This window comes from Microbacterium sp. NPDC055988, assembly GCF_042269505.1.
Classification (GTDB): Bacteria; Actinomycetota; Actinomycetes; order Actinomycetales; family Microbacteriaceae; genus Microbacterium.
The window spans coordinates 226,927-278,600 of sequence record NZ_JBHJXY010000002.1 but is presented as its reverse complement, the minus strand read 5'-3'; the positions used below and the strand labels follow the sequence as shown (position 1 = coordinate 278,600).

General features: G+C 68.9%; 55 protein-coding genes and 1 riboswitch (1 of these 56 running past the window's edge). Of the genes, 14 read left to right on the top strand and 41 right to left on the bottom strand.

Annotation, left to right across the window (positions count from 1 at the left end):
* The first annotated feature begins 453 nt into the window (after nucleotides 1-453).
* Nucleotides 454-1,794 carry a CoA transferase gene (locus tag ACFC14_RS18515; RefSeq protein ID WP_376107926.1) on the top strand — a complete coding sequence of 447 codons (1,341 nt, stop codon included), beginning with the start codon at nucleotides 454-456 and terminating at the stop codon, nucleotides 1,792-1,794.
* Here the strand turns inward: ACFC14_RS18515 and ACFC14_RS18510 are convergent.
* Genes ACFC14_RS18510 through ACFC14_RS18500 form a run of 3 tightly spaced genes read right to left on the bottom strand, consistent with a single transcriptional unit; the run spans nucleotide 1,779 to nucleotide 4,896 of the window.
* Nucleotides 1,779-2,573, bottom strand: coding sequence for a DUF4184 family protein (locus ACFC14_RS18510; RefSeq protein WP_376107923.1), 795 nt, complete (start codon nucleotides 2,571-2,573; stop codon nucleotides 1,779-1,781). The genes ACFC14_RS18515 and ACFC14_RS18510 overlap by 16 nt on opposite strands.
* Before the next feature lie 28 nt (nucleotides 2,574-2,601).
* The gene (tyrS, locus tag ACFC14_RS18505; RefSeq protein WP_376107920.1) at nucleotides 2,602-3,903 is read right to left on the bottom strand and encodes a tyrosine--tRNA ligase; all 1,302 of its coding nucleotides are present in this window, start codon (nucleotides 3,901-3,903) and stop codon (nucleotides 2,602-2,604) included.
* Between the two features lie 39 nt (nucleotides 3,904-3,942).
* On the bottom strand, nucleotides 3,943-4,896 hold the full coding sequence (locus ACFC14_RS18500; RefSeq protein WP_376107917.1) for an aldo/keto reductase: 954 nt from the start codon (nucleotides 4,894-4,896) through the stop codon (nucleotides 3,943-3,945).
* A gap of 53 nt (nucleotides 4,897-4,949) precedes the next feature.
* Here ACFC14_RS18500 and ACFC14_RS18495 point away from each other — a divergent pair, with 53 nt between their 5' ends.
* Entirely contained in the window at nucleotides 4,950-5,306 is a 357-nt protein-coding gene (locus ACFC14_RS18495; protein WP_376107914.1) for a MerR family transcriptional regulator, read from the top strand.
* A gap of 7 nt (nucleotides 5,307-5,313) precedes the next feature.
* On the opposite strand, the gene ACFC14_RS18490 is transcribed toward ACFC14_RS18495, so the two are convergent.
* Nucleotides 5,314-6,141 (bottom strand): hypothetical protein, encoded by an 828-nt coding sequence (locus ACFC14_RS18490; protein WP_376107912.1) that lies wholly within the window; start codon nucleotides 6,139-6,141, stop codon nucleotides 5,314-5,316.
* Nucleotides 6,138-6,782: a SatD family protein gene (locus ACFC14_RS18485; RefSeq protein ID WP_376107909.1), complete on the bottom strand. Its 645-nt coding sequence runs from the start codon at nucleotides 6,780-6,782 to the stop codon at nucleotides 6,138-6,140. The genes ACFC14_RS18490 and ACFC14_RS18485 overlap by 4 nt, the downstream gene beginning before the upstream one ends.
* A gap of 75 nt (nucleotides 6,783-6,857) precedes the next feature.
* On the opposite strand from ACFC14_RS18485, the gene ACFC14_RS18480 reads away from it, so the two are divergent.
* Both ACFC14_RS18480 and ACFC14_RS18475 read left to right on the top strand, forming a co-directional pair.
* Nucleotides 6,858-7,427 carry a DUF1349 domain-containing protein gene (locus tag ACFC14_RS18480; RefSeq protein WP_376107906.1) on the top strand — a complete coding sequence of 190 codons (570 nt, stop codon included), beginning with the start codon at nucleotides 6,858-6,860 and terminating at the stop codon, nucleotides 7,425-7,427.
* 223 nt (nucleotides 7,428-7,650) lie between these two features.
* A complete protein-coding gene (locus ACFC14_RS18475) occupies nucleotides 7,651-8,487 on the top strand; it encodes an endonuclease domain-containing protein (protein ID WP_376107904.1) in 837 nt (278 codons plus the stop codon).
* A 141-nt stretch (nucleotides 8,488-8,628) separates the two neighbouring features.
* Here the strand turns inward: ACFC14_RS18475 and argH are convergent, their stop codons facing one another.
* The 22 genes from argH to infC all read right to left on the bottom strand — a co-directional run bounded on the left by argH (nucleotide 8,629) and on the right by infC (nucleotide 32,136).
* Nucleotides 8,629-10,059, bottom strand: a complete 1,431-nt coding sequence (argH, locus tag ACFC14_RS18470) for an argininosuccinate lyase (protein ID WP_376107901.1) — start codon at nucleotides 10,057-10,059, stop codon at nucleotides 8,629-8,631.
* Nucleotides 10,059-10,988, bottom strand: a complete 930-nt coding sequence (argF, locus tag ACFC14_RS18465) for an ornithine carbamoyltransferase (RefSeq protein ID WP_376107898.1) — start codon at nucleotides 10,986-10,988, stop codon at nucleotides 10,059-10,061. Before argF ends, argH begins: the two co-directional genes overlap by 1 nt.
* Nucleotides 10,985-12,190 carry an acetylornithine transaminase gene (locus ACFC14_RS18460; protein WP_376107896.1) on the bottom strand — a complete coding sequence of 402 codons (1,206 nt, stop codon included), beginning with the start codon at nucleotides 12,188-12,190 and terminating at the stop codon, nucleotides 10,985-10,987. The genes argF and ACFC14_RS18460 overlap by 4 nt, the downstream gene beginning before the upstream one ends.
* Entirely contained in the window at nucleotides 12,187-13,104 is a 918-nt protein-coding gene (argB, locus tag ACFC14_RS18455; RefSeq protein WP_376107893.1) for an acetylglutamate kinase, read from the bottom strand. Before argB ends, ACFC14_RS18460 begins: the two co-directional genes overlap by 4 nt.
* Nucleotides 13,101-14,258 carry a bifunctional glutamate N-acetyltransferase/amino-acid acetyltransferase ArgJ gene (argJ, locus tag ACFC14_RS18450; protein WP_376107890.1) on the bottom strand — a complete coding sequence of 386 codons (1,158 nt, stop codon included), beginning with the start codon at nucleotides 14,256-14,258 and terminating at the stop codon, nucleotides 13,101-13,103. The genes argB and argJ overlap by 4 nt, the downstream gene beginning before the upstream one ends.
* A complete protein-coding gene (gene argC, locus ACFC14_RS18445; RefSeq protein ID WP_376107887.1) occupies nucleotides 14,255-15,307 on the bottom strand; it encodes an N-acetyl-gamma-glutamyl-phosphate reductase in 1,053 nt (350 codons plus the stop codon). The genes argJ and argC overlap by 4 nt, the downstream gene beginning before the upstream one ends.
* A gap of 240 nt (nucleotides 15,308-15,547) precedes the next feature.
* Complete coding sequence (locus ACFC14_RS18440) at nucleotides 15,548-17,698, bottom strand: bifunctional hydroxymethylpyrimidine kinase/phosphomethylpyrimidine kinase (RefSeq protein WP_376107884.1); 2,151 nt, start codon at nucleotides 17,696-17,698, stop codon at nucleotides 15,548-15,550.
* Nucleotides 17,695-18,543, bottom strand: a complete 849-nt coding sequence (gene thiM / locus ACFC14_RS18435; protein WP_376107882.1) for a hydroxyethylthiazole kinase — start codon at nucleotides 18,541-18,543, stop codon at nucleotides 17,695-17,697. The genes ACFC14_RS18440 and thiM overlap by 4 nt, the downstream gene beginning before the upstream one ends.
* Nucleotides 18,534-18,627: riboswitch (TPP riboswitch) on the bottom strand. Its footprint overlaps the gene before it by 10 nt.
* A 27-nt stretch (nucleotides 18,628-18,654) precedes the next feature.
* Entirely contained in the window at nucleotides 18,655-19,617 is a 963-nt protein-coding gene (locus ACFC14_RS18430; protein WP_376107879.1) for an NAD-dependent epimerase/dehydratase family protein, read from the bottom strand.
* A gap of 77 nt (nucleotides 19,618-19,694) precedes the next feature.
* Complete coding sequence (pheT, locus tag ACFC14_RS18425) at nucleotides 19,695-22,205, bottom strand: phenylalanine--tRNA ligase subunit beta (protein ID WP_376107876.1); 2,511 nt, start codon at nucleotides 22,203-22,205, stop codon at nucleotides 19,695-19,697.
* Nucleotides 22,205-23,245, bottom strand: coding sequence for a phenylalanine--tRNA ligase subunit alpha (gene pheS, locus ACFC14_RS18420; protein ID WP_376107873.1), 1,041 nt, complete (start codon nucleotides 23,243-23,245; stop codon nucleotides 22,205-22,207). The genes pheT and pheS overlap by 1 nt, the downstream gene beginning before the upstream one ends.
* Before the next feature lie 42 nt (nucleotides 23,246-23,287).
* The gene (locus tag ACFC14_RS18415) at nucleotides 23,288-24,190 is read right to left on the bottom strand and encodes an amino acid ABC transporter permease (protein ID WP_136041687.1); all 903 of its coding nucleotides are present in this window, start codon (nucleotides 24,188-24,190) and stop codon (nucleotides 23,288-23,290) included.
* Nucleotides 24,187-24,834, bottom strand: coding sequence for an amino acid ABC transporter permease (locus tag ACFC14_RS18410; RefSeq protein WP_136041688.1), 648 nt, complete (start codon nucleotides 24,832-24,834; stop codon nucleotides 24,187-24,189). The genes ACFC14_RS18415 and ACFC14_RS18410 overlap by 4 nt, the downstream gene beginning before the upstream one ends.
* Nucleotides 24,835-24,914: 80 nt before the next feature.
* A complete protein-coding gene (locus ACFC14_RS18405) occupies nucleotides 24,915-25,829 on the bottom strand; it encodes a glutamate ABC transporter substrate-binding protein (protein ID WP_136041689.1) in 915 nt (304 codons plus the stop codon).
* Nucleotides 25,830-25,879: 50 nt separating this feature from the next.
* Nucleotides 25,880-26,626, bottom strand: coding sequence for an amino acid ABC transporter ATP-binding protein (locus ACFC14_RS18400; RefSeq protein WP_376107961.1), 747 nt, complete (start codon nucleotides 26,624-26,626; stop codon nucleotides 25,880-25,882).
* Nucleotides 26,627-26,882: 256 nt separating this feature from the next.
* On the bottom strand, nucleotides 26,883-27,845 hold the full coding sequence (locus ACFC14_RS18395) for a TAXI family TRAP transporter solute-binding subunit (protein ID WP_376107868.1): 963 nt from the start codon (nucleotides 27,843-27,845) through the stop codon (nucleotides 26,883-26,885).
* Nucleotides 27,842-29,218 carry an ATP-binding protein gene (locus ACFC14_RS18390; RefSeq protein WP_376107866.1) on the bottom strand — a complete coding sequence of 459 codons (1,377 nt, stop codon included), beginning with the start codon at nucleotides 29,216-29,218 and terminating at the stop codon, nucleotides 27,842-27,844. Before ACFC14_RS18390 ends, ACFC14_RS18395 begins: the two co-directional genes overlap by 4 nt.
* Nucleotides 29,219-29,221: 3 nt before the next feature.
* On the bottom strand, nucleotides 29,222-29,893 hold the full coding sequence (locus tag ACFC14_RS18385; protein ID WP_376107863.1) for a response regulator transcription factor: 672 nt from the start codon (nucleotides 29,891-29,893) through the stop codon (nucleotides 29,222-29,224).
* A 34-nt stretch (nucleotides 29,894-29,927) separates the two neighbouring features.
* A complete protein-coding gene (locus ACFC14_RS18380) occupies nucleotides 29,928-30,740 on the bottom strand; it encodes a TrmH family RNA methyltransferase (protein WP_376107860.1) in 813 nt (270 codons plus the stop codon).
* 84 nt (nucleotides 30,741-30,824) lie between these two features.
* Nucleotides 30,825-31,211 (bottom strand): 50S ribosomal protein L20, encoded by a 387-nt coding sequence (rplT, locus tag ACFC14_RS18375; protein ID WP_029262486.1) that lies wholly within the window; start codon nucleotides 31,209-31,211, stop codon nucleotides 30,825-30,827.
* Between the two features lie 31 nt (nucleotides 31,212-31,242).
* Nucleotides 31,243-31,437, bottom strand: coding sequence for a 50S ribosomal protein L35 (gene rpmI, locus ACFC14_RS18370; RefSeq protein ID WP_017828564.1), 195 nt, complete (start codon nucleotides 31,435-31,437; stop codon nucleotides 31,243-31,245).
* A gap of 72 nt (nucleotides 31,438-31,509) precedes the next feature.
* Nucleotides 31,510-32,136, bottom strand: coding sequence for a translation initiation factor IF-3 (infC, locus tag ACFC14_RS18365; protein WP_136041694.1), 627 nt, complete (start codon nucleotides 32,134-32,136; stop codon nucleotides 31,510-31,512).
* A 255-nt stretch (nucleotides 32,137-32,391) separates the two neighbouring features.
* Between infC and ACFC14_RS18360 the strand changes: the two genes are divergently transcribed.
* Entirely contained in the window at nucleotides 32,392-32,790 is a 399-nt protein-coding gene (locus ACFC14_RS18360) for a DUF1844 domain-containing protein (protein ID WP_116636340.1), read from the top strand.
* A 1-nt stretch (nucleotide 32,791) separates the two neighbouring features.
* Here ACFC14_RS18360 and ACFC14_RS18355 read toward each other — a convergent pair whose 3' ends face one another.
* From ACFC14_RS18355 to ACFC14_RS18325, 7 genes are all read right to left on the bottom strand, one after another.
* Nucleotides 32,792-33,211: a hypothetical protein gene (locus tag ACFC14_RS18355; protein WP_376107853.1), complete on the bottom strand. Its 420-nt coding sequence runs from the start codon at nucleotides 33,209-33,211 to the stop codon at nucleotides 32,792-32,794.
* A gap of 22 nt (nucleotides 33,212-33,233) precedes the next feature.
* Nucleotides 33,234-34,031 carry an SseB family protein gene (locus ACFC14_RS18350; RefSeq protein WP_376107850.1) on the bottom strand — a complete coding sequence of 266 codons (798 nt, stop codon included), beginning with the start codon at nucleotides 34,029-34,031 and terminating at the stop codon, nucleotides 33,234-33,236.
* On the bottom strand, nucleotides 34,015-34,761 hold the full coding sequence (gene priA / locus ACFC14_RS18345) for a bifunctional 1-(5-phosphoribosyl)-5-((5-phosphoribosylamino)methylideneamino)imidazole-4-carboxamide isomerase/phosphoribosylanthranilate isomerase PriA (RefSeq protein WP_136041697.1): 747 nt from the start codon (nucleotides 34,759-34,761) through the stop codon (nucleotides 34,015-34,017). The genes ACFC14_RS18350 and priA overlap by 17 nt, the downstream gene beginning before the upstream one ends.
* Nucleotides 34,762-34,864: 103 nt before the next feature.
* Nucleotides 34,865-35,500, bottom strand: coding sequence for an imidazole glycerol phosphate synthase subunit HisH (hisH, locus tag ACFC14_RS18340; RefSeq protein ID WP_376107846.1), 636 nt, complete (start codon nucleotides 35,498-35,500; stop codon nucleotides 34,865-34,867).
* Nucleotides 35,497-36,114: an imidazoleglycerol-phosphate dehydratase HisB gene (gene hisB / locus ACFC14_RS18335; protein ID WP_376107843.1), complete on the bottom strand. Its 618-nt coding sequence runs from the start codon at nucleotides 36,112-36,114 to the stop codon at nucleotides 35,497-35,499. Before hisB ends, hisH begins: the two co-directional genes overlap by 4 nt.
* Nucleotides 36,111-37,196 carry a histidinol-phosphate transaminase gene (locus tag ACFC14_RS18330; protein WP_376107840.1) on the bottom strand — a complete coding sequence of 362 codons (1,086 nt, stop codon included), beginning with the start codon at nucleotides 37,194-37,196 and terminating at the stop codon, nucleotides 36,111-36,113. Before ACFC14_RS18330 ends, hisB begins: the two co-directional genes overlap by 4 nt.
* Nucleotides 37,197-37,262: 66 nt before the next feature.
* Nucleotides 37,263-37,631, bottom strand: a complete 369-nt coding sequence (locus tag ACFC14_RS18325; RefSeq protein ID WP_376107837.1) for a LysM peptidoglycan-binding domain-containing protein — start codon at nucleotides 37,629-37,631, stop codon at nucleotides 37,263-37,265.
* Nucleotides 37,632-37,921: 290 nt separating this feature from the next.
* On the opposite strand from ACFC14_RS18325, the gene lexA reads away from it, so the two are divergent.
* Nucleotides 37,922-38,608, top strand: coding sequence for a transcriptional repressor LexA (gene lexA / locus ACFC14_RS18320; RefSeq protein WP_029262496.1), 687 nt, complete (start codon nucleotides 37,922-37,924; stop codon nucleotides 38,606-38,608).
* Nucleotides 38,609-38,655: 47 nt separating this feature from the next.
* Nucleotides 38,656-40,521, top strand: a complete 1,866-nt coding sequence (locus ACFC14_RS18315; RefSeq protein WP_376107834.1) for a S9 family peptidase — start codon at nucleotides 38,656-38,658, stop codon at nucleotides 40,519-40,521.
* A 10-nt stretch (nucleotides 40,522-40,531) separates the two neighbouring features.
* On the opposite strand, the gene smpB is transcribed toward ACFC14_RS18315, so the two are convergent.
* The 3 genes from smpB to ftsE all read right to left on the bottom strand — a co-directional run bounded on the left by smpB (nucleotide 40,532) and on the right by ftsE (nucleotide 43,104).
* A complete protein-coding gene (gene smpB, locus ACFC14_RS18310; RefSeq protein ID WP_021199784.1) occupies nucleotides 40,532-41,008 on the bottom strand; it encodes an SsrA-binding protein SmpB in 477 nt (158 codons plus the stop codon).
* A gap of 63 nt (nucleotides 41,009-41,071) precedes the next feature.
* Nucleotides 41,072-41,986 carry a permease-like cell division protein FtsX gene (gene ftsX / locus ACFC14_RS18305; RefSeq protein WP_136041703.1) on the bottom strand — a complete coding sequence of 305 codons (915 nt, stop codon included), beginning with the start codon at nucleotides 41,984-41,986 and terminating at the stop codon, nucleotides 41,072-41,074.
* On the bottom strand, nucleotides 41,983-43,104 hold the full coding sequence (gene ftsE / locus ACFC14_RS18300; protein ID WP_376107830.1) for a cell division ATP-binding protein FtsE: 1,122 nt from the start codon (nucleotides 43,102-43,104) through the stop codon (nucleotides 41,983-41,985). Before ftsE ends, ftsX begins: the two co-directional genes overlap by 4 nt.
* 184 nt (nucleotides 43,105-43,288) lie before the next feature.
* Between ftsE and ACFC14_RS18295 the strand changes: the two genes are divergently transcribed.
* Both ACFC14_RS18295 and ACFC14_RS18290 read left to right on the top strand, forming a co-directional pair.
* Entirely contained in the window at nucleotides 43,289-44,314 is a 1,026-nt protein-coding gene (locus ACFC14_RS18295) for a DUF2510 domain-containing protein (protein WP_376107827.1), read from the top strand.
* A 25-nt stretch (nucleotides 44,315-44,339) separates the two neighbouring features.
* A complete protein-coding gene (locus ACFC14_RS18290) occupies nucleotides 44,340-45,296 on the top strand; it encodes a DUF2510 domain-containing protein (RefSeq protein WP_376107824.1) in 957 nt (318 codons plus the stop codon).
* Nucleotides 45,297-45,347: 51 nt separating this feature from the next.
* Here ACFC14_RS18290 and prfB read toward each other — a convergent pair whose 3' ends face one another.
* On the bottom strand, nucleotides 45,348-46,457 hold the full coding sequence (gene prfB / locus ACFC14_RS18285; RefSeq protein WP_029260598.1) for a peptide chain release factor 2: 1,110 nt from the start codon (nucleotides 46,455-46,457) through the stop codon (nucleotides 45,348-45,350).
* Nucleotides 46,458-46,575: 118 nt separating this feature from the next.
* Between prfB and ACFC14_RS18280 the strand changes: the two genes are divergently transcribed.
* The 5 genes from ACFC14_RS18280 (at nucleotide 46,576) to ACFC14_RS18260 (ending at nucleotide 50,745) form a co-directional block, all read left to right on the top strand.
* Nucleotides 46,576-47,835 (top strand): MFS transporter, encoded by a 1,260-nt coding sequence (locus ACFC14_RS18280; protein WP_376107958.1) that lies wholly within the window; start codon nucleotides 46,576-46,578, stop codon nucleotides 47,833-47,835.
* Complete coding sequence (locus ACFC14_RS18275; protein WP_376107821.1) at nucleotides 47,832-48,392, top strand: NUDIX hydrolase; 561 nt, start codon at nucleotides 47,832-47,834, stop codon at nucleotides 48,390-48,392. Before ACFC14_RS18280 ends, ACFC14_RS18275 begins: the two co-directional genes overlap by 4 nt.
* A 135-nt stretch (nucleotides 48,393-48,527) precedes the next feature.
* On the top strand, nucleotides 48,528-49,325 hold the full coding sequence (locus tag ACFC14_RS18270; protein ID WP_376107819.1) for a glycosyltransferase family 2 protein: 798 nt from the start codon (nucleotides 48,528-48,530) through the stop codon (nucleotides 49,323-49,325).
* On the top strand, nucleotides 49,322-50,170 hold the full coding sequence (locus tag ACFC14_RS18265) for an endonuclease/exonuclease/phosphatase family protein (protein WP_376107816.1): 849 nt from the start codon (nucleotides 49,322-49,324) through the stop codon (nucleotides 50,168-50,170). Before ACFC14_RS18270 ends, ACFC14_RS18265 begins: the two co-directional genes overlap by 4 nt.
* Nucleotides 50,167-50,745 carry a hypothetical protein gene (locus tag ACFC14_RS18260; RefSeq protein WP_376107813.1) on the top strand — a complete coding sequence of 193 codons (579 nt, stop codon included), beginning with the start codon at nucleotides 50,167-50,169 and terminating at the stop codon, nucleotides 50,743-50,745. Before ACFC14_RS18265 ends, ACFC14_RS18260 begins: the two co-directional genes overlap by 4 nt.
* Before the next feature lie 12 nt (nucleotides 50,746-50,757).
* On the opposite strand, the gene ACFC14_RS18255 is transcribed toward ACFC14_RS18260, so the two are convergent.
* The 3 genes in view from ACFC14_RS18255 to ACFC14_RS18245 are tightly spaced (each overlapping or abutting the next) and all read right to left on the bottom strand, a layout consistent with a single transcriptional unit that may run on beyond the window.
* Nucleotides 50,758-51,195, bottom strand: coding sequence for a pilus assembly protein TadG-related protein (locus ACFC14_RS18255; protein ID WP_376107811.1), 438 nt, complete (start codon nucleotides 51,193-51,195; stop codon nucleotides 50,758-50,760).
* Nucleotides 51,192-51,647: a TadE/TadG family type IV pilus assembly protein gene (locus ACFC14_RS18250; protein ID WP_376107808.1), complete on the bottom strand. Its 456-nt coding sequence runs from the start codon at nucleotides 51,645-51,647 to the stop codon at nucleotides 51,192-51,194. Before ACFC14_RS18250 ends, ACFC14_RS18255 begins: the two co-directional genes overlap by 4 nt.
* On the bottom strand, nucleotides 51,616-51,674 hold the end of the coding sequence (locus ACFC14_RS18245) for a TadE/TadG family type IV pilus assembly protein (RefSeq protein ID WP_376107805.1). The gene runs 343 nt beyond the window's last position; the window shows 59 of its 402 coding nt (coding positions 344-402); its start codon lies beyond the right edge, outside the window; the stop codon is at nucleotides 51,616-51,618. Before ACFC14_RS18245 ends, ACFC14_RS18250 begins: the two co-directional genes overlap by 32 nt.

The following is a 51,674-nucleotide window of genomic DNA, read 5'->3' as shown; positions in this document are numbered from 1 at the left end:
AGCTAGACGAGGATAATTTGGCATTTGACAAGTGCACGCTGTTGAGTTCTCAAGGATCGGATGCTCCCACGACCCAGCCATCACAGCCAGGCCCGCAGGGCAACTTCTCTATCTTACCCACCCTGTCTCGCTTGTCAAATCGGCGCGCCGTGCGGATCAGAGATCCGCAGCGCAGCTGATGACAGCCGCAGAAGAGGTGGATTCCCTATCCTAGACGCAAGCGCCTGATCTCTCAAGTGAGAGTGGATCGGGAGTGGTTCTCCGCTTGAGGGGGGTGAAGCTCTTGGCTCCTCCGCTTCCCTGTGGGGCGAACAAGTAATAAGTTACGTGGGTTCCGGGGTTCTGGCAAATCGGGGCATACACCCCGGGCGTGTCGACTCAGCATCTCAGGCGCTTTACGCCGGATCAGCCTCGGTTTCCGGCGCAGCATCCGATCGAGAGTACGATCTGGGCATGCGCCCGCCCACCGATGACCCGGCCATCAGTCCGGGGGCTGCGCTGCTCGATCGGGTCAGGCTCCTGCTCGATCTCCCTCCCGCCGAGGGAGCGCCCGACGCTCACGCGGCGGTCCCGCTCCCCTCTCGACTGGCGACCGGCGAACTCGCCTGGGCGAGTGTCGCTTCGGCCATGCTCTCCGCCGGCCGCTCCCCCGCGGCCATCGACCCCCACCGCGTGGCCACCGCATATCGGAGCGACCGCATGCTCGCGATCGACGGTGTCGCTCCCCCGGTGTGGTCGCCCTACTCGGGGTTCTGGCGGACTGCGGACGGATGGATCAGGACCCACGGGAACTACCCGCATCACGCAACCGCTCTCTGTGCCGCTCTCGGAATGCAGGATGACGCCGACGCCGATGCCGTTCGGGCCGCGCTCGGGGAACGGGCGACGGCGGAGGCCGTCGCAGCGATCACGCGCGCCGGTGGGCTCGCCGTCGCCGTGACCGCCGAGGATCCGACGACTGATCGAGCGCTTCGTGATGCGCCGCTTCTCGATGTCCGGCACATCACCGGCCCCACACCTCGATACCGGCGGCCCGCACGCGCAATGCCGACGCACGATGATCGTCTCCCCCTCGCCGGTATGCGCGTGCTCGACCTCACCCGCGTGATCGCCGGTCCCGTGTGCACCCGCACGCTCGCTCTCCTCGGCGCGGACGTTCTGCGCATCGATCCGCCGAACCTTCCGGAGCCGGAGTGGCAGCACCTCGATACCGGTCACGGCAAGCGCTCGGCACGGCTGGATGCGCGCACGCCGCAGATGCACGAGTTGCTCGCAGCTGCAGACGCCGTCGTGCTCGGTTACCGCCCCGCGGCCCTGGACCGGCTGGGGCTCGACCCCTCCGCACTCGCCGAACGGTATCCGGGCCTGGTCATCGCGCAACTCAGCGCCTGGGGAACCGAGCATCCCGATCGCGCCGGCTTCGACAGCCTCGTGCAGGCGGCATCCGGCATCGCGCTCATCGAGTCACCGGACGGCGATCGCCCCGGCACGCTTCCCGCCCAGGCGCTCGACCACAGTGCCGGATACCTGCTCGCCGCTGCGGTGACCACGCAGCTTCTGCGCCGCGCACGCGAAGACGGTTCCTGGTACACCGCCATCTCACTCCGCCGCATCGCCGCGGAGCTTCTCGGGATGCCACGCGGGGAGCCGGGGGACGACGTCGAGTTCGATGTCGGCCCGCACCTCGCGCGCTTCGAGGTCGAGGGCAGATCCCTCGTCACCTCGCGACCGGCGATGACCGGACTCGAGTTCGACGCCCCGCACCCCTGGGGGTCGGATCAGCCGATCTGGTGACGACGCCCGCGAACCGCCAGCACGATGCAGAGCACGAACGTGATCGCACCCCACACGGCACACGCCGGAGGCAGGACCCGATAGGCCAGATGCTGCACGGTGAACTCGGCGTCGATGGGGCCGAAAGCGATGATCCCCCAGACGAGCGCGGCGACCAGGATCACCGGAAGCGAGACCCACCACGCGATGCGCACCCCCTGCGGCAGCGACTGCGTGACATCCGCGCGCGCTTCCCGCCGACGCAGCCACAGCAGCGCCCAGACGCCGATGATCAGCAGGCCGATCACACTCGACCCGTGCTGGAGCCACTTGAATCCGGGCAGCGGACCCCACATCGCATCGAGACCGGGGAGCAACTCCACTCCGGCGCGACCCTCGTGCGTGAAGAGATCCCAGAGGATGTGCGATGCCACGCCGATCAGGAAAGACACCGCGAGGAGTACCGGGTACCCGCGCTTCTCGCCCACACCGACCGCTCGTCCTGCGGCTTCCGCACCGCCCTCGCTCCAGTCCTCCGGCAACCGGCGCGCCAGCCACAGCGGCGCGAGTTCCGGCACCGCCGGTCGCAGGATCACGCGCCAGAGGAGGAAGAGGACGAAGGCGAGCAGTGCCGTCCACACGATGTTGCCGAAGGTGTGGGTGAACGAGTAGTTCAACCCGACACCGCGCACGAACAGCGGCAGATCCGGGGTCATGGCGCCGATCGCGATCGCCGCGGGCACCAACGGCGTCCGGATGAACGGCAGCGCGACGAGCGCGTGGCTGGGAGTGAAGGGCATGCAGCTCTGCTATCCGAAGAGCGAAGGCTCAGCCGAGGAAGACGCCGGCGAGAGTCTTCTTGCCACGGCGGAGTACGGACACTCCCCCGGGAAGAGTTCCCTGGACCATGGCGGCATCGTCGTCGACACGTTGGCCGTCGAGCGTGACGCCGCCCTGCGTGATCGCACGCCTCGCCTCCGAGAGACTGGCGACCAGACCGGTCGCCACCAGAGCCTCGACCACCGGAGTGCCGGACGCGACGGTCGCATTCGGGAGCTCTTCCAGCGCGGTGCGAAGCGTCGACGCGTCGAGCGCGGTCAGATCGCCCTGCCCGAACAGCGCCTCGGATGCCGCGATCACCGCCGCGGCGGCGCCGACGCCGTGCACGGTCGCCACCACCTCGAGCGCGAGACGCTTCTGGGCGGCGCGCCGGAAAGGCTCGGTCGCCACGAGTTCCGCGTACTCCTCGATCTCCGAACGGCTCAGGAAGGTGAAGACCTTGAGACGGTCGATGACGTCCGAGTCCGCCGTGCTCAGCCAGAACTGGTACATCCGGTACGGGCTGCACATCTCGGCGTCGAGCCAGACCGCATTGCCCTCGCTCTTACCGAACTTCGTGCCGTCGCTGTTGGTGATCAGCGGAGTGCCGATCGCATGCACCGACGCTCCCTCGGCCCGGCGGATCAGGTCCGTCCCGCTGGTGAGGTTGCCCCACTGGTCGGACCCGCCCGTCTGCAGCACGCAGTCGTACTGGCGGTACAGCTCGAGGAAGTCCATCCCCTGCAGGATCTGGTAGCTGAACTCGGTGTAGCTGATGCCCTCGTCGGAGTTCAGACGCGCGGCGACCGCATCCTTCTTAAGCATCGTGCCGACACGGTAGTGCTTGCCGATCTCGCGGAGGAAGTCGATCGCACTCAGCGGCGCCGTCCAGTCGAGGTTGTTCACGATGCGGGCCGCGTTGTCGCCCTCGAAGCTCAGGTAGCGCTCGACCTGCGTGCGCAGACGTCCCACCCACTCCTCGACGGTCTCTCGCGTGTTGAGGGTGCGCTCCGCTGTCGGACGCGGATCGCCGATCAGACCGGTCGAGCCACCGACCAGACCGAGAGGCTTGTGCCCGGCGAGCTGGATGCGACGCAGCGTCAGCAGCTGCACGAGGTTGCCCAGATGCAGACTCGGCGCCGTCGGATCGAACCCGCAGTAATAGGTGATGGGGTCTCCCGCGAGCAGGGCGCGCAGCGCCTCCTGGTCGGTGGACACGTGGACCAGACCACGCCACACGAGTTCGTCCCACACGTTCTCGAACGTGGGGTCGATCGCCTGGGGTGCGGTCGTCAGAGCGGGAGTTGACACGCGCTCCAGGCTATCAGCGCAGAGCAGCACCGAATCGCGTCATACCGGCTCGTCGAGGCGCTCGATCTCTTCGACGGACAAGGAGATCGACGCGGCATCCATCGCGACATCCAGCTGAGCGAGCTTGCTGCCGCCGAGGATGGGGCGGATGCCGTGCGCGAGCTGCCATGCCAGCACGATCTGCCCGCGTCCGAGGCTTCGAGCCGCCGCGATCTCATCCAACACAGCGAGCCGACGCGCGCTCCCCGGGTGGTCATACACCTCGGGAACGGGCTTCTCCGGATTGTCGTAGGCGCCGGAGAGCAGCGGGGTGTACGCCCAGATCTCGATCCCGTTCGCCCGGGCGAAGTCCCGCTGCTCGTCGCTCAGCACACCGAAGGGGTGCGCGACGCCGGGCGGGAGCGTCCCCGGTCGCGTGCGCAGGTACGTGCTGTTCAGCTGGAACGCGTCGATGGGTACGCTTCCGATGGACCTCGCGTGCGCACGGGCGCGCTCGATGCGCCAGGCCGGGTGGTTGGAGGCGCCGACCCGGCTCACCGTGGCGTCGGCGGTGAGCTCCGCGAGGGCGTCCACCGTGTCCTCGATCGCGACCGCCCGGTCCTCCTGGTGCAGCCAGAGCATGTCGATGCTGTCGATACCCAGGCGTTCGAGACTCCCGTCGACCGCAGCGCGGACCGCGCGCGGAGAGAGTCCGGTCCGGCGCTCGGGCCAGGAGCCGGGCCAGAGGGGTTCGGCGCCGACCTTGGTGGAGATACGGACCTGCGCGCGTGCACTCGGTCGCGCTGCCAGCCAGCGGCCGAGCACCTCCTCGGAGGCCCCGCCGTGCCCCGTCTCGCTCGCCCAGAAGCTGTAGCAGTCGGCGGTGTCGATCCAGATGCCGCCGCGCTCGACGAAGCGGTCGAGCAGGGCGAAAGAGGTCTCCTCATCGACGAGCGTTCCGAAGGACATCGCTCCGAGAACGAGCGGAGATACCGTGGTGTTCTGGTTGGTCATGACTTCACTGTGCAACCTGGAGCGCGCTCCAGGTCAAGCCCTATGCTCGGCTCATGACGACGTACACACCAGCGGAGACCGCGGCCCGGTCCGGCTTCAGCATCGACACGCTCCGGTACTACGAGCGCGAGGGCATCCTGCCCGCGGTGTCGCGCACGGCCGGTGGACATCGCGCGTACACCGATGCCGAGCTCGGACTCCTGGAGTTCCTCAAGTGCCTCCGCGAGACCGGTATGCCGGTGGAACGCCTGCGCCGCTACGGTCAACTCTGCCAGCGCGAGGACACGATCCCGGAGCGGATCGCGCTTCTCGAGGAGCACGCGATGACCGTCGAGAAACAGCTCGCCGAGGTTCTCGCGCAGCAGCGGCGTCTTGCAGAGAAGCTGGACTGGTACCGATCGTTGGGCTGACCCGCCGTCAGCTGTGCGCCGCCCACCAGACGAGGAAGGCTGCGCCGAGGGCGATGACCCAGCTGACGAGGCTTCCCACGAGGAAGTACTCGGCCCTGGCGCCGGTCTCGCCGTCGCGCGAGATCTCGGGGAAGCGGACGATGCCCTTCGCCGCCAGCATCGCCGCGAGGATCGGGTACGCCGCGGCGAGCGTGAGGATCAGGACGAGGATGCGCTCGAGTGGGCCGATCAGTCGCCCACCCTGGAAACCGGCTCGGGGGTCGGGGGCGGTCGCCACCGCAGACGGCTTATCGTCGGTCGCTTCGGCGACCGTCGGCTGCGGCTCCGCGGCGCGGGACGCGGCTTCGGGTCCGGATGCGTCGTCAGAGCCGGAGTCGGGCTCCGCGATCTGCTCCGCGGGACGCCAGGTGTGCTCGCCGTCGAGGGCCACGCGCACCACGAGGTTGGCGGACTCCAGGAGGAACGCCGTCACTCCGAGCACCAGCATCGCCAGATCGAACGTGACCTCGCCGAACGGCGAACGCAGCTGCCACACTGCGCCGATGAGTCCGGCATGCGCTCGCCCGCCCGCCCAGATCACAGCTCCCACGACGACGAGAGCGAGGACGACGGCCGGCCAGAATCCTGCGCGCGACGTTCGATCGTGGGGCATGCACCAGATCCAGAGCGCTCCGGCCACGAGCGCGGCGATCATCGGCAGCAGAGCGTCGCTGACGCTGCCGAGCAGCAGCAGCACGACAGCCGCGGCCAGATATCCGATCCAGCGACGGGGAACGAACTGCCGCACGAGGTCTGCGGCTCCGACGGCGAGCAGGATGAACCCGGCGAGGATCATGCCGACTCCTCTCTGAGCGCGGCGAGTCCTTCGATGAGCGCGGCGGATCCGGCGCGTCGCAGCGACTTCGAGATGCTCGGCTGGGAGATGCCCTCCTGCTCCGCGAGCTCCTGCTGCGATCGGCCGACCAGGCGCCCGTATGTGAGTCGGCGCTCGCGCGCGCTCATCGCTCCCACCAGCTCGTCACGCGCGAGCAGATAGGCGTTGGAGACCGCGATCGTCGAAGCCATGACCTCATCCTGCCCCGGCGCTCCGACAATCCAGGTGCGCGTCCGCGGCACGGCGCGCTGCTCGCGGGAGTGAACGGTCTCGATCGCCGCCCGCGCGGCGTACCAGCCGGGCCCGTCGGCCAGTTCGCCGTGCACGGAGGCGACGGCGCGCACCTCCCCCACGCCGATGCCGAAGCGGAAGGCGATCCCATCGGGCAGCCGCAGCTGGATCAGGAAGAGCGAGGTCAGCGCATCGCGGAGCTCCCGGTAGACGCCCTGCTGCTCGTCTCCCACCGTGGGTGTCAACGGCTGAGCGGCCAGGGGAAGGTCGGTTTCGGCCTGCGCGATGGTCTCGTCCAGCACGCGCTGCGCCGCGCCACGATCCCCGAGCTCCCGGGACCCCACGATGTCTGCGATCACAGCGATGACCATGCGATAACCTTATCACGAATATTGTTATATATATGCGTTATTAGGTTATGGATTGGAAATATGCCCCTTAGAAGCATGATTGCATGGTCCGAAGGAACCTGGACCCATGCCCCCGCCGCCGTGGAGCACGCCGAGCACCTCGACGTCACCGCTGTCGAGGGCAGCGACGCCTGGCGGCACACCGCGTATGGATTCGTGCACGACACCGAGCACGCTCTGCTTGCCCCGCTCGCTGTGGGCGAGGCGATGGAGGTGTCGTTCCGTGCGCCGTGGGACGGCCAGTTCGACCAGGCAGGGGTCTTCGTGCGTATCGACGACCAGCACTGGGTGAAGACCGGCCTGGAGTACGCCGACGATCATCTCGGGCTCGGCGCCGTCGTCACCGCCGGAGGATCCGACTGGTCGGTCGGATTCGTCGACGAGTGGCACGACCGTGAGATCACGGTGCGCGTGAGCCGGTGGGCGGATGCCGTGATCGTCCGGGCGCGCGCCGACGACGAACCGTGGCGGCTGGTGCGCGTCGCACCGTTCGACGGCCAGGCTGCGGCATCCGCCGGGCCCTTCCTCGCTGCGCCGACCCGCGCCGGCCTCACCGTGCGGTTCACCCGATGGGAACGGTCGGCTGCCGACGCCGAGCTGCACTGAGCTCGACACGGCCGCCGACCGCGAGTCCGGCGCGACGATCCGCCGAGGCACCGACGTTCTGCGGACGAATCACCGGCTTGACCTCGGCGGATCGTCAGGTCCTCGGAGGATCGTCGCCACACCCCACTCCGTCATGTCTGCACAGCCGGACCACGAAACAGATTGCCCACACTTACCGGAAGGCGAGTGAGCTTCGGAATGTCGCGTCCCCCATCGTGGACGGATGCTCTCACTGACAGACACCATCAGACACCTCGGCGGCATCGCACAAGGAAAGAGGCTGCAGGCTCTCGGCTTCTCCCGGCAGACGCTTGCGTCGTCGGTCAGACGCGGTGAGATCGAGCGAGTGCGCGACGGTGTCTTCGCGATCGGTCCGCTGAGCGCACAGGTCCGCTCGGCCATCGAGCACGGCGGTGCTCTGACCTGCGTGAGTGTGCTGCGGACGTACGGGATCTGGGTGCTTCCCACCGAAGACGCCCCGCACGTCTGGCTCGGGCCAGACCGGCATGCACTACGGCATCCGCACTGCACGTGCGTCTCGCACTACTACCGAGGGACCCCACCGCTGGGCTCGGCACCCGTCGAGACGGCGTTGCTGCATCTGCGACGCTGCGCCGGTGACGAGGCCTTCTTCGCGGCCTATGAGTCGGCGTGGCGGCTGGGAGCACTCACCTCTGCCGGCCGGTCACGGATCAGAGCAGCACTCCCTCGCACCGCGCGATGGCTGATCGATCTGGCGCGATCCGACGCCGACAGCGGCCTGGAATCCCTGCTCCGCCTGCGACTTCATCTGCTCGGTCTTCGTCTGGACTGCCAGATCACGATCGACGGCGTCGGGAGAGTCGACTTCGTCGTCGCGGGGAGGCTGATCCTCGAAGCTGACGGCGAAGATAATCACGGCTCGTCCTCACACCGTCACCGTGATCGAGCGCGGGACGCCATGGCTTCCCGACTCGGATACGAGACGCTCCGCTTCGACTACGCGCAGATCGTCCATGATTGGCCGAGCGTGAAGGCCGCCATCGGCGGTGCGCTTCGGCGTCTGCCCCCGCCCAGGTAGTCGTCGACGAGGAAGGAACCGCGTCCGGTGGACGACGATCCGCGGAGGAAGAGACGATCTACCGAGCAATTCGGTGAATTACTCGGTCGATCGTCCGTCCCTCGGTGGATCGTCCGTCCCTCGGTGGATCGTCGGGCCCGACTACAGGCCGAGGGCGTGGGCGGCGGCCTGAGCGCGGGCGACGAGTTCCGCACGCTGCTCAGCGACCCGCACCGGCGCGGTCCCGCCGACACCGGTCCGCGATGCGACCGAACCCTCGATCGTGAGCACCTCGCGCACCTCGGGAACGAGATGCGGCGACACCGACAGCAGCAGCTCGTCGGACGCGTCTTCCAGCCCGATCCCCTGCTCTTCGCACGCGCGCACGAGGGCACCCGAGATCTCATGGGCATCACGGAACGGCACCCGCCGCTTCACGAGCCACTCCGCGACATCGGTCGCAAGGGAGAAGCCCTGCGGTGCCAGCGCCGCCATCCGCTCCGTGTCGAAACGCAGCGTCGCGACCATGCCGGCGAAAGCGGGGAGCACGACCTCGAGTGTCTGCACCGAATCGAAGACGGGTTCCTTGTCCTCCTGCAGATCGCGGTTGTACGCGAGCGGGAGTCCCTTGAGCGTGGCCAGGAGCCCGGAGAGGTTGCCGATGAGACGGCCGGACTTGCCACGGGCGAGTTCGGCGATGTCGGGGTTCTTCTTCTGCGGCATGATGCTCGAACCCGTCGAGTACCCGTCGTCGAGCGTGACGAACCCGAACTCGCGGGTGTTCCAGAGGATGATCTCCTCGGACAGGCGCGAGACGTCGACACCCGTCATGGCCGTGATGAAGGCGAACTCCGCCACGACGTCGCGGGCGGCTGTTCCGTCGAGCGAGTTCTCGGCCGGGCGGTCCAGGCCCAGCTCCGTCGCGACGAGAGCGGGGTCGAGACCGAGCGTCGAGCCGGCCAGCGCTCCGCCGCCGTAGGGCGAGACACCGGCACGACGACGCCAGTCCACGAGGCGCTCGAGCTCGCGCACCAGCGGCCAGCCGTGCGCCTGGAGGTGGTGGGCGAGCAGGACCGGCTGCGCGTGCTGCAGGTGCGTGCGCCCGGGGAGGATGGCGTCGGGGTGCGCCTCGGCCTGGGCGACCAGCGCGTCGATCACCCGCAGGATGTCGCGGGCGATCACCCGCGCGTGGTCGATCAGGTACATGCGCACCAGCGTCGCGATCTGGTCGTTGCGGCTGCGACCGGCACGCAGGCGACCACCCAGCTCCGGACCGAGCTCGGCGATCAGCGCCTGCTCGAGCGCGCCGTGCACGTCCTCATCGGTCGGCACAGGGCGCAGGGTGCCGTCGGCGACCTTGCGGGCCACGGCATCCAGCCCCTCGTGCATCCGTCGGGCTTCGTCGGGTTCGAGGTATCCGGCCGCCTCGAGCGCGGTGGCATGCGCGTGGGAGCCTGCGATGTCGTACGGCGCGAGGATCCAGTCGAAGTGCGTCGAACGGCTGAGCTCCACCAGCTCGGGCGAGGGCCCGGTGGCGAAGCGGGCGCCCCAGAGCGCGCCCTCGTTGGTGCCTTCGTGCGTCGATTCGCTCATCACGCGTCCTTCTTGCCGAGCAGCCAGACCAGGAGCGCCTTCTGCGCGTGCAGCCGGTTCTCGGCCTCGTCCCAGACCACACTCTGCGGACCGTCGATCACGCTCGAGTCGACCTCGTAGCCGCGGTCGGCGGGGAGGCAGTGGATGAAGATCGCCGCGGGGTCGGCGAGGGTCATCGTCTCGGGAGTGACCTTGTAGCCGCCGAGGTCGCGGATGCGTGCGAGCTTCTCCTCCTCCTTGCCCATCGAGACCCAAGTGTCGGTGACCACGACGTCGGCACCGGCCGCGGCCTCGACCGGATCCGTGTAGAGCGTGATCGAACCGCCGGTCTCGGCGGCACGGCGGTCCGCTGCCTCGATGACATCCGCACGGGGCGCGTAATCCTCGGGAGAGGCGATCCGCACGTGCATGCCCGCCGTGACGCCGGCGAGCGCGTAGGAGTGCGCCATGTTGCTCTCTCCATCACCGAGGAAAGTGAGCGTGAGCCCCTTCAGCTCGCCCTTGTGCTCACGGATCGTCAGCAGATCGGCGAGCAGCTGGCACGGGTGGAAGTCGTCCGAGAGTGCGTTGATCACGGGGACGCGCGTGCCTGCCGCCATCTCCTCGAGCCCAGACTGCGCATAGGTGCGCCACACGATGGCCGCGACCTGGCGCTCGAGCACCCGCGCGGTGTCGGAAGGGGTCTCCTTGCCGCCGAGCTGGCTGCTCGCGGTCGAGATGATGAGGGGCGAACCGCCGAGGTCGGCGATGCCCACCGCGAACGAGACGCGGGTGCGCGTGGAGGACTTGTCGAAGATCACCGCGACCGTCTGCGGACCCGCCAGGCTCTTGTCGGCCCACCGATCCTTCTTCAGCTCGATGGCGAGATCGAGGATCTCGGCCTGCTCGGCGGACGTCAGGTCGTCGTCACGCAGCAGGTGGCGGGTCATGCGGATACCTTTCCGGCAACAGAGGCCTGGACGTCGGCGAGAGCGGCGGTGAACAGCTCGCGGAACTCGGCGAGCTCGGCGTCGCCGATCGTGAGAGCCGGTGCGATCCGCACGGTCTCCGGGTTGGCAGCGTTCACGATCAGACCGCGTTCCTGCGCGGCGGCTACGACGGCACCGGCCACCGGTTCGGTCAGCGCGACGCCGACCAGGAGACCACGGCCGCGGACTCCGTCGATCAGCGGGGAGTCGATGCCGAGCAGGATCTCGCGCAGCTCCGCTCCGCGGCGCGCCGCGTTCTCCACCAGACCCGCACTCTCGATCTCGGTGAGCACCGCGTCGGCGACCGCGGTCGCGAGCGGGTTGCCCCCGAAGGTGGAGCCGTGCGACCCCGGGGTGAAGAGCGAGCTGGCAGCCCCGTAGGTGACCAGCGCACCGATCGGGAAGCCGCCGCCGATGCCCTTGGCGAGTGTGATCGCGTCGGGGGTGATGCCCTCATGACTGAACCCGAACCACGCGCCGGTGCGACCGGCGCCGGTCTGGATCTCATCCAGGATGAGCAGCGCACCGTGCGCGAGCGTCAGCGAGCGGGCGGCGGCGAGGTAGCCCTCCGGCAGCTCGACGACTCCGGCCTCGCCCTGGATCGGCTCCACGATGATCGCGGCGACACGGTCGTCCATGGCCGCTTCCAGCGCCTCGATCGTGGCGGGGATGTGCTCGACACCCGCAGGCATCGGCTCGAACGGCGCGCGCATCGACACCTTCGCGGTCAGCGCGAGCGAGCCCATGGTGCGGCCGTGGAAGCCGTTCTCGAGCGCGAGGATGCGCGGACGCTCGGTGCCTCCGTGCAGACGCGCGAGCTTGAACGCGGCCTCGTTGGCCTCGGCGCCCGAGTTCGAGAAGAACACCCGACCGTCGAGGCCGGCACCGGCCAGGCGCTTGAGGCGCGCGGCGAGGGCCAGCTGGGGCGGCGTCGCGAAGTAGTTCGACACGTGCGCGAGGGTGGCCGCCTGCCTCGACACGGCTTCGACGAAGACCGGGTGCGCGTGCCCGAGGGAGGTCACCGCGACGCCGGCGAGGAAGTCGAGGTGGCGTCGGCCGTCGGCATCCCAGACGTGCGAGCCCTCACCGCGGACCAGCATCGCCAGCCGGTCCCCTGCGTTGAGCACGAGATCGCGTGCCGCGTCGTCCTGCCAGACGGTCATGCCGTCACCTCATTCTTTCCCAGGACCACTTCGGTCCCGATTCCCTTGCTGGTGAAAAGCTCGACGAGCACCGAATGCGGCACCCGGCCGTCGATGATCGCCGCCGCATCGACGCCGCCCTCGACCGCGTCGAGGCACGCGCGCATCTTCGGGATCATCCCCGACTCGAGCTTCGGCAGCATCTCGATGAGGGCTTCCGAGGTCAGGTGCGAGACGAGTGAGTCGCGGTTGGGCCAGTCGGCGTAGAGACCCGGCACATCGGTGAGGATCACGAGCTTGCGCGCGTGCAGCGACACGGCGAGCGCGGCGGCCGCGGCATCCGCGTTGACGTTGAGCGACTGACCCGGGTGGTCGAGGTCGGGCGCGATGCTCGACACCACCGGGATGCGACCCGCTGCGAGGTGATCGAGCACGGGGGTCGGATCGACCTCGACGACATCGCCGACGCGGCCGAGGTCGACCTCTTCCCCGTCGATCATGACACCGCGGCGGCGTCCACCGAAGAGTCCGGCGTCTTCTCCGCTGAGTCCGGTCGCGATCGGACCGTGCGAGTTGATCTTCGAGACGAGCTGCGGGTTCACCTGCCCCGTGAGCACCATGCGCACGACGCTGATGGCCTCGGTGTTGGTGACGCGGTAGCCGCCCTTGAACTCGCTGGGGATCTCGAGCCTCTGCAGCATGTTCGAGATCTGCGGACCACCGCCGTGCACGACGACCGGCAGCACTCCGACGTAGCGCAGATAGGCGATGTCCTGAGCGAAGGCGTCCTGAAGCTCCTCCGACACCATCGCGTTGCCGCCGTACTTGATTACGACGATCTGGTCACGGAACTTCTTCAGCCACGGCAGCGACTCGATGAGCGTGGTGGCCTTCTGCGCGGCGACCTCGGCAGGAGTGTCCTGGATGTCGGTCATGAGGCGTACGCGCTGTTCTCGTGCACGTAGTCGTGGGTGAGATCGTTCGTGAGCACGGTGGCGGTCTGATCCCCGACCTTGAGGTCGATCACGAGATGCGTCGCGCGCGGCGTCAGGTCGACCTCCTCACGAGGACGGTCGGGGCCGCCCTCGGTGCAGACGCGCACGCCGTTCATCCAGACGTCCACGTCGTAGGGGTCGAACTGCGCGTTCGTGGTTCCGATCGCGGCCAGGACACGACCCCAGTTCGGGTCGTTTCCGAAGATCGCTGCTTTGAAGAGGTTGTTGCGCGCGACCGACCGGCCGACTTCGACCGCGTCCTGCTCGGACACGGCGTGCTGCACCTCGATCGTGATGTCGTGGCTCGCGCCCTCGGCATCGCCCTGCAGCTTCACCGCGAGCTCCTGTGACAGCTCGGTCAATGCGGCGGCGAAGGCATCGAGGTCGGGGACGATCTCGGATGCGCCGTTGGCGAGCAGCGTCACCTGGTCGTTCGTCGACATGCAGCCGTCGGAGTCGAGTCGGTCGAAGGTCTGACCCGTCGCGCGGCGCAGCGCCTCGTCGGCCTGCAGCGGCTCGAGGACGGCGTCGGTCGTGATCACCACGAGCATGGTGGCGAGGCCGGGAGCGAGCATCCCCGCTCCCTTCGCCATGCCGCCGATCGTCCAGCCGTCGCGGCTGATCACGGCGGTCTTCGCGACCGTGTCGGTGGTCATGATGGCCTGCGCGGCCGCGTCGCCTCCGTCCGTGCTGAGTTCGGCGATCGCCTGCTCCGTGCCAGCGAGCACCCGCTGCCGGAAGGTCTCGTCGCCCGTGCCGATGAGTCCGGTCGAGCAGATGAGCACGTCACCGGCGCTCACGCCGAGGAGCTCGGCGGCCTTCTCGGCGGTCTGGTGCGTGGTCTGGAACCCGAAGGCCCCGGTGAAGCAGTTCGCCCCGCCGGAGTTGAGCACCACGGCCTCGACGATGCGGTCGGCGACGGCCTGCTGCGACCAGATGATCGGGTTCGCCTTGGCGCGGTTGCTCGTGAAGACGGCGGCACCGACCTTGCGCGGCCCCCGGTTGACGACGACGGCGACATCGGGCTTGCCTGTGGACTTCAGGCCGGCGGCGACTCCCGCCGCCTCGAATCCTGCGGGGGCGGTGACGCTCACGGCGCGACTCCGTTCACTGAGAGGGCGCGGTTCTCGGGAAGACCCAGCGCGATGTTCATGGATTGGATGGCAGCGCCGGCGGTGCCCTTGACGAGGTTGTCGACGGCGGTGACCACCGTGACGCGGTTGGCGGCCCGATCGATCGCGAGGCCGATCAGCGCGGTGTTGGCGCCGAGCACATCTGCCGTGCGTGGGAAGCGACCCTCCGGCAGCAGCTGCACGAACGTCTCGTCGCCGTACGCGCTCTGCCAGGCGTCGCGGATCTGCGCATCGGTCGTGTCCTCGACGATCGGCGCGGTCGAGGTGGCGAGGATGCCCCGCGACATCGGGACGAGCACCGGGGTGAACGAGAGGCGGATGCCCGCGGCATCCGTCCCGGACGCCGCGGCGAGCGCCTGACGGATCTCGGGGATGTGCCGGTGGGTACCGCCGACCGCATAGGGGTTCGCGGTGCCGAGGATCTCGCTGCCGAGCAGATTCGTCTTCAGGCTCTTGCCTGCTCCGGACGGCCCGACGGCCAGCACCGAGACGATGTCGGAGGGGTCGATCACTCCGGCCGCGACGCCCGGGGCGAGGCTGAGGCTCACCGTGGAGGCGTTGCAGCCCGGGGCGGCGATGCGCGTCGCACCGCGGAGGTGCTCACGCTGCTTCACGCCGTCGACCAGGAGCTCGGGGACACCGTACGTCCACGGTTCGTGGAAGGCACCCCCGTAGAACGCATCCCAGGCCGATGCCGACGTGAGCCGGTGATCGGCGCCCGCGTCGATGACGAGGGGCGCGTCGCCCAGAGCGTCGGTGTACTGCCCCGACTGCCCGTGGGGAAGCGCGAGGAACACGATGTCGTGACCTGCGAGGATTTCCGGCGTCGTGTCCTGCAGAGTCAGGTGCGCGAGCGAACGGAGGTGCGGCTGATGGTCGACGAGAGGCTGTCCGGCGTTCGAATGCGCCGTGACGGTGCGGATCTCCATGTCGGGATGGTCGGCCAGGAGGCGTAGGATCTCGCCGCCTGCGTAGCCGGATGCGCCGGAGACGGCGACGGAATACGTCATGCTTCTACCTTAACGGTCGGGTCCTTCCTCGAAAGGAGGACCGGGGGCGGGGCCGGAGGCGGCGACACCGGCTCTCGACCGCCGCGCGGGCGCAGGCAGGAGGGCGGGGTCGCCTACAGTCGGCGGCCGCGGCGTCGGCGCACAGCGATGACGCTCGGAGCGAGCGTCGAAGAAGCGGTGGCGGCCGAAGGCATGTCGCGACAGTAGCGCGGCCTCGGCAGCCACCGCAAATCCGGCTCGTCATCCAGGGAGCGACGACTCCAGCGGTGCGGCGAAGAAGGCGAGCTCGTGCGCGCTCGAGGACACGAAGGCCCGCCGCATCCTCGCCCTGGTGTCGGCATCCGCCGCCGCGGCCGCTGCCGTCGCGTACTCGATCGCCGTCCGGGTCGCTTGCTCGAATGCGGGGTCGGCGTACGTCGCGAGCCACGAGGCGTAGGGATGCTGCGGATCCGTCGCGTATTCGCCGAGTTCGCCCGCGTGCAGGCGCCGGCCGAGGTCCGTGTAGAGCCAGAAGCATGGGAGCACGGCGGCGACGATCTCGGCGTAGTCGCCGCCGAATGCGACGGACCGCAGGTGATCGAGGTACGCCGTCGTCACCGCGGAGGGTTCCGCCGCGAATGTCGCCGCGCTCACCCCCTGCGACGGGGTCAGCCATGATGCGTGCAGCTCCAATTCGCCGACGATCGAGCCGTGGGCGGACTCCGCCCAGAATGCCTGCTCCGCCGAGGTCGGCGCGAGGCGGGCGGCTTCGGCCAGCACCCGGGCGTAGTCGCGCAGATACAGCGCGTCCTGCGCGAGATAGGACAGGAACGGCGCGCGCTCGAGAGAGCCGTCGGCGAGCGCGCGGATGAACGGCAGCTCATCGATCCCGGCACGGATACCGGCGACTCCCTGCCACCAGCCCGCGGCGATGTCCGTCGCCTCGGGTCGCGTCGCTGAACCCCCACGGTCCCACAGCCCGGCGAAGTGGCTGATCGGGCCGTGCCCGCGCCCCACGCGCAGCCCGTCCCCTGCGCGGAGGGACTCGCGGAGCCAGGCACGTGCCGCGCGCACCGCCTCCTCGGGCTCACTCCCCCGGGCCAGCAGCGTGGCCAGCGCCGAGGAGAGCGAGCAGCCCGTGCCATGCGTGCTCGCCGTCACGATGCGCGGTCCGGTGAACTCCTGGCGAAGGCCGCGACGTGCGTCGACCAGCGCGTCCGGAGCCTCGTCGCCGGTGAGATGACCGCCCTTGACGAGCACGGCGGCACCGATCTCGGCCGACAGCTCCTCGGCAGCGACCACGCCGTCGGCCCAGTCGACGATGTCCCGGCCGGTCAGCGCCGCGAGCTCGGCGAGGTTCGGGGTGATCAGCGTCGCGCGGCCGAGCAGACCGCGCAGCTCCCGCTCGGCATCCGGCGAGAGGAGCCTGTCCCCCGACGTGGCGACCATGACCGGGTCGAGCACGACGACGGGCGGGCGCATCCGATCGAGCCACTCGCCCACCGCGCGGATCACCTCCGTCTCGGCCAGCATCCCGATCTTCACGGCATCGATCACGATGTCGTCCGACACCGCATCGAGTTGCTCCCGGAGGAAGTCTGCGGGCGGCACGTGCACCGCCCGGACACCCCGGGTGTTCTGCGCGGTCAGCGCGGTGAGGACGGCCATGCCGTACCCGCCGTTCGCGGCGATGGACTTGAGGTCGGCCTGGACGCCCGCCCCGCCCGAGGGGTCACTCCCGGCGATGCTGAGCACCCGCGGCACGGTGCCCGCGCGCCACCGTCGCCGGAACTCCGCGGCGGTCGCTGCCGGATCCTCGGCCGCGCACAGCGCCGACACCACGGCGAGGCCGTCGGCACCGGCATCGCGAAGGGCTTCGGTGTCATCGATGCCCACTCCCCCGATCGCCACGCACGGGAGCGGGCTGCGCGCCACGAAGTCGCGGAACCCTCGCACACCGAGGGGCGCGGGATGATCCGGCTTCGTCGAGGTCGGGCGGATCACTCCGACGCCCAGGTAGTCGACGGTTCCCGCGGGCAGCGCGAGAACGGCGTCGAGGTGCTCGGGGGTGTTCGCGGTGAGGCCGATAAGCGCATCCGGCCCGAGAGACTCGCGCGCCCGCAGCACCGACGCATCGCCTTGCCCCAGGTGCACGCCGTCGATGCGCGCACCACGGCGGCGAGCGGCGACCGCGGCATCCAGCCGGTCGTTCACGACGAGCAGTGCGCGGCCGGCGATGGCCTGCGACAGCGCGAGCAGCTGCTCGACCGTCTCGGCATCGGATGCGCTCTTGTCTCGAAGCTGCACGATGCGGACGCCCCCGTCCACAGCACGGCGGACGGTCTCGACCACACCACGCTCTCCGCAGAGCGGCGCATCCGTGACGAGGTAGAGGGAGAGATCGGCGTTCACAGCGCACCCGCCACCACGCGGGCGTCCGCGATCACGTCGGCGGCGCCGAGCGCGGCGAGCGCATCCAGCAGCGCCACGGCGAAGCTGCCGGGACCGTTCGACGCGGCGGCCGCGCGCTCCGCGGCGACCGTGTACACGAGGCTCGCGGAGGCGACGGCCGTGAGCGCGTCGTGTCCGGTGTTCCGCGCAGCACCGAGGAATGCGGCCATCACAGCCCCGAGAGCGCAGCCTCCGCCCGTGACCTTGGTCAGCAGCTCGTGGCCGTTCGCGAGGAACAGCACGCGCTCCCCATCTGTGAGGAGATCGACCGGACCGGACACCGCGATCACGGCGCCCGTGCTTCGCGCGAGCACAGCGGCCGCGTCGGCGGCGGCATCCGTGCTGTCCGTCGCATCGACTCCGCGACCACCGGCACTGAGGCCGGCGAGCGCGAGGATCTCGGAGGCATTGCCGCGGATCGCCGTCGGTCGAAGTTCCGCCAGCCGGTGCGCCAGGGCGGTACGGATCGGAAGGGCTCCGATCGCGACCGGGTCGAGCACCCAGGGAGTGCCGGATGCTGCAGCTCCCGCCACGGCCTCGAGACTCGCCGCGCGCTGTTCCGGGGTCGGCGTGCCCAGGTTGATCAGCACACCCGAGGCGACGCCGGCGAACATCTCGGCTTCTCCGACGATGTCGACCATGGCCGGGGCGGCGCCCAGGGCGAGCAGCACGTTAGCGGTGAACCCGGTGACGACGGTGTTGGTGATGCAGTGCGTCAGCGGGGGCGTCTCGCGCAGCACCCCCCACAGCGCCGCGGCGGCACCGGGCAGATCGGTGGTGGAATCAGGACGCAGAAAATCGCTCATCGCGACATCCCTTCGCTAGTACGAACTAGATCAGGTTCGACGGGTCTGTTCTCAGCCGCGGATGCGGCACCCCGTGTCACTGCTCAGAGTCTAGCGATCGGCTAGAAGCGTCTATCGATCGGCCAGGAGGGCCCGCTCCTCCGCTCGGGTGAGTCCAGCACGACGGTCGCGGTCGACTCCGCGCTCTCGCTCATCGGCGACGACCGACCGGATGGTGTCGTTCAGCGGCCGCAGCCGTCCACCCGCATCGCGGTAGGCGGTATTCGACCGGGTCATGAAGCCCGTCATCTCCGGCGGGAGCCACAGCGGCAGGGATCTCGGCCCCGCCCAGTACCCGACCTCGTGTGCGACGAGCCACTCCTCCTCGGCGACCACAGTCTCGCCGGTGTGCCCCGCGGCCGGCCGGACAGCCTGCAGCACGTCGCCGAGGGAGTGCCGGTCGCCGATCGCGTTCACCGGCCCGCTCACGGTGGCGGTGGCGATGAAGTCGGCGAGATCGTCCACATCGATCACCTGTGCGCTCCGCCCGTCGAGCGGCGGCAGCAGCACCGGCTCCGCACCCGCCCGCGCGAACGCCGCTGCCCAGTAGCCGAATCGATCACTGGGATCGCCGTCGCCGACGATGAGCCCCGGCCGCACGATGAGCGCGCGATCGCCCAGGGCGCCCACGGCATCCTCGGCCGCCGCCTTCTGCGGTCCGTACTCGTACTCGTCGCCGGGGCGAGCGGGCGGATGCCGCGGTGCCGACTCGTCGGCACCGATCGTCTCGTCGTCGGAGTACACCGACATGGATGACACGTACGTCCACCGTGCGGCACGCTCGCCGAGGGCCCCGACGGCGGCCTCGACCTGTGATGCCTGCGACGAGATGTCGACCACGTGGTCCCACTCCCGGCTCGCAAGCCGGCCGTACACCTCGGGGGCGTCTCGGTCACCACGCACGAGCACGGCACCCTCCGGCGCAGGGCGCCTGCCGCGCGCGAGACAGGTCACCGTCGCTCCCGCATCCAGCCATCGGCGGGCGATGCGCCCGGAGAGCCAGCCCGTTCCACCGAGGATCAGCACGTCCGTCATGGACCCATGTCATCAGCAACCGGGCACCCGCGGAAGCCCTTCCGCTCAGAGCAGATCAGGGCTTCCGCGGAGACGACTCAGTCGCGCAGTGCAGCTCCGAAGCGCTGGGCGGCGACCTCGACACCGGCGAGCTTGGCCGCGGTGGCCTCGGCTGCCGTGAGCGTGCGGTCGCCGGAGCGGAAACGCAGCGCGAACGTCAGGCTCTTCGAGCCCTCCGGCACGCCTTCGCCGCGATAGTCGTCCACCAGTCGCACCGATTCGAGCAACGCACCCGCGCCCTCGGCGAGTGCGGCCTGCACGTCGGCGGCCGGCACCTCCGCCGGCAGCGTCAGCGAGACGTCCTGCGTGGCGGCGGGGAACGTCGACAGGGATGCCGCGACGACGCGGCCACCCGCGAGCGTCAGGAGGCGGTCGAGGTCGAGTTCGAACACGGTCGCGCGCCCGGGGAGATCGGCTCCCTCAGCCACGGCCGGGTGCAGTTCGCCGACGTAGCCGACCTCTTCGCCTGCGACACGCAGTGACCCGGTACGACCCGGGTGCAGGGCGGCGCGCTCCGACTGTACGACGTCGATCTCGACACCGGCGGCGGCCGCGATCACCCGAACGGCGTCCAGCGCCTCGACGAGTCCTGCCGCCTCGGCCGGACGGCCGGGCTGCCGCGGTGCGACATGGCCCGTCAGCAGCGCCGAGATGAACCGGTGCTGCGGCGGGATCGAGGCGTTCAAGGCCGCGAGCGTCTCGTCCGACGGACGCTCACCCAGCGGCGGCACCTCGTCGGTGCCGTACTCGACACCAGGCTCCGGGAGGAACACGGCGCCCGTCTCGTAGATCGCCAGGTCGGTGAGTCCACGCGAGATGTTGCGGTGCGCGGTCTGCAGCAATCCGGGGATGAGCGAGCGGCGCAGGAACGGCGCCTGCCCGTCGAGCGGGTTCGCCAGGCGGATGCTCGGCAGGTGCTCGCCCGAGGCGGAGCCGTGGAGGTCGTTCTGCGCCTCGGTGGTGAAGGGGAACGACGGGGTCTCGACCAGGCCGGCGGCGGCGAGGGCGTCGGCCACGCGGCGACGCCCCTGCTGGTGAGCGGTGAGCCCGCGGCCGGACGGCGGCGTCGGCAGCACCGAGGGGATGCGGTCGAGACCGTGGATGCGGGCGACCTCCTCGGCCAATGTCCACTTGTCGGTGAGATCGGGCCGCCAGGTCGGCGGGATGACGGTCCAGCCGGAGCCGTCTTCCGCCGCGGTGACGTCAGCGCCGATGGTGGTCAGCGCGCCGGTGATCTCGTCGTCGGAGTAGTCGACGCCGATGAGTCCCTGCACGAAGCCCGCGGGCAGCTCGATGTCTGGGACGAAGACCTCCGCGAACAGCGCCCCGCCCTCTTCCGTGAGCGTGCCTCCGGCGAGCTCGACCATCAGGTCGGCAGCCCGGCGCGCGGCGACGAACGGGATGAGCGGGTCGACACCGCGCTCGAAGCGCTTGGATGCCTCGCTCGGCAGCTTGTGCCGACGGGCGGTGCGGGCGATCGTGATCGGGTCGAAGTTCGCGGCCTCGATGAGGACGTTGCGGGTGGTGTCACTCATCTCGGTGGTGCCGCCGCCCATGACGCCGGCGAGGCCGATCGGACCGGACCCGTCGGTGATCAGGAGGTCTTCGACGTGCAGCGAGCGCTCGACGCCGTCGAGGGTGGTCATCTTCTCGCCCGGGGTGGCACGGCGGACCGTGATTCCTCCCGCGAGCTTGTCGAGGTCGTAACCGTGCAGCGGCTGCCCCAGCTCGAGCATGACGTAGTTGGTGATGTCGATCAGGACGCCCAGCGAGCGCATACCCGCGAGGCTGAGCCGCGCGATCATCCACGGCGGAGTTGGTCGCGTGGGATCGACGTCCCGCACGACACGGGTCACGAACTCGCTCGCGCCGACGCGGCCGCGCACGGGCGCGACGTCGTCGACCACGGTCGTGTGCCCGGTTCCCGGCTGGAGTTCGGCGAAGTCGCGCTCGGCGGGGTCACGGAACTCCGCCCCCGTGGCGTGTGCGTACTCACGGGCGACACCGCGCAGGGAGAACGCGTAGCCGCGGTCGGGGGTGACGTTGATCTCCACCGCGACGTCGTCGAGGCCGAGCAGCGCGATCGCGTCGGTGCCGACCGGCGCGTCGATGCCGAGGTCGGAGAGCACGATGATGCCGTTGTGCTCGTCACCCAGGCCGAGTTCGCGCGCGGAGGCGATCATGCCGTCGGAGACATGACCGTAGGTCTTGCGGGCGGCGATCGGGAAAGGGCCAGGCAGCACGGCGCCCGGCAGCGTGACGACGACCTTGTCGCCGGCGACGAAGTTGTGCGCGCCGCAGACGATCCCGCGGATGCCGCCGTTCGCCTCGCCCACATCGACCTGGCACCAGTTGATGGTCTTGCCGTTGGACTGCGGCTCGGCCTCGATCGAGACGACCTGCCCGACGACGACGGGACCTGCGATCTCGAAGCGGTGCACGTCCTCCTCTTCGAAGCCGACGGTCACCAGCGCCGCGAGGACATCCTCGGGCGTGGCATCCGCTGCCAGATCGACGTACTCACGCAACCACGAAAGCGGGACGCGCATCACACCACCATCCCGAACTGCTCGCTGAAACGGACATCGCCCTCGGCCATGTCGCGCATGTCCTGTACATCGCTGCGGAACATCAGGCCCCGCTCGATGCCCATGCCGAACGCGAAGCCGCTGTACACCTCGGGGTCGATCCCGGCGGCGCGCAGCACGTTCGGGTTGACCATGCCGCAGCCGCCCCACTCGATCCAGCGCGCGCCGCCCTTGAAGGTCGGGTGCCACAGGTCGAGCTCGGCGGAGGGCTCGGTGAACGGGAAATAGTTGGTGCGGAAGCGCGTCTCGGCCTCGGGACCGAAGAGCTGCTTCGCGAAGTGGTCGAGCGTGCCCTTGAGGTGCGCCATCGTGATGCCCTTGTCGATGACGAGCCCCTCGAACTGCGTGAACACCGGCAGGTGCGTGGCGTCGAACTCGTCGGTGCGGTACACCCGCCCCGGGCACAGCACATAGATCGGCACCTCGCGGTCGAGCATCGACCGCACCTGCACCGGGCTCGTGTGCGTGCGCATGACCAGGTGACGCGAGGTCGGGTCGACGTAGAAGGTGTCCTGCTCCTGACGGGCCGGGTGGTCGACGTCGAAGTTCAAGGCGTCGAAGTTGAACCACTCGTGCTCGAGCTCCGGTCCCTCCGCGATCTCCCATCCCATGCCGACGAAGATGTCGCAGACCTGGTCCTGGAGGAGCGTGAGCGGGTGCCGGGCGCCGACCCGTGTGCGCGAGGGCACGGCGGTGATGTCGACACGTTCGGCCTCGAGACGCGCAGCCACCTCAGCGGCGGCCAGCTCTGCCTCCTTGGCCGCGAGCGCCTGCGTCACCTGCCCGCGCCCCTGGCCCACGAGCTTGCCGAACGCGGCCTTGTTCTCGGGGGCGACCTGGCGCATCGAGGCGTTCAGGACCGCGAGCGGCGAACCCTCCGCGACGTGTGCGGCACGAGCCGCCTTCAACTCGGCGGTGTCGGCGGCTGCGGCGATCGCCGCGAGGGCGTCGGCGACAGCGGCTTCGACCGCTTCCGGGGTGATTTCAGGAGACTCTGACACGAGAATCGAGTCTACCGGGGGCGCGCGGCTCCCTTTCGCGGCTCAGCGCTGCGCCTCAGGCCCGTCGCCCTGCAGCACGATGAGGGAGGTGTTCGTCTCCCCGCCGTGCTGTCGGGGATCCGGCACAGCCGGTCCCGCCTTCGGCGAGCGCTTCGCCCGACGCTGCAGGCGGTAGGCGACGTAGGAGAGGAGCAGACACACGGCCACGTACATCGATCCGCCGATGATGGCGGCGGGGATCAGCGGGGAGCCGTACGGCGCCTGGTTGCCGATCTGGTTGATGACGTAGAGCAGCTCCTGGTAGGTGATGATGAACCCGAGCGCGGTGTCCTTCAGGGCGACGACGAGCTGCGCGATGATCACGGGCATCATGGCCCGCACGGCCTGCGGGATCAGGATGAAGTACATCACCCCGGTCTTGCGCAGTCCGATCGCATACCCGGCTTCCGCCTGCCCGCGAGGCAGCGACTCGATGCCGGCGCGCAAGACCTCGGCGAGCACCGAGCCGTTGTAGACGATGAGCGCGATGACGACCGCCCAGTACGGCGGCATCTTCACACCGAGCACGGGCAGGCCGTAGTACAGCAGCATCATGAGGATGAGCACGGGCACCGCTCGCAGGACCTCGATGATCCAGCGCACGGGCTCACGCACCCAGGCGTGCTCCGAGAGACGACCGATGCCGAGCACGAAGCCGAGGATGATCGAACCGACCCCGGCGGCGCCGAAGGCGGCCAGCGTGGCCAGCAGACCCTCGCCGAAACGGACCCAGACGGCGGAGAACGTGAAGATGTTCCACTTCTCGGCGGTGAACTGTCCGGTGGCGAACAGCCGCCATACGACCCAGCCGAGCACGGCAAGGACGACGACGACCGTCGCGACTCCGATGAGACGGTTGCGGGCGACGGCACGGGGGCCGGGGACGTCGAACAGGACGGAACTCATCGCGCGATCCTCCACTTGTTCTCGAGCGTGCGCTGCACCCATGCGAGCAGCAGCACCAGCACCACGAAGATGACCATGACCCACAGCAGGACGACGAGGGCGTTCTCGCCGCGCTCGCTCAGTGCGGCGCGGATGGTGCCGAGGTTGACGACCGAGAATCCGGCCGCCACCGTGGTGTTCTTCATGAGGGCGATGAGGACGCTCATCATCGGCGGGACCACCGAGCGCGTGGCCTGCGGCAGGATGACGTAGCGCATGACCTGACCGAAGTTGAGACCGATCGCCCGCGCCGCCTCGGCCTGCCCGACCGGCACCGTGTTGATACCGGCCCGCAACGCCTCGGCGACGTAGGTCGCGGTGTAGAGACCGAGCGCGATGACGGCGAGCAGCAGGGCGTTCACCCGCTCGCCCAGGAGGATCGGCAGGCAGAACGCGAAGAAGAACATCACGAGGGTGAGCGGGGTGTTGCGGATCCAGTTCACGTAGACGCCGCCGACCGCCCGGGCGATCGGCACCGGGGACACCCGTGCCGCCCCGACGATCAATCCCAGCACCAGGGCGATGAGACCGCCGCCCAGGAACAGCACGATCGTTCCCCACAGTGCTTCACCCCAGAGATCGAGGTGGTCGCTGATGACTCCCACGGCTGCTCCTGTCGATTCGTGTTCTCGCGACGATCCTGCTGATGGATGGGGCGGCCGATGGTGTCGGCCGCCCCATGCGATCAACCGATCGGGTCGACCTCGGGCTGCTCGGCTTCGACGCCGGAGGCGCCGAGGTTGTTGTCGAAGATCTGCTGCCAGATGTCGCCACCGTCGGTCAGCTGCGTGTTGAAGTACTCGGCCAGCGCGTCATCGCCCTTGGCGAGGCCGATGCCGTAGCGCTCCTCGCTGAACGGCTCGCCGACGACCTTCAGCTTGTCCGGGTCCTGTGCCGCGTAGCCGATGAGGATCGCCTCGTCGGTCGTGACGGCATCCACCTGCCCGTTCTTGAGGTCCTCGACGCACTTCGAGTACGTGTCGTACTCCTTCGTGGGAACGTCCGGGTAGTTGGTGTTGATGTTCTGGATCGGCGTCGAGCCGGTCACAGAGCACACTGTCGTCGAGTCGCTCAGGTCGTCCACGCTCTCGATGTCGCTGTCGGCACCGACGAGGAGACCCTGTCCGGTCAGGAAGTACGGTCCGGCGAAGGCGATCTGCTCCTTGCGCTTGTCCGTGATCGAGTAGGTGCCGACGTAGTAGTCGATGTCGCCGTTCACGATCGCCTGCTCGCGGTTCGCCGAGGCGATCGCCGTGAATTCGATCTTCTCCGGGTCGACCCCGAGGGAAGCAGCCATCCAGCGGGCGATGTCGACGTCGAAGCCTGTGCGGTCACCCGTCACCGGGTCGAGGTATCCGAGACCCGGCTGATCTTCCTTGACGCCGACCTTGATGGTGCCGGAGGACGAGATCCGATCGAACGTCGGGCTCCCGTCGATGCTGACATCCTCGAGGACGGTCCAGGGCGTGCTGGAGGTCTCCTCCTCGCCGCCGTCTTCCGGGGCTCCCGAGCTCGACGGCGTGCCGCTGTTGCAGGCCGTGAGCGCGAGCAGTGCCACCGCTGCGATTCCGATGCCTGCCAGTGTCCGTGTGCGTCGCATGTGCGTCTCCTTCGTGTGCTGTGTGTGCAGGGTCTGTGTGGTCGGGTGCGTCAGTGCGTCAGGAGCTTCGACAGGAAGTCCTTGGCACGGTCGCTCTTCGGGTTCGTGAAGAACTCCTCGGGAGTCGCCTCCTCCACGATTCGCCCGTCGGCCATGAAGACCACTCGGTCGGCGGCCTTGCGGGCGAAGCCCATCTCGTGCGTGACGACGATCATGGTCATGCCCTCGTGGGCCAGCTCGACCATCACGTCGAGGACCTCGTTGATCATCTCGGGGTCGAGCGCGCTGGTCGGCTCATCGAAGAGCATGACCTTCGGCTGCATCGCGAGCGCTCGGGCGATCGCCACACGCTGCTGTTGGCCGCCGGAGAGCTGCGCGGGGAGCTTCGATGCCTGCTGGGCGACGCCGACGCGCTTGAGCAGCATCATCGCCTCGGCCTCGGCATCCGCCTTCTTGAGGCCACGGACCTTGATCGGTCCCAGGGTCACGTTCTCGAGGATCGTGAGGTGGGCGAACAGGTTGAACGACTGGAAGACCATGCCGACATCCGCACGGAGGTGGGCGAGGCCCTTGCCCTCGGCGGGCAGCTCCTTGCCGTCGATGCGGATGGTGCCGCTGGTGATCGTCTCGAGTCGGTTGATCGTGCGACACAGGGTCGACTTGCCGGAGCCGGACGGGCCGATCACGACGACGACCTCTCCCGAGTTGACCGTGAGGTCGATGTCGGCGAGAGCTTGGAAATCTCCGTAGTGCTTCTGGACGTTCTCGACCACGACGAGGGGTGTATCAGAGGTCATCATTTCTCCAAACTAGCCACGTCGGACGCGGGTCTCCAGGCGCCTCGGTGAGATTTACACGTTCGTAATCACCTGATCGCGGTACCAATGCTGCTCTGCACGGGTACCCCACGGCCCGCCCCCACGGGCCGCGGGATCGTCCTGCGGCCTCGCCCCCCAGCGACAGCGGAGCTGCAGGATCCGATCGCTCGCGATCGACCTCACATTGGCAGAGCCACGGGCCCGGTGTCAGACTTCTTGAGGATTTCTTGAGCAGTCAGCCCCGGAGGTCCCGGTAATAGTCGACCGCACCCGGATGCAGCGGGACGGGCCCGGTGAAGATCGCCGATCGGCGATCCAGCAGCGCGGCGGCCGGCACCTCCCCCGCGATCCGCAGGCGGGCATCGAAGAGTCCGGCCAGGATGTCGCGCACGACGCCGCTCGGGGTCGACGACGCGGTGACGAGGTAGTTCGGGACGGCCATGGTCGGCGCCGAGGCCGCGATGCCATAGGTGCCGGCCGGGACATCGGCGGGACGATAGGCATCCGAGTAGCGGTCGTTCACCTCGTTCACCCAGTCCTGCTCGATCGGGAGCAGACGCACGGATGTCGTCTGCGAGAGGGCGGCGATTCCCGGCGTCGGCAGCCCGCCCACCCAGAAGAACCCGTCGATCTCCCCGCGCTCCATCGCCGCGATCGACTCACCGAGGTCGAGCTGAGGATCCTGGAGCGATCCGACGTCGACGCCCGCGGCATCCAACACGCGTGCGGAGATCACGTTCACCCCCGAATTCTCCGCACCGAGGGAGACCGTCCGTCCCGCAAGATCCGGGAGGCTCGTCACATCGGAGTCGCCGCGCACCACGACCTGCACGTACTCGTCGTAGAGACGCGCCAGGGCCCGCACTTCGAGGGGCGCGTCGAAGGCACCGGTTCCCGCCACGGCATCGGCTGCTGCGTCGCCCTGCGCGAACCCGATCAGGGCTTCGCCGGAGTCCACGCGCAGCAGGTTGTCCACCGATCCTGCCGTCTCCTGCCCGACGACACGGATGTCCAGGTCCGCAGAGAGCTCGTCGGCGAGACGGCTGCCGTACTCGTAGTAGACACCCGTGGAACCGCCGGCCGCGATCGCATACTCCGCGTCGGTCCACTCGCTCGCACGTTGGCTGCAGGCGCTGAGCGCCCCGAGCAGCACGAGCGAGAGGATTCCTGCGACCATCCGTCGCACCGCGGCCGTCATGGGGTCGTCCTGTCGGGAAGCAGCAGCACGACCTCGAGCCCGCCACCCTCGGCCGCCGCCACCGCCAGCTCACCGCCGACCGTCGCCAGCAAGTCGGTCGCGATCGCGAGCCCGAGTCCGGTGCCCGGCGTGTCCTCGCTCTCGGCGCTCCGCCAGAATCTGTCCGTCGCAGCCGCGGCTTGCTCGGCGGTCAGCCCGGGACCATGATCGCGGACCGTGATCCGGCAGACGCCTCCCTCTCGACGCGCCCCGATGTCGATGCCGGCGCCATCCGGCGAGAACTTCACGGCGTTGTCGATCACGGCATCCAGGGCACTCTCCACGACCGTCCGGTCGGTCACGTTCATCACCGATCGGTCCCCCGTCGAGCGCAGGGCGATTCCTCGCTGCCCGGCGACGTCACGCCATGCATCGAGACGGCGCGCGGACAGAGTCGCGAGGTCGACCGCGGAGACCGCGGAGTCCACACGTCCGCTCCGTGCGAGGCCGAGCAGCGTCTCGAGGATCCTCGTCATCCGTCGCCCCTCCTCCCTCGTCTCCTCCACATCATCGCGCCACTCCCGCCCGAGCCCGGTTGCGAGGTGCTCCACGCGCAGGAGCAGAGCGTTGAGCGGGTTGCGCAACTCATGCGAGGCGTTGAGAGCGAACTCCTGCTGGCGCGTCATGACGCGCTCGATCTGGTCGGCCATCCCGTTGAAGACCCGCGCCATGCGACGGAGCTCCGGTGGGCCGGCGTCTTCGGCGACACGCGCATCCATCTCGCCGCGCTCGATGGCCACCATCGCCTCGTCGAGTCGTCTCACGGGAGAAAGCACCCACCGGGCGAGCCGGAAGACGAGCAGCACACCGAGCGCGATCAGCACCAGCGCGATGGCGGAGATGATCAGAAGCTGCTGCATGATCGCGGCCCGCGGGGCATCGACATCCCCGGCGACCAGCACCGCACCGATCACGTCGCCGTCGTCGAACACCGGCTCCGCCAGCGCGGCGTCCGCCACCGTCCAGGGGAACACGGCCGCGGGCTGCTCGGCGCGTCGCCCCGAGAGCGCCAGCCGCACCCGTTCCGCGTCGTCCTCCGCGAGCACGGTCGAACCGGACTCCCCCGCAGCCCACGGAGCACCTCCGAGATCGAACACCGTCACCTCGATCCCGTACACCTCCTGGAAACGGTCGACCTCGGCGTCGATCACCGCCGAACTGCCGGAACGCAGCGACTGACGCGCGCTCGTGACGAAGTAGCCGAGGTCGCCGAGCTGTTGGGCGTAGAAGGACTGCTGCACGCTCTGTGCCGCACTCCATCCGGCTGCACCGCCCAGCGCGACCAGGATCGCCACGAGCGGTACGAGGAAGACGATGACGAGACGCCGACGCATGGCTCAGGACCCCACGAGCCGGTACCCGACTCCCCGCACGGTCTCGATCACACCGCGAGAACCGGTCTTCTTCCTGATCGCACCGACATGCACCTCGAGCGAGTGCCCGAAGCCCCGCCAATCCGTGTTCCACACCTCGCGGATGAGGCGCTCCTTGGGAACCGCCACGCCGGGATAGCGCGCAAGCACGGCGATGATGTCGAACTCCTTGCGGGTGAGCTCGATCGGCGCACCGCCGACAAGGACCTGCCGCCCGACGAGGTCGATCTCCAGCGATCCGTCGAGGAGCCGCACACGCGCGTCGGACTCCGGCAGCATCGGTCGCGAACGCCGGGTCACTGCCTCGATCCTGGCCAGGAGCTCGTGCACGTCATAGGGCTTCACGACGAAGTCGTCAGCACCGGCACGCAGTCCCTTGATGCGCTCGGCGACCTGGTTTCGCGCGGTCACGATCATGATCGGAACCTCGGAGCGGGCACGAATGCGACGACACAGATCGACGCCGTCCATATCGGGAAGGCCCAGGTCGAGGAGCACGACCTCGGTCTCGGCCCCGACGAGCTCCAGCGCCGTCGTCCCATCGGACGCACGGACCGTCGCATAACCGGACCTGGCGAGGAACGCTTCGAGCGCCGCAGCGACACGGTCGTCGTCTTCGACGATCAGAATCCTCATCGACCCCGTTACCCGCTTCCTTCGTCGGTCGACGTCAGCCGACCGACGCCGCCCGCTGCGCGAAGGCGCTCTCGTACAGGCACACGCTGGCAGCGGTGGCCAGGTTGAGAGACTCGGCCTTGCCGAAGATCGGCAGCCGCAGCACCTGGTCGGCGAGACCGAGAGCCTCGTCTTCCAGACCACGCGCCTCGTTGCCGAAGAGCCATCCGGTCGGCTCCGCGAGCACGCCCTCGGCTCGGGCCTCCAGCAGGTCGTCGCCCTTCACATCGGCGGCGAGGATGCGCAGACCCGCCGCGTGCGCGCGCTTCACGACATCGTCGAGGTCTCCCCCGACCGAGACCGGGAGGTGGAACAGCGAACCGGTCGTGGCGCGTACGACCTTCGGGTTGTAGGGGTCGACGGTCCGGCCGGTCAGCACGACGGCGTCCGCTCCGGCCGCATCGGCCGCCCGGATGATCGTGCCCAGGTTCCCCGGGTCGCGCACCTCTTCGCAGATCGCGACCAGACGCGGCGAGGCGTCGAAGATGTCGCGCACGGAGGTCGGCGTCTGCTGGACGACCGCGACCAGCCCCTGCGGAGTGACCGTGTCGGCCATCGCGTTCAACACGTATTCCGTGACGTACTCGACGTCGATCTCGGCGTCGACGGCCTTCGCACGGATGTCGGGGTGCTTCTCCCACCCGTTCGGCGTCGCGAACAGCTCGACGATCGCCTCCGGACGATACGTGAGCGCCTCACGCACCGACTGCGGGCCCTCCAGAAGGAAGAGGCCCGTCTCGGTTCGCGCACTGCGCTTGGTCAGCTTCGCGACGGCACGGACTCGGGGCGAACGGGGGTTCTCCAGCACGTTCACAGTCTAGGGTCACCGTGGGCGCCGGATACGCGAAACGGGCGCCTCCCCGAAGGAAGACGCCCGTTCAGAGCGAGATGCTTACGCAGCCGACTTCGGTGCGTTGACGTCGGAGGGCAGAGCCTTCTTCGCCGTCTCGACCAGCGTCGTGAACGTGGCAGCGTCGTTGACCGCGAGGTCGGCGAGCATGCGACGGTCGACGGTGACACCCGCGAGGCCGAGGCCCTGGATGAAGCGGTTGTACGTGATGCCGTTCTGGCGAGCCGCAGCGTTGATGCGCTGGATCCAGAGGCGACGGAAGTCACCCTTGCGCTTGCGACGGTCACGGTACGAGTAGACCAGCGAGTGGATGACCTGCTCTTTGGCCTTGCGGTAGAGGCGCGAACGCTGACCGCGGTAACCCTTTGCGCGCTCGAGGATGACCCGGCGCTTCTTGTGGGCGTTTACTGCCCGCTTGACTCTTGCCATTTTCCTGTGTTCCTATCGTGCGTCGGGCGCGTCAGCGGCCGAGAAGCTTCTTCGCGACCTTGGTGTCAGCCTTCGAGAGCACCTGGTCCTGGTTCAGACGACGGGTGCGACGGCTCGACTTGTGCTCGAGGTTGTGGCGCATCCCGGCCTGCTGCTTCTTCAGCTTTCCGCTGCCGGTGATCTTGAAGCGCTTCTTAGCACCCGAGTGGGTCTTCTGCTTCGGCATCTTCTCTTCCTTCGTATGGCGCCTTCTCAGGCGACGGTGTCAACCCGCGGTGCGGGAGTTCTGGGGGCGGATCTACTCCGCGGCAGCTGCTGCCGGTGCGTCGGCATCGCTCTTGGCGTCGCGGGAGGCCTGCTTGTTCGCTGCGCGCTGTGCGTCGCGAACCGCGTTCTGCTCCTGCTTGGCCTCGGACTTGCTCTTCAGTGGAGCAACGATCATGACCATGTTGCGTCCGTCGATGGTCGGGTTCGACTCGACCGTTCCGAGCTCAGCCACGTCTTCGGCGAACTTGCGCAGCAGACGCACACCCTGCTCAGGACGCGACTGCTCGCGACCGCGGAACAGGATCATGGCCTTGACCTTGTCGCCGGCCTTGAGGAAGCCCTCGGCACGCTTCAGCTTGGTCGTGTAGTCGTGAGCCTCGATCTTCAGACGGAAGCGGACTTCCTTGAGGATCGTGTTCGCCTGGTTGCGGCGCGCTTCCTTTTCCTTCTGGGCGGCCTCGTACTTGAACTTGCCGTAGTCCATGATCTTGACGACGGGCGGCTTCGAGTTGGGGGCGACCTCGACGAGGTCGAGATCGGCTTCCTGCGCGAGGCGCAGCGCTGCCTCGATGCGGACGACGCCGATCTGCTCACCCGCGGGGCCGACGAGGCGGACCTCGGGGACGCGGATGCGCTCATTGGTACGGGGATCGCTGATGCGGAACTCCTTAGACGATGTGATTCGGCCACCGCGATGCTGTCTGCATCACGGGCGAAATCGGAATCGTCCCACCCACCGGCATTCAGACGCCGGCTCCGCACCCTGCCTGCCGGGGTCCGTCTTGCGAACGGAGCCGGTGGAGTGCAAGACCCGGTAGCCTTGAACGGCAAGCGCGGGTGGGAAGTGAATCCTCTTTCGATCCGGAGCATGACGCTCCGGAGCCCGCCAAAGTCTAACAGAAAGCAAGGCGAAGTGACGAACCAGGCACCGGACGAGGCCGCACGCGAGCGCGAAGAGCGCTGGGCACGTCAGGAGGAGGCCGCGTCGTCGGCCACTCGAGACATCGCCGACGTACCCGCTGTCGAGGTGATCACCACCGCGGCCGTGCACCTCATGAGCGCGGCAGCCGTCAAGCTCGGCCTCGCCGACGACCCCGACGCGGCGGCGCAGCTCGACCTCGATGAGGCCCGCAAGCTCATCAACGCCCTCGCCGGACTCATCACGGCCGGCGCACCGGAGATCAGCGACATGCACGCGCGCTCGCTGCGCGACGGACTCCGCTCCCTGCAGCTCGCGTTCCGCGAAGCCTCCTCGATCCCCGACCCCATCGGCAAGGGTCCGGGCGAGAAGTGGACCGGGCCGGTCAACTAGTTCAGGGTTCGACGACGATCGGATCCGCCGTGGCGGGGCCACCGCACGGCTCGGTCGATTGGGTCCACGAGATCGATACCTCGGACTCGTGGATGAGCGTGTTCTGGGCGTCGAACAGGCGGAGGTCGATGACGTCGGGGGTCGACATGTCGAGCCCGAGCACCCACGTCCCATCGTCCTGCGGCGTCACCATGAACAGATTGGTCGACGAAGTCGGCTCTGTACCCGGAGCCGGGGAGCACTCCCCCTCGATGCAGAACTGCACCGACACCACCCCCGCGACGGCGCTGGTGTCGAGCGCGACAGCATTCGTCCATCCGATCGCCGGACAGGCACCGAAGGTCACGCACCCCGTCGCGGTCGTCAGCGCGCCGCCGAGAAGCACGACGATCGCGATGGCACGCATCACACCACGGAGCATGCCCCGATCGTAGCGAAAGGGATCAGACGCTACGACGGAGCTTCACGGTGAGGGAGTCCGCCAGGACGGCGATGCGGTCGTCCGACGCCCAGCGCTGAGCCAGGCGCGAAAGAACGGCATCGAGCACCTCGCGCTCCAGACCGTCGACGAGTTCCAGGACCACGATCAGCTCCGGGCCACGCAGACGTGCGTCGGGGTCACCGGACGCCACCGCCACATCGATCACGGCCAGTTCGTGCGCCACACTCTCCTGGAGCGCGGTGTAGACCTCGGTGGAGAGGAAGCTCGGCTCCCAGGCATGCCCCTGAGCGATCGCCCAGACGGCGGGACGCCGGATCACGAACTCCGTGTCGGAGGTCGGGTCGAGCACTATCAGGTCGGTGTCTTCGGCCGACGCCGCCAGCGCCGCCCGGAGCGCCTCCACGGGGATCGGGCGAGCCGTGGGGTCCCACTTCTGCATCGCCTCGACGGACGAGAACACCGGCTGCACCCGCCGCCCGTCGGGAGCCGCGACCGTGACGATCGACAGCTCCTGCGTCTTGTCGACGGCGAGACCGTTCGGCGCGACGCCCTCCTCGCCCTTCTCGGCGATGAGCGGGATCAGCACGCGGGCCGCACGGAATGCGTCGACGACTTCGACCTGGCTGCCCTCTCCCGCACGAAAACGCTGCAGAGCGGCGAGCAGCGCCGGGTCGGCCGATCCGTCGTCCGCCGCGTGCGGGTTCGACTCGAAGCTGCGTCCTTCCCAGGGGACACCGGCCGAGTCGCCCTGACCGTGCGACTCGGGCCCGCAGGCGTGCGCGTCAGTCTCCTGCGACATCCAGTGCCTCAGCCAGCGTGAACGCGCCGGCGTACAGGGCCTTGCCGACGATCGCACCCTCGACGCCCAGGGGCACGAGGTCACGGAGCGCGGCGATGTCGTCGAGGTTGGAGATCCCGCCGGACGCGACGACCGGCTTCGGCGTGCGCGAAGTCACTTCGCGCAGGAGTTCGAGGTTCGGGCCGCGGAGCGTGCCGTCCTTGGTCACGTCGGTGACTACGTAGCGGCTGCACCCGGCGTCCTCCAGACGGTCGAGAACCTCCCAGAGGTCCCCACCCTCCTTGGTCCAGCCGCGTGCCGCGAGGGTCGTCCCGCGCACGTCGAGGCCCACCGCGATCGCTTCGCCGTAGCGACCGATCACATCGGCGGCCCACTCGGGGTTCTCCAGAGCGGCCGTGCCGAGGTTGATGCGGGTGGCGCCGCTCTCGAGGGCGGCCTCGAGGGTCGCGTCGTCGCGGATGCCGCCGGAGAGCTCGATGTTGACGCCCTTGAACTGCTTGATCACCTTGCGCAGGATCGGCGCGTTGCTCCCGCGACCGAAGGCCGCGTCGAGGTCGACGAGGTGGATCCACTTCGCGCCCTGCGCTGCCCACTCCCCCGCGGCGTCAAGCGGGTCGCCGTAGCTCGTCTCGGTTCCGGCCTCGCCCTGGGTGAGGCGGACGGCCTTGCCCCCGGCGACGTCGACCGCGGGAAGGAGCGTGAGCGAGGGAGACTGCGCGAAGTCGTTCATGGGGTCCTTGGCTAGGGAAGGTCTGCAGCCCGGAACGGGCACGAGAGTCGAGGGTAGTCCGCCGGACGGCAGGTGACAAAACGGATGACGTCCACGGTGGGGGTCAGAGGTTCCCGACCCAGTTACGCAGCAACTGGATGCCCGCTTCGCCCGACTTCTCCGGGTGGAACTGAGTCGCCGAGAGCGGTCCGTTCTCGACGGCCGCGAGGAAGGGATCGCCGTAGGTCGTCCACGTCAGCACGGGCTCGGGGAACGGCGGGATGACGTCGAGCTCCCAGGACTGCGCAGCATAGGAGTGCACGAAGTAGAACCGCTCCTGCTCCAAGCCGCGGAACAGAACACTGTCGGCGCCGGGCTCGACGGTGTTCCAGCCCATGTGCGGCAGCACGGGTGCGTTGAGCTCGGTGACCGCTCCTGGCCACTCGCCGAGGCCCGCGGTGTCGCGTCCGCGCTCGACGCCGTGCTCGAAGAGCACCTGCATGCCGACGCAGATCCCGAGCACCGGTCGCCCGCCCGCCAGACGGCGGTCGATGATCTCGTCGCCGCCGTGCGCGTGCAGCGCGTCACGAACCGCCTGGAACGCACCGACCCCCGGCACCAGGAGGCCATCGGCCTCGAGTGCGACCTTGCGATCGCGCGTCAGCACGGCATCCGCGCCGGCCGCGGCCAGCGCCTTGACCGCCGAGTGGACGTTGCCGGACTCGTAGTCGAAGACGGCGACGCGGGGCGACGTGCTCACAGTGCGCCCTTGGTGGACGGAATGCCGTCGACCAGCGGATCGAGCGCCTTGGCCTGCCGGAATGCGCGTGCGAACGCCTTGTACTCCGCCTCGGCGATGTGGTGCGGATCGCGACCGCCGAGCACGCGCACGTGCACGGTGAGCGCAGCGTTGAAGGTGATCGCCTCGAACGAGTGCCGCACCAGCGAGCCGGTGAAGTGCCCGCCGATCAGGTGGTGCTCGAAACCTGCGGGCTCGCCGGTGTGCACGAGGTACGGGCGCCCTGAGATGTCGACGACGGCTTGCGCGAGGGCCTCATCGAGCGGGACGAGGGCATCGCCGTAGCGGGAGATGCCGGACTTGTCCCCCAGCGCTTCGAGGATCGCCTGCCCGAGCACGATCGACACGTCCTCCACGGTGTGGTGTGCGTCGATGTTCGTGTCACCGGACGCGCGCACGGTCAGGTCGGTGAGCGAGTGCTTCGCGAAAGCGGTGAGCATGTGATCGAAGAACGGCACCGAGGTGTCGATGCGGCTCGCACCGGTGCCGTCGAGGTTCAGCTCGAGTTCGACGGTGGACTCCGACGTGCTGCGCACGCGGCTCGCGGTGCGCGCGGTCGGTGACGGGGTGCTCATGATGCCGATCCTATCGAGGCCAGAGCATCGAGGAACGCGGTGGTCTCGGCCTCGGTGCCCGCGCTGACCCTGAGGTGACCCGGGATCCCGACGTCACGCACGAGCACACCGCGATCGTAGAGCTGCTGCCACACCGCCCGCGGGTCGGCGACGCCGCCGAAGAGGACGAAGTTCGACCAGGATTCGTGGGGTGCGTAGCCGAGGGCCTCGAGGGTCGCGGTGATGCGATCGCGTTGTTCGACGATCTCCTCGACCATGCCGAGCATCACGTCGGAATTGCGCAGCGCGGCGACGGCCGCAGCCTGCGTGAGCGTGCTCAGGTGATACGGCAGACGCACCAGACGCAGCGCATCGATGAAAGTCGGGTCTGCCGCCAGATACCCGACTCTGGCGCCTGCGAAGGCGAAGGCCTTGCTCATAGTGCGGGAGACCGCCAGGCGCGGGCGCCCCTCGAGCAGAGTCAGCGCGGAAGGCGCGTCGTGCGGTGCGAACTCCTGGTAGGCCTCGTCGACGATCACGATGCCCCGCGCCGCTTCGTACACGGCTTCGACGACGTCCAGCCCGAGCGGAGTTCCCGTCGGATTGTTCGGCGAACAGAGGATGATCACGTCGGGGTCGGCGGCGCGCACCTGCTCGACAGCTTCCTCCGGCGTGATCGTGTAGTCGGGCTGCCTCGTCCCGGCGATCCAGCGCGCGCCCGTACCCTGCGCGATGAGTGGGTACATCGAGTACGTCGGCGCGAAGCCGAAGGCCGTGCGTCCGGGGCCACCGAAGGCCTGCAGGATGTGCTGGAGCACCTCGTTCGAGCCGTTGCCCGCCCAGATCTGCTCCGCGGAGAGCCCGTGCCCCAGGTACTCCGCGAACGCCTCGCGCAATGTGGTGAACTCGCGATCCGGATACCGGTTCACGTCACGGATCGCCAGGGCGATGTCGTCGAGGATGTCGCTCGCGACCGCATCCGGGATGGGATGCGTGTTCTCGTTCACGTTGAGGGCGATCGGGAGCGGCGCCTGCGGAGCGCCGTAGGGCGTCAGTCCGCGAAGATCATCACGTAGCGGGAGATCGTTGAGGGAGAGGGTCACCCTTCCCATGTTAAGCGGCGCGTGGAGTCGATGACGCAAAGTTGCCGCAGCGCCGCCGCGACGGGATCAGTTGGCGTACTGGGCCGGGATGGCGAGCGTCTGACCGATCTGGAGCTCGCCGCCACGCAGCAGATTCATCCGGCTGATCTCACCGATGACGTCACGCGGGTCAGCGTCGGGGGCGACCCCGGTGGCGATCGACCAGAGAGTGTCACCGGGCATGACGGTCACGGTCTCGACGCTGACGGCTGCCGCGTCTGCGCCCGAGGCGATCGCGCTCCCCCCGCTGAGTGCGGCGAAGGCGATGCCGATCGCGAGCGGCACGGAGGCGACCGCCAGCAGCACGGCACGGCCACGCGTGGTCAGTCGGAGTCGCGTCGAAGGACGGGGCGACGCCGGGATGACTGCTGCGGTGCTGAAGCCGATGCTGCTCATGTGGTGCTCCTTAGCCTGTCCCGGAGCGGTGAGGCTGCCGGGGAAGTTGGCGTAGCGTTCGCATTCCCGTCTCGGCCGGGAGCCGTGAATGCGAAGCTACGTACCGAAGATATCTTCGAGTTCGAACATCTGTCAAGTTGTCTTCGAAACCGGATGCACGATTGTTCCGACACGCTCGAACAGATCTTCCAGATCGGGCCGTTTCTCGGATACGGTTTCGATGAGAACACCACACCACGGGCCTCCGACATTCGAAGAGCGACGTCGGAACACCGCACTTAAGGAGCACCATGAGCGAGAACTCGGCCCCCGAGTCGGAGGCACCGCGAACGCGCCGCCGCAAGAGTCTGAGCCCCAAGCAGATGGCGATCCTCGAGGTCATCCAGAACTCGATCGCCCACCACGGCTACCCGCCGAGCATGCGCGAGATCGGCGACGCCGTCGGCTTGAAGTCCCTCTCGAGCGTGACCCACCAGCTCGGTCAGCTCGAACTGAGCGGCTACCTGCGGCGCGACCCGGGAAAGACGCGCGCGATGGAGGTCCTGATCGACCTCCCCGGCGCCAGCGGCGAGAATCCCGCCGACGTGGCGACCCCGGTCGGCGACGCGGCTCTCGTGCCCCTGGTCGGTCGCATCGCCGCCGGCGTACCGATCACCGCCGATCAGCAGGTGGAGGAGATCTTCCCCCTCCCCCGTCAGCTGGTGGGCAAGGGAGACCTCTTCATGCTCAAGGTCTCGGGAGAGTCGATGATCGATGCCGCGATCTGCGACGGCGACTGGGTCGTCGTGCGCTCGCAGAACAATGCGGAGAACGGCGAGATCGTGGCCGCGATGCTCGACGGCGAGGCCACCGTCAAGGTGCTCCGCCGTCGCGACGGCCACACCTGGCTCCTCCCCCGCAACTCCTCCTTCGAGCCCATCCTCGGCGATGAGTCCGTGGTGCTCGGCAAGGTCGTGGCGGTGCTGCGCGCCGTCTGACGCCAGCCCACACGACGAATCGCCTCGTCGGCCCATAGGCTCGAGGCATGTCGTCCCCGTACGGTTCCTGGCCCTCACCCTTCTCCGCAGCCTCCGTCGCGGCGTCCTCTCCTCGGATCGAAGGGGCGCGCTTCATCGGCTCCGAGATCTGGTGGGGAGAATCCGTGCCTGCCGAGAAGGGGCGGGTCACGGTGCGAAGCTCTTCCGGAACCGAGATCCTCCCCGCTCCCTGGAGCGCGCGCTCCCGGGTGCACGAGTACGGAGGCGGAGCATGGACCGCCGATGCCGCAGGCACCCTGTACTTCGTCGATGCCGGCGATCAGCGCGTGCATCGCATGGCCCCCGGGGCCGTGCCCGTTCCGCTGACACCGGCGGGACCGTCGCACGGCGGCCTCCGCGTGCAGCAAGGCCGTCTGCTCGCGGTGCGCGAAGATCTGTCGACCGCACCGCACACCCGCGCGATCGTCGAGATCCCGATCGACGGCTCCGCCGCGGAGGACCCGTCCGGAATTCGAGTGATCGTCGAGGGTGACGGTTTCTTCGCGCATCCCGCGCTCTCGCCGGACGGAACCCGCATCGCCTGGGTCACCTGGAACCGCGGACGGATGCCATGGGAGGCCGCACACCTGCACATCGCGAAGAGCGACGGCGGCGACGTGCACGAGATCCCCACCCGAGCGGCGTTGCAGCCCGAGTGGCTCAGCGACGCGGAGCTGGTGGTCGCCGATGATCCGGACGACCGCTGGGGCCTGTACCGCGTCGAGCTCGACGGAGTCTCCTCGGTCGGCGCACCGCGCGCGCTCACGCCGCCCGATGCCGACACCGGCTACGGACTCTGGGTGCTCGGCAACCGCTGGTATCGGCCGCTCGCCGACGGACGGATCGTTGCGGTGCGCACGAACGGGCGCGACGAGGTCGTCCTGATCGCTCCGGACGGCGTCCTGCGCCCGGTCGATGTTCCGGCCGATGGGCACGTCAGCGTCGACGACGTCGACGGTTCCCGCGTGCTGCTCTCCGGCAACGGCTCCGGGGTGACCGCCGGCCTGTGGTGCGTCGATGTGGACTCCGGCGAGACCGTCGCGGTGCGTGGAGGCGAGCCCGTGGATGCCGATTGGATGCCGCGTGCCCTGCCGATCGACGTCGACGGGCGGCACGGCGTGGTGCACGCCTTCGCATACCCGCCGGCGAACCCCGACGCGACCGTCTCGGCCGATGAACTCCCTCCGTACGTGGTGCTGGTGCACGGCGGGCCGACCGCTCACGTCACCGGCGCGGCGTCGGCAGCCAACGCGTTCTATACGAGTCGCGGCATCGGGGTGCTCGACGTCAACTACGGCGGGTCCACCGGCTACGGGCGCCGTTACCGCGAACGTCTGGACGGCCGATGGGGCGTCGTGGACGTCGATGACGTGATCGCCGCCGCACAGGGGCTCGCGGATGCCGGGCTCGCCGATCCGTCCCGCATCGCCATCCGCGGAGGATCCGCGGGCGGCTGGACGGTGCTGTCCGCGCTGGTACGGGGCGGAGTCTTCGCCGCGGGGATCAGCCGCTATGGCGTGGCCGACCTGCGGATGCTGGTCGCCGAGACGCACGATTTCGAGGCGTCATACATCGATGGCCTCGTGGGGCCACTCCCCGAGTACGAGGACGTCTACGTCGAACGATCACCACTCACCCACGCGGATCGCATCGGAGTCCCCGTGCTGCTGCTGCAGGGCGGGGAAGACCGGGTGGTTCCGCCGTCGCAGTCCGAAGCGATCAGCGACGCGCTGGCCGCCCGAGGTGTCGACCACGAGTATGTCCTCTACCCCGCAGAGGGGCATGGCTTCCGCAGCGCCGACACGATCGTCGACGCGCTCGAGCGCGAACTGACCTTCCTCGGACGCGTGTTCAGGTTCGAGCCGACGCTGTGAGGACCGGTCGCTACTCGCCCACGCGATTGCGCAGGCGCATGGCACGATCCGCCTCGCGGGTGTCCTGGCGCTCGCGCAGGGTCTGACGCTTGTCGTACTCGCGCTTTCCCTTGGCGAGGGCGATCTCGACCTTGGCCCGGCCGTCGGAGAAATAGAGCTTCAGCGGGATCAGGGTGTATCCACCCGCCGAGACGGCATGCGCGATCTTGGCGATCTCCTCGCGATGCAGCAGCAGCTTGCGGATGCGCTTCGCGGAGTGGTTGGTCCAGTGTCCCTGGGAATACTCCGGGATGTGCACCGAGTCGAGGAAGACCTCGTTGCCCTTCACGAACGCGTAGCCGTCGCTGAGGTTGGCGCGCCCCTGGCGCAGCGACTTGACCTCGGTGCCGGTGAGCACCATCCCCGCCTCGTACGACTTCTCGATCGTGTAGTCGTGACGTGCGCGACGATTGGTCGCGACGACCTTCTCTCCGCGTTCCCTGGGCATGATGCTCTCCTGTTGCCGTGATGAGCTCGATCGATCGTTCCGACCGAGCAGCCTTTCAGGATATCAGGTACGGAGCCAGCGCCGGATCGCGAAGCCGGCGGACAGTGCGGCCAGCACGATGCCGATCCCGATCAGCACCGGGACCACGAGCATCGCGTCCTGCATCGTCACCCACGTCGTGATGAACGGGACCCGACCTCGCAGGTAGCCGTTCACTCCGAAGTGCATCCCGGCGACGACCGCAGCACTGGCCAGCGCCGAGCCGAGGAACGCAGCGAACACGCCTTCGAGCACGAACGGTGTCTGGATGAACCGGTTCGAGGCACCGACGAGCCGCATGATGCCGATCTCCTTGCGCCGCGCATACGCGGACAACCGGATCGTCGTGCCTATCAACAGGGTCGCCGCGATCAGCATGAGCACGGCGATGCCGACGGCGATGTACGTGGCGACGGTCAGGGCTGAGAACAGGGGCTCGAGATACTGGAGCTGATCCTTGACCTGCTCCACCCCGGCCTGGCCGCTGAATGCCTCGGTGAGCACCTGCGACTGCCCCGGGTCCTTCATCGTCACGAAGAAGACCTCGAACGCCTGGTCGGCCGTCAGGACGCTCGCCTGATCCTCGCCGAGCTGATCGACGAGCTTGGCGTACGTGTCCTCCTTGGTGTCGAAGGTCAGCGAGCTGATGAGCGGTGCGAGCGCGTCCCCTTCGAGCTGTGCGCGAACCGCGGCGACCTGCTCCTCGCTGGCGGCCCCGTCGATGCACGTGTCGGATTCCGAGACCGCGGAGCACATGTACACCGCGACCTGGGCACGCTCGGCCCAGTAACCCCGCATCACGCCGATCTGCGACTGCATCAGGATCGCCGCACCGACGAAGGTGAGAGAGACGAAGGTGACGAGGATCACCGAGATGACCATCGAGATGTTCCGCCGAAGGCCACCGAGGGCCTCGGTCAGGATGAGTCCGATTCTCATGAGGTCGGGCCCACTTCCTCGTCGTCTTCATCCGAGAGCCCGAGTCGGTCGGCGACTCCGAGCTCGGCGACATCGACGGTCGGGAGGGTGATCGGGTGGGTGCGGGGTCGGACGACCGCCGGCGGCTCCACCGCGGTCGGCGGCTCGACGACAGCGGGCGGTTCCACCACAGGCGGCTCGACGACATCAGCGATCGTCTCGGACTCCGGCACGGAGGGCGGCTCCGGCGGCTCGACCGTCTGCGGGGCGTCTGCCGCCGCAGCCGACACGCCTTCCACTGCGGCGGCCTTCCGCTGCATGCTGAGCTCCTCGGCGAGAGCTGCGCGGACCGAGGAGAGGTCCGCCGTCTGGCGCTGGACCTCCTGCACCGCCGTCAGTGCCGCTGCTGCGGCCGCGCCGCGCACCTGCTCCGGCACGAGCCGCGGAATGTTGGACGTGTCACCGTAGCCACCGTGCACCTCGTCTCGCACCATCTCCCCGTCGCGCAGCTCGATCACTCGGCGCTGCATCTGGTCGACGAAGCCGGCCTCGTGCGTGGCCATCAGCACGGTCGTGCCTCCGGCGTTGATGCGCGCGAGAAGCTGCATGATGTCGACGGAGGTCGCGGGGTCGAGGTTGCCGGTGGGCTCGTCGGCGAGCAGAACCTGCGGACGGTTGACGAGGGCGCGAGCGATCGCGACGCGCTGCTGCTCTCCGCCGGAGAGTTCGTGCGGCATGCGCTTCTGCTTGCCGTCGAGGCCCACGAGGGCGAGCGCCTCGGGCACGGCCTGCTGGATGAACCCCCGCGAGGAGCCGGTCACCTGCAGGGTGAAGGCGACGTTCTGATAGACGGTCTTCGACGGCAGCAGGCGGAAGTCCTGGAACACCGAGCCGATGTGGCGCCGGAAGTAGGGCACCTTGCGGTTGGCGAGCGAGCGGAGGTCCCGGCCGAGCACGGCGACACGGCCTGCCGTCGGCACGTCCTCGCGCAGGATCAGACGAAGACAGGAGGACTTGCCGGAGCCCGAGGCGCCGACGAGGAAGACGAACTCCCCGCGTTGCACTTCGAAGTCGACACCGGAGAGGGCGGGCTTCGACGTCCCGCGGTAGCGTTTCGTGACGTTCTCGAACCGAATCATGACGCTTCGAGCCTAAGCGCGCCCCTCCGGCTGACCGCGAGCGACACCCCGCACGGGCGCGTCCGCATCGGGCGAGGATGGGGACTCCTCCCCATCCCGAACACCCTGCGCAGTCACCCGCCACTGCTATACATAAGGGTGCGGTCGCACCATGGAGCGGCCGAATCGTCTTCGAGGGGGACCCATGAGCACGACACCAGCAGGTTGGTACGACGACGGCAGCGGACGCCAGCGGTGGTGGGACGGTCAGCAGTGGACGGAGCACTTCGCTCCGGAGGCGGCCTCCGCGACCGAGGCGGAGTCGGCACCGGAGTCATCGGTAGCAGCAAATGCGGCGGAGAGATCGCCCGCGATCGAGACGCCGACCGATGCTCCCGCCGCCGGCGAAGCGCCGTCTTACGACGCACCGGAAGCGCCGTCCACCGATGACACCGTGTTCCGCGCCTCCGCCGAGGCGCCGACCGCGGCGACCACGCCACTCGGCGACGATGTCCCCGCGTACTCCGCACCGGCCACGCCCAACCAGCCCGCGTCGAGCTACCCCGGAACCGCGCCGGCCTACCCGGGTGCGGATGCGCAGCCCGCCTATCCCGCGGCCGGGCCCTATCTGCAGACAGAACCGGAAGCTCCCAAGAAGCTCTCGGTCCTGGGACTCGTCGGACTAGGGCTGTCGGCCGTCGGCACGATCCTCGCGTTCATCCCGCTGATCGGCTTCATCGGCTTCATCCTCCTCGGCGCGGGATTCATCGTCTCCCTCATCTCGCTCTTCCTGAAGGGGAAGAAGTGGCCGGGAATCGCCGGCCTGATCCTCTCGGTGGTCGGCGGCATCATCAGCGCCGTGATGTTCTTCGTCTTCTTCTTCGCCATCGCCCAGAACGCGAGCGACGAGCTGAACAACCTGCCCAGTTCCTCGCCGTCGATCGAGGCCACCGAGCCGGGCGAGACCGACGGCGCCGACGACGGCACGCGTCCGACCTCGGCCGAGGTGGCGGTCGGACTGACCGCGATCCTGGCTTCCGAGGGCACGGAGGGCTACACCGAGCCGCAGATCACGTGCCTCTCGGATCTGCTCGTCGAGTCCGATCTCGACAACTCGACGCTGCGCGCGATCGCGGAGAGCGACGGCACGTTGACTGATGTCGATGCCGCCTACGGTTTCGCCGAGGTGCTGGGCGACACCGAGGCGATCTCCGCGTGCTTCGTCCCCTGAGCCGTCTGACGAGCGGGGCCGTCTGATGCCGACGCCTGCCGGCTGGTACGACGACGGCACCGGCAGCCTGCGGTGGTGGGACGGCACGCAGTGGACCGCACACGTGCGGACCTCTGGCGGAGCGCCGGTGACCCCGGAACGACGGTCGGTGGAGCCGACTCCCTCCGACGTGCCGTCTCCCGCCATGGCGCCGTTCACCCCGCCCTACACGCTGCCCTCGTCGGGCGCGTCGACCGAACGGGTGATCGCGCCCGACCGCGTCGGCGCACCCGGCGGGGCGTGGGTTGCGCCGGCACCGCAGCCACCCGCGCCCGGAGTGTCGGTGCTCGGGCTCATCGGTCTCGCAGCCGTGGTCGTCGGCGTCGTCTGCGCCTGCATCCCGCTGACCTCCATCGTCGGCTGGGCGCTTCTCGGCGTCGGATTCGTGCTGTCGCTCGTCTCCCTGTTCCTGCGCGGCCGGAAGTGGCCGGGGATCGCGGGGCTGGCGGTCTCCGTGCTCGGAGCGGTGCTCGCGTTCGCCGTGTCGCTGGTTCTGATCGCAACCGTCTCGGTCCCGGCCGATGACGACGAGGGAGCCGGAGAGGGCACGGATCCCTCCTCGATCGAGGGGGCCGACATGGTGCCGTTCGCCGAACTCGAGATCGGCGACTGCCTGCCTTTCGTCGACTATGGGGACACGGGGCAGATCTACGAGCTTCCCGTCGTCCCGTGCGATCAGCCGCACACGGACGAGGTGTACTTCATCTTCGACGTCGACGACGAGGAGTTCCCCGGCGACGATGCTCTCGGCGAGGCGGCGTGGGATGGTTGTGCCGCGCAGTTCGACGCATACGTCGGCATCGCCTACGAAGACTCGGTGCTGGATTTCTACACCTATCAGCCGACGGAGACGTCTTGGGCCCGCGCAGACGATCGCGCAGTCCAGTGCATCCTGTTCAGCTATGAAGACGTGATCGGCAGCCTCGAGGGTGCCGCGTACTGACGACACTCAAATGAGAAGGCCCCGGAGTGATCCGGGGCCTTCTTCATACGTTCAATCCTCGATCTTGCGCTTGCGCCAGCGGATGCCCGCGGAGATGAAGTCGTCGAGGTCGCCGTCGAACACCGCAGCCGGGTTGCCCGACTCCTGGCCGGTGCGCAGGTCCTTCACCAGCTGCTGACCGTAGAGGAAGTACGACCGCATCTGGTCGCCCCAGCTCGCGGTGATGTTGCCCGCGAGTTCCTTCTTCTTCGCCGCTTCCTGTTCCTTCTGCAGCAGCAGCAGGCGGGTCTGCAGCACGCGCATGGCGGCGGCGCGGTTCTGGATCTGCGACTTCTCGTTCTGCATCGATACGACGATGCCGGTCGGAAGGTGCGTCAGCCGCACAGCGGAGTCGGTCGTGTTGACCGACTGACCGCCGGGGCCGGAAGAACGGAACACATCGACTCGGATATCGCTCTCGGGGATGTCGACCTCGGTCGCCTCCTCCATCAGCGGGATGACTTCGACCGCGGCGAACGAGGTCTGGCGCTTGTCGGCGGAGCCGAACGGGCTGATGCGCGCGAGGCGGTGCGTGCCGGCCTCGACCGAGATGGTTCCGAAGGCGTAGGGCGCGTCGATCTCGAACGTCGCCGACTTGATGCCGGCGCCCTCCGCATACGAGGTGTCCATGACCTTGACCGGGTACTTGTGCCGCTCGGCCCAGCGCAGGTACATGCGCATCAGCATCTCGGCGAAATCGGTGGCGTCGTCGCCGCCCGCACCGGAGCGGATCGTGATGATGGCGCTGCGCTCGTCGTACTCGCCGTCGAGCAGCGTCTGCACCTCGAGCTGGTTGATGAGGTCGGTGAGCGCGGCGAGTTCGGCGCGGGCCTCCTGCGCGGAGTCCTCGTCCCCCATCTCGTTCGCGAGTCCCACGAGAACCTCGAGGTCGTCGAGTCGCTGAGCGATGCCGGTGATGCGGGCGAGCTCGGACTGACGGTGGCTGAGTGCGCTGGTCACCTTCTGCGCGTTCTCGGTGTCGTCCCAGAGGTCGGGGGCGCCGGCCTCCTCGCTGAGACGCGCGATGTCGTCGCGGAGCCGGGAGACATCGACGACCTCGCTGATGTCGCCGAAGGTGTGCCTGAGCGCCTGGATTTCGGCGGAGAGATCTAGTTCGAGCATGACACCTCAGCCTAACGTGCCGCCTGCCTGCGCGGGGACGTCGTCTTCGGCCGCCGATCGGCCGGAGTAGCGTGAAGACGTGAGCAGTGCATCGGCGGTCCTTCGACAGTTCGGACCCATGGTGTACCTGCCGACGGTCCTGTTCGCACTCGGCGAGGGCGCCGTGATCCCGCTCATCCCGGTGCTGGCGGCTTCCATGGGTGCCGACGTGGCCTTCGCCGCGCTCGTGGCCTCCGCCCTCGTGATCGGCCAGCTGTGCGGCAACCTTCCTGCCGGGTGGGCCGTGGGCCGGATCGGCGAGCGGTACACGATGGTGATCGCCGGTGTGATCGCAATCATCGCCGGGGTCGGGATGGTGTTCGCGCCATCGCTCGGCGTGCTGGCGGCGTCGGTGCTCCTGCTCGGCATCTGCGCGGCGGCTTTCGGCCTCGCGCGTCACGCCTTCATGACCACCCGGGTGCCGGTCGCCTTCCGTGCCCGCTCTCTCTCGCTGCTCGGCGGCAGCTTCCGGCTCGGCATCTTCATCGGGCCGTTCGTCGCCGCGGGGCTCCTGCAGCTGTTCGGCAGCGAGGCCGCGGCGATCTGGTTCTTCCTGGGCTGCCTCGTGGTCATGGTCGTCCTGGTCCTCTTCGGCCCCGACCCGGAGAAGACGATCCCGCCTGTCCCGACGACCACGCACGAGCGCTACCTGGAGGACTCCGGCGAGGCCGTGAGCGGATCGATCCCGACGATCGAGCGCCTGGGGATCTTCCAGACGATGTGGCGCCAGCGCGCGGTGCTCGGGCGACTGGGGCTGGCCGCAGCCTCTCTGTCCGCTGTGCGATCGGCCCGACAGGTCGTGCTCCCGCTGTGGGGACTCTCGCTGGGTTTGGATGCCTCGACCATCGCCCTCGTGGTCGGCGTCTCCGGGGCGATCGACTTCGCGCTGTTCTATGCGAGCGGCCAGGTGATGGACCGCTTCGGGCGGCTGTGGGCGGCGATGCCCGCGATGGTGCTGATGGGTGCCGGCTTCCTCGCCCTCTCGTTCACCCACGATCTCGATGCGGCCGTGCTGTGGTTCGGGATGTTCGCGGCGATGCTCGGCGTCGGCAATGGCTTGTCCAGTGGCATCCTGCTCACCCTCGGCGCAGACGTCGCCCCGAAGCGGGAACCCGCGGCATTCCTCGGATCCTGGCGGACGCTGACGGATGCCGGCGGTGCGATCGCGCCGCTGCTGGTCTCGGCGATCACCGCCGTGGCCGCTCTTCCGTTCGCTGCAGCCGCCATGGGTGTGATCGGTCTCGTCGGCGCGGCAGGGTTCCTGCGCTGGATCCCGCAGTTCGTGCCGCGGGAGCGGCCGGATTCCGGCGACACATCGACGGAGGAGGAAAACGAATGATCTCGATTCTGCAGGCTGAGGCCCATCGCCTGGTCTCGACTTTCGAGCCCCGCTCGGACCGGGAGATCCGCGCACAGGCGGATTTCGCCTCGTTCTTCCGGCCGGATCACGGGCCCGTGCATCGCGGTTCCGGCCCCGACCATCTCACCGCGTCCTGCGTCGTCTTCGATGCGTCGTTCGAGCACACGCTGCTCGTCTTCCATCGCAAGGGTCAGTTCTGGGTGCAGCCGGGCGGTCACGTGGACGACACGGATGAGTCGGTCGTGGCGGCCGCGCTTCGCGAGCTACGCGAGGAGACCGGCCTCCTGGTCGACCCCCCGGTCGCACCGCTCGCCTATGACCTCGACCACCATGGTCTGTCGTCTCGTTTCGGCACGTGCGCCTCGCACCTCGACATCGGGATCGCCGTCGTGGTCGATCGAGATGCGGCGCTCACCGTGAGCGAGGAGTCCGAAGATCTGCGCTGGTGGCCGGTCGACGCCCTGCCTGCCGAGATACCGCCACAGCTCGAGCCGAGGCTCGACGGGTTGCTCGGGCAGCTGCGCGATCCGCGCTGAGAGCGCGGCGGAGCCGACGAGCGCGTCCAGCCGCTTCTGCGCGCCGCGCTGCCCGAAGATCTACCGCGTGTCAACCAGCTCGTCCCGCCCAGTGGGCACTCCCTAGGCTGAGACACCCACACGCGAGGAGACGATGTGCAGCGCGCCACACCAGCCGCCCCCGAGCCCACGATCAGCGTGGTCATCCCGGTGAAGGACGACGCGGCAGCGCTGCAGCGATGCCTTCGTGCTCTCGCCGCGCAGACACTGCCGGCGGACGAGATCATCATCGTCGACAACGCCTCCACCGATTCCTCGGCCGACGTCGCGGTGCGGCACGGGGCTCGCGTCGTGCGATGCGAGGACGACGGCATTCCGGCGGCGAGTGCTGCCGGCTACGACGCGGCCACCGGCGACGTGATCCTGCGTCTCGACGCCGACGGCGTGCCGGATCCGCGTTGGGTCGAGTCGGCGATGGCCGCGTGCAGACGGGATCCGCGGGTCGGGGCGTGGACCGGCGGTGCGCACTTCGTCGACGGACCCCGGGCGCTCCGCCGTCCCCTGGCCACGGCGTATCTCCTCGCGTATGCGCTGGTGTGCGGGGTCGCGCTCGGGCACTCCCCGCTCTTCGGTTCGAACCTCGCGCTGCGCCGCTCGACCTGGCTCGCGGTGCGTGAGCACGTGCACCGCGACGACCCGGCGTTGCACGACGACCTCGACCTCGCCTTCCACGTGGGCGAACGCCACCGCATCCGCTGGATCCGCAGCGCAGGGATGGGCATCTCGATGCGGCCGTTCGGGAACGGGCGTTCGTTTCTGCGTCGCATCACCGCCGGCTTCCGCACCGTGGTCGTGCATTGGCCCGAGGATTTCCCGCCGGTGCGCTGGGTGCGCCTCGGGCTGCGCCGCGCACTCCATCGACTCGGCGTTCCCGCTCCAGGAGCCCGGCGATGACCGCCCCTCTTCTCGGATCTCACCCCGACGGCGACCTGCACGTCATGACGTTCAACGTGCGGCGGGACCTCGGGCGATTGGCCTGGCCGTCCGCTGACCGGTGGTCCACGAGGCGACGGCGCGTCGTGGCGCTGCTGCGCGCCGAGCGACCGCACGTGGTCGGCGTGCAGGAGGCGCTGCCGGCGCAGGCATCGCTCATCGGCGCTGCGCTTGGCCCGTCGTATCGAATGGTCGGACACGGCCGGCGCCCCGATCGACGGGGTGAGGGCTGCCCGTTGTTCTTCGATGCCGAGCGGCTCGAGCTGCGCGACTGGCGCCAGTGCGCGCTGTCGCGACACCCGGAGCGGGAGGGCTCGTCGTCGTGGCTCAGCGCCGCTCCGCGGATCGTGGTCGAGGCGATCCTCCGCGATCGGATCACGGGCCGCGAGATCACCGTCCTGAACACCCACCTGGACGCGTTCTCCGCGTGGGCACGGCTCCGCCAGGCACAGGCGATCCGCGGCCGCGCGAGCGAGGCGACGTCGCCCGTCCTCGTCCTCGGTGACCTCAACGCCCGTGCCGGCTCAACCCCGTGGCGCGCTCTCCAGGAGGGCGGCCTGCTCTCCGACTCCTGGACTGCCTCCGCGGCGCGGTGCACCCCGGCGTGGGGTACGTTCGCGCGCTACCGTGCCCCACGGAGTGGACGACGCATCGACGCGATCCTCGCCTCGCCCGAACTGCACGTGCGCCGCGCGGGCATCAACGGGCGAATGTACGACGGCGGTTGGCCCTCGGATCATCTTCCGGTGCAGGCCTTGTTCGACCTCGCCTCCCGCCGTGCCGACGCACCCGAGGAGGCGCCGTGAAAGCGGACTTCCTGCGTCCCCCGCGCACGGTCGCGGAGTACGGTGCCGATGCCGTACGCGTGATCGGAGTCCTCAGCGTCCTCGTCGCGGCCATCTGGTCCATGCCGACCGACGCGGGGATCCTCGCCCTCACCACGCCCGCGCTCATGCTCCCCCGTGCGCTCGGGATGCGCGGTGGCGTCGACCTGGCGGTCGGCGTGATCGTGCTCGTCGCGGGGGCGAGCAACGTCTTCGACCTCTACCGCACGGTGCCGGGGTGGGACCTCGTGGTGCACTTCGTGTGCACCGGCGCGATCGCTGCGACCGGCTACACGGTGCTCGCCAGGCTCGGTGTCGTCGTGCCTCAGGGCGCGCCGGAGTTCCGTCCGCGGATCCCGATCGTCCTCTGCACGATCCTCGGTCTCGCCGTCAGCGCTGTCTGGGAGATGATCGAATGGGCCGGACGCACGTTCGTCACCGCCGAGATCTTCGTGACCTACCAGGACACCATCGGAGACATGGCCCTCGGCGGGCTCGGAGCTCTCGCGGCCGGAGTCCTCGTCGCGTTCGTACCGTTGGAAAAGCGTCCTCGGTAATCCGACGCACCCTCAGCGAAGAGCCGTGCGACTCGTGGCGGTCGACTCCAGCTCGACGCCCTCAGGCATGAACGGGCCGAACAGCGGGGGACGCCAGTCCGCGACGACGGTGACCTGCGCCGAGACACCATCCGGCGTTCCCGCGGCCACGATCGAGGCAGGACCCGAAATCGACTGCACCAGCGCGGCGGCCTGCTCCTCCACGCCGGCATCGGTCAATTCCGCACGAACGGCGTCGTCGACCGCCACCAGGGTGAACCCGTCAGCCCCGGCGAGCGCGGCGGCATCGGCCAGCGCGTCCAGCCGCTTCTGAGCGAGGTAGAGGTCCGTGGCGCACACGCACACGAAGATCACCGCCAACGCGAGCAGCACGTATCCGAGGGTGAGCAGCAGTGTGGTGCCCTCGTCGTTCCCGAGAGCCTCCCGTGACCCGCGCGCGTCTCTGCTCATGGGGCGCCCCACGATCGCGACACCTTCTGCACAGCCTCCGCCTGCACGGGGATCGCCGTGGAACGCTCGAGACCGAGCACCTCCGGTACCAGCGGGAGCTGTACACGGGTGCTGACCATGACGGTGATCGTCGCGCCTGCCGAGGGACACTCAACGCCCGACGGCGTGCACGACAGCGACAGATCGACGGCGTCCGGATCGAGGCCGTACTCGTCGATCACGTCGGCGAACACGACGTCGCCGCGCGCCGCCGCGGACGCGACATCGGGAGCCTGCGCGATGGCACGGGCGATGTGGCGTGAGGCCGCCTCCGCGCCGAGCATCTGCTCCTGGATGGTGCCGAGTGCGACGACGAGATAGATCAGCGGCACCAGCAGGATCACACCGACGGTGATGAACTCGAGTGCCGCGGAACCGGCGTCATCGCCCGCCGAACGCCTCCACCGGTGCATGTGCCTCCACCTCCATCGCGAAGGGCA

Coding starts and splice junctions, on each gene's coding strand:
- ACFC14_RS18495 (WP_376107914.1), top strand. CDS start 4,950: ATGACGACGTACACACCAGCGGAGACCGCGGCCCGGTCCGGCTTCAGC.
- lexA (WP_029262496.1), top strand. CDS start 37,922: ATGAGCGAGAACTCGGCCCCCGAGTCGGAGGCACCGCGAACGCGCCGC.
- ACFC14_RS18490 (WP_376107912.1), bottom strand. CDS start 6,141: ATGATCCTCGCCGGGTTCATCCTGCTCGCCGTCGGAGCCGCAGACCTC.
- ftsX (WP_136041703.1), bottom strand. CDS start 41,986: ATGAGAATCGGACTCATCCTGACCGAGGCCCTCGGTGGCCTTCGGCGG.
- ACFC14_RS18515 (WP_376107926.1), top strand. CDS start 454: ATGCGCCCGCCCACCGATGACCCGGCCATCAGTCCGGGGGCTGCGCTG.
- ACFC14_RS18415 (WP_136041687.1), bottom strand. CDS start 24,190: ATGAGTTCCGTCCTGTTCGACGTCCCCGGCCCCCGTGCCGTCGCCCGC.
- ACFC14_RS18355 (WP_376107853.1), bottom strand. CDS start 33,211: ATGCTCCGTGGTGTGATGCGTGCCATCGCGATCGTCGTGCTTCTCGGC.
- ftsE (WP_376107830.1), bottom strand. CDS start 43,104: ATGATTCGGTTCGAGAACGTCACGAAACGCTACCGCGGGACGTCGAAG.
- ACFC14_RS18500 (WP_376107917.1), bottom strand. CDS start 4,896: ATGACCAACCAGAACACCACGGTATCTCCGCTCGTTCTCGGAGCGATG.
- ACFC14_RS18265 (WP_376107816.1), top strand. CDS start 49,322: ATGACCGCCCCTCTTCTCGGATCTCACCCCGACGGCGACCTGCACGTC.
- argB (WP_376107893.1), bottom strand. CDS start 13,104: ATGACCGACATCCAGGACACTCCTGCCGAGGTCGCCGCGCAGAAGGCC.
- ACFC14_RS18385 (WP_376107863.1), bottom strand. CDS start 29,893: ATGAGGATTCTGATCGTCGAAGACGACGACCGTGTCGCTGCGGCGCTC.
- ACFC14_RS18510 (WP_376107923.1), bottom strand. CDS start 2,573: ATGCCCTTCACTCCCAGCCACGCGCTCGTCGCGCTGCCGTTCATCCGG.
- ACFC14_RS18255 (WP_376107811.1), bottom strand. CDS start 51,195: ATGAGCAGAGACGCGCGCGGGTCACGGGAGGCTCTCGGGAACGACGAG.
- argF (WP_376107898.1), bottom strand. CDS start 10,988: ATGACCCGCCACCTGCTGCGTGACGACGACCTGACGTCCGCCGAGCAG.
- ACFC14_RS18250 (WP_376107808.1), bottom strand. CDS start 51,647: ATGCACCGGTGGAGGCGTTCGGCGGGCGATGACGCCGGTTCCGCGGCA.
- prfB (WP_029260598.1), bottom strand. CDS start 46,457: ATGCTCGAACTAGATCTCTCCGCCGAAATCCAGGCGCTCAGGCACACC.
- ACFC14_RS18280 (WP_376107958.1), top strand. CDS start 46,576: ATGGTGTACCTGCCGACGGTCCTGTTCGCACTCGGCGAGGGCGCCGTG.
- ACFC14_RS18460 (WP_376107896.1), bottom strand. CDS start 12,190: ATGACCGTCTGGCAGGACGACGCGGCACGCGATCTCGTGCTCAACGCA.
- ACFC14_RS18290 (WP_376107824.1), top strand. CDS start 44,340: ATGCCGACGCCTGCCGGCTGGTACGACGACGGCACCGGCAGCCTGCGG.
- ACFC14_RS18295 (WP_376107827.1), top strand. CDS start 43,289: ATGAGCACGACACCAGCAGGTTGGTACGACGACGGCAGCGGACGCCAG.
- argH (WP_376107901.1), bottom strand. CDS start 10,059: ATGAGCGAATCGACGCACGAAGGCACCAACGAGGGCGCGCTCTGGGGC.
- ACFC14_RS18430 (WP_376107879.1), bottom strand. CDS start 19,617: ATGACGGACGTGCTGATCCTCGGTGGAACGGGCTGGCTCTCCGGGCGC.
- ACFC14_RS18480 (WP_376107906.1), top strand. CDS start 6,858: ATGATTGCATGGTCCGAAGGAACCTGGACCCATGCCCCCGCCGCCGTG.
- rplT (WP_029262486.1), bottom strand. CDS start 31,211: ATGGCAAGAGTCAAGCGGGCAGTAAACGCCCACAAGAAGCGCCGGGTC.
- rpmI (WP_017828564.1), bottom strand. CDS start 31,437: ATGCCGAAGCAGAAGACCCACTCGGGTGCTAAGAAGCGCTTCAAGATC.
- ACFC14_RS18485 (WP_376107909.1), bottom strand. CDS start 6,782: ATGGTCATCGCTGTGATCGCAGACATCGTGGGGTCCCGGGAGCTCGGG.
- ACFC14_RS18400 (WP_376107961.1), bottom strand. CDS start 26,626: ATGACCTCTGATACACCCCTCGTCGTGGTCGAGAACGTCCAGAAGCAC.
- priA (WP_136041697.1), bottom strand. CDS start 34,761: ATGAACGACTTCGCGCAGTCTCCCTCGCTCACGCTCCTTCCCGCGGTC.
- argC (WP_376107887.1), bottom strand. CDS start 15,307: ATGACGTATTCCGTCGCCGTCTCCGGCGCATCCGGCTACGCAGGCGGC.
- ACFC14_RS18315 (WP_376107834.1), top strand. CDS start 38,656: ATGTCGTCCCCGTACGGTTCCTGGCCCTCACCCTTCTCCGCAGCCTCC.
- hisB (WP_376107843.1), bottom strand. CDS start 36,114: ATGAGCACCCCGTCACCGACCGCGCGCACCGCGAGCCGCGTGCGCAGC.
- thiM (WP_376107882.1), bottom strand. CDS start 18,543: ATGAGCGATTTTCTGCGTCCTGATTCCACCACCGATCTGCCCGGTGCC.
- ACFC14_RS18390 (WP_376107866.1), bottom strand. CDS start 29,218: ATGCGTCGGCGTCTCGTCATCGTCTTCCTCGTACCGCTCGTGGCGATC.
- ACFC14_RS18350 (WP_376107850.1), bottom strand. CDS start 34,031: ATGTCGCAGGAGACTGACGCGCACGCCTGCGGGCCCGAGTCGCACGGT.
- ACFC14_RS18405 (WP_136041689.1), bottom strand. CDS start 25,829: ATGCGACGCACACGGACACTGGCAGGCATCGGAATCGCAGCGGTGGCA.
- ACFC14_RS18275 (WP_376107821.1), top strand. CDS start 47,832: ATGATCTCGATTCTGCAGGCTGAGGCCCATCGCCTGGTCTCGACTTTC.
- pheT (WP_376107876.1), bottom strand. CDS start 22,205: ATGCGCGTCCCGCTTTCGTGGTTGCGTGAGTACGTCGATCTGGCAGCG.
- smpB (WP_021199784.1), bottom strand. CDS start 41,008: ATGCCCAGGGAACGCGGAGAGAAGGTCGTCGCGACCAATCGTCGCGCA.
- ACFC14_RS18395 (WP_376107868.1), bottom strand. CDS start 27,845: ATGACGGCCGCGGTGCGACGGATGGTCGCAGGAATCCTCTCGCTCGTG.
- ACFC14_RS18475 (WP_376107904.1), top strand. CDS start 7,651: ATGCTCTCACTGACAGACACCATCAGACACCTCGGCGGCATCGCACAA.
- ACFC14_RS18325 (WP_376107837.1), bottom strand. CDS start 37,631: ATGAGCAGCATCGGCTTCAGCACCGCAGCAGTCATCCCGGCGTCGCCC.